Source organism: Mesorhizobium sp. WSM4850, assembly GCF_055811735.1.
In genome coordinates, this window is the sequence record NZ_JBVVPV010000006.1 from 1 (window position 1) to 51,909 (window position 51,909).

Sequence of the window (51,909 nt, forward strand, 5' to 3'; positions counted from 1 at the left end):
AGAAGTCCATAAGCACGCCCATGAATCTAAGTTGCTCAAGCCCGCAAGCGGGCTTGAGTGGCGGCATGGATTTCTAAGAAGTCCATAAGCACGCCCATGAATCTAAGTTGCTCAAGCCCGCAAGCGGGCTTGAGTGGCGGCATGGGTTTCTAAGAAGTCCATAAGCACGCCCATGAATCTAAGTTGCTCAAGCCCGCAAGCGGGCTTGAGTGGCGGCATGGATTTCTAAGAAGTCCATAAGCACGCCCATGAATCTAAGTTGCTCAAGCCCGCAAGCGGGCTTGAGTGGCGGCATGGGTTTCTAAGAAGTCCATAAGCACGCCCATGAATCTAAGTTGCTCAAGCCCGCAAGCGGGCTTGAGTGGCGGCATGGATTTCTAATCCAACATTGCCTCGCATTCACGGAAAGGGCGCCGAAAGGCGCCCTTTTTGTTTGCTTTATTTAGCGGGCTGCCCGGCTCAGAAGGCGGCGTCAATGCGCCGTGTCAGCTCCCCTTTGGCAGGCAAGGCACCTTCAATCAGCGCAGCAACTTCATCTGCCACCGCCAGCACCGGGGCGCGGTCGCGGCTGGCGCGCGCGATCACCATCAGCCCTTCCAGCGACGATTCGACAAGCAGCGCCAGGGCGCGGGCGCGGCGCTCAGGCACCCCTGCCCTGACGAAGGCCGCCTGCAGCAGGCCTACCCATTGCTCAAAAGCCGACCGGCACAGTTCGGCCAACTCCGGCACGTCGGCCGGCGAGTCCAGCACCACGGGTGCGATCGGACAGCCAAGCGTGAACTGGTTGTCCTCCAGCATGCGTGCGACCGACTGGTAGATGTGGTGGACAGCCACCGCCGGATCCATTTCGGCGGTCAGCTCTTCGGCAAGCCATCGAGACACCTTGTCCACGCTGTCGCGCGTCACCTCGATGACCAATTGGTCCTTGCCGCCCGGAAAATGAAAGTAGAGCGATCCTCTCGGCGCACCGGAGGCGCTCAAGATGTCGTTGAGCGAGGTGCCGTGATAGCCGCGCTGCCTCAGCAGCAGCGCCGTCGCCTCGATCATGCGGATGCGGGTGTCGTTCGCCATGTCAACCTCTGTCAGGAGTGAGCTTTATAGGCTTGCGCCGAATATGACAATCGGTCTATATAGTATGTAGATCAGTCTATATATTCGGCGTTTCATCGAAGAGGAGAACGACAAAATGACCATCCGTGAAGCAGAGGCCCAATGGCAGGGTTCGTTGAAAGAAGGCTCGGGCCGTCTGCGGCTCGGCAGCGGCGTCTTCGAAGGCGCCTATTCCTTCCCGTCGCGCTTCGAAAACGGTCCCGGCACCAATCCCGAGGAATTGATTGCGGCGGCACATGCCGGCTGCTTTTCAATGGCGTTGAGCGCCATACTGGGCAACGGCGGCCATGTCCCCGTAGGGATTCACACCGTCGCCAAGGTGCATCTCGGCACGAGCACGGCCGGACCGACGCTCACCCGCATCGACCTCGAAACGGAAGCCGAAATCCCGGGCCTGGCGCCCGAGGAATTCCAGCGCCTTGCCCAATCGGCGAAAGCAACATGCCTCGTCTCCCGGGCTTTGGCGGGCGTGGCGGATATCAGGCTCAAGGCCGACCTCGTCACGGCCGCCGCTGCGGAAAAATGAAATCAGGAGGTACCGAGATGAAACGGGATAGCATCATTGTCGTCCATCCCGACGACCAATCCAGACAGACGGCCGATATCATCCGGCGCTTCAACGACGTGTTCCAGCTTCATGATCCGTCGGCGCTCGCCGAGCTGGTGGCCGAGGACTGCGTCATCGAAAACACCGTGCCGGCGCCGGATGGCGCCCGCCATGCCGGCCGTGAGGCATGCGTGCGGCTGTGGTCGGCGATCGCCAGCGAACCCGGCACCCGCTTCGACGTTGAAGAAACGTTCGTCGCCGGTGAGCGGGCGACAATCCGCTGGCGCTACTGGCCCGCCGAAGGCAACTCCATCCGTGGCGTCAATCTGATGCGCGTTGCGGACGGGCTGATCGTCGAAGCGATGGGATATGTAAAGGGATAGCGCCAACAGGCGCTACCGCTCGGTCAGCGCCAGTTTTGCGCCGAGCATGACGAAGGCGCCGGCGAAGGTGCGGCGCATCCAGGTCAGCACTATCGGCCGCGACACGACATGGCTGCGGATCGAGGCGGCGAAAATGCCGTAGCCGACAAAGACGACGAAGGTCAAAAGCATGAAGACGGTGCTGAGCTCCAGCATCTTCGACAGCGCATGCGGTTCGGTGGTGCTGACGAACTGCGGCAGGAAGGCGAAGAAGAAGATCGACAGCTTCGGGTTGAGGATGTTCATGAGGATGCCCGAGGTGATCACCTTGCCGGCCGAGCGCGGCGCGACATCCTGCCCGACGTTCAAGCTGCCGCTCTCCTTCAGCGTGTTCCATGCCATGTAGAGCAGGTAGGCGACGCCCAGATATTTCAGCGTCTCGAAGGCGAGCGCGCTGGTGTGCAGCAGCGCCGCCAGGCCGGTGATGGCGGCCGCCATGTGCGGAATGATGCCGAGCGTGCAACCAAAAGCCGCGATGATGCTGGCGCGCGCGCCACGCGAAAGCCCGGCGCTCAGCGTGTAGAGAACGCCGGTGCCGGGCGAAGCCACGACGATCAGCGACGTCAACAAGAATTCGATGCTCACGATGCGTCCTCCGATGACCTGCCGCCGGCAAGGTAGCCAGCGAAAACGCGCGGGCACAAGCCAGCCCGAGGACCGTTAGTGCCTCATTTCGAATTTCGGATCACGACCCAAGGCGGAATCCCTCGGCGGGATTTTAAACCAACTCCCGTAGGCGACGTTTCGTCAGAATCGTCTGCTCGTTTCCTAAGGCAAACCTTGCACTGCTGGCCCTGCCGTCATCGCATTGGCCTGACTTTGGACACCACCTTCACTGCGAACGAGGCCGGTCCGGTGCCAGTCCGGAACACTTCTTGACCCGATGCCGTGCAAGCTACAAACTTGTCCTTGCGCCGTGGCCACCTCTCCTGAAGCGGATAATCGTCATGTGTCACCAATCCTTTGGATCGCAGGAGCTGACGAAAGGCAAGGTTGTGGCGCATGCCCTGTCCTGCGCTGCTGTGTTGTTCTTTGTTGCGCGCCCGGTTTTCACGATGCTTCGCTCTGGCAGACAAATGCTTGCGGCGGCTCTCCTGCTTGGACTTTGCGCCAGCGCGAGCGCCGATGACGTGCTTTTCGAAAACGTCCGTATCTTCGACGGGAAGGGCGCCGCACTTTCGGCACCGTCGAGTGTGCTGGTGCAGGGCAACCTGATCGCGCGGATTTCGACAAGTCCCATCGCGGCCGAGGGCGCGCAGCGCATCGCCGGCAACGGGCGAACGCTGATGCCGGGGCTGATCGATGCGCATTGGCACGCAATGCTGATTGCATCCACCCCGGCAGAGGCGATGGGCGACATCGGCTTCGCCAATCTTGCGGCCGGCGACGAGGCGACGGATACGCTGATGCGCGGCTTCACCACCGTTCGCGACGTGGGCGGGCCGGTGTTCGGCCTCAAGCGCGCGATAGATCAAGGCATCGTCGCGGGACCGCGCATCTATCCGTCCGGAGCCATGATCACCGTGACCAGCGGGCATGGTGATTTCCGCCAGCTCAGCGACTTGCCCCGGACGATCGGCGGCTTGTTCACCCCCATGGAGAGGAACGGCGGCAGCATAGTCGTGGACAGCCCCGACGAGGTGCGTTTGCGTGCCCGCGAGCAATTCATGCAGGGGGCCGCGCTGCTGAAGCTGACAGCGGGCGGTGGAGTGTCGTCGCCCCACAGCCCGCTCGACGTCACCACCTTCACCGAGCCCGAACTGCGGGCCGCCGTTGAAATTGCCGAGAATTGGGGCACCTACGTCGCCGCGCACGCCTTCACCTCGGATGCGATCCGGAAGGCTGTCGCGGCTGGCGTCAAGTGCATCGAACACGGCTTCCTCATGGACGAGGCAACCGCCAAGCTGATCGCCGAAAAGGACGTTTGGCTGAGCTTGCAGCCGCTTCCCGAATTGATGAGGACAGGCCTCCGAGAGGGTTCGGTCGAGCGAGCCAAGGCCGATGAGGTGTGGCCGGGCATCGGCAGGACCTACGAACTCGCGAAGAAATACAAGATCAAGACGGCATGGGGCACCGATGTCCTGTTCTCCCGCGCGCTGGCGAAGCAGCAGGGAGCAATCCTGGCGTCGCTTGCGCGTTGGTACACGCCTGCCGAAGCGCTCGTCATGGCGACCGGGACCAATGCCGAGCTGCTCGCGCTGTCGGGCCTTCGCAATCCCTATCCGGGAAAGCTCGGCGTGATCGAAGAGGGCGCGCTCGCCGACCTCCTGCTCGTCGAAGGCAATCCGCTGGAGAACCTCGACCTGGTGGCCGATCCTGCCAACAACTTCAAAATCATCATGAAGGACGGCCTGATCTACAAAAACACGCTGACTCAGTGAGACTGAGCCGCCCGTCTCTACTCGACGCATCCGATGGCCTGGCCGCAGAGCGCTGGAATTCCACAGCCGAGCGACCAGGAATGGCGCGGCTTCCCACCCGAGGTGGAAATTCAAACTGAGACCTATCGAGGCCCGTTATCACAGCGCCGGCAGACCATGTGCCTTGCGCGCCATCAGGCAATCGCCGCCACCGGGCATGCAGGCGCGGCAGACGTCCGGTCTGACGTCGTAGATGCCGCAAATTGTCGACTTGCCGACCTCGCCGGAAAGTGCCGAACAGCGCACGCCGTCGCAGCGCATGCCGGCTTCGTCGGCAGCCACGTATTTCTGCGGGATCCGGTCGAGCTGCGCGTCATCTTCGGTCGAGAAGCGCGGCCATTCGGCCGAATAGGAACAGCAGGCGCCACAGCTCTGGCAGTCGAAGAGAGGGGCGGCGCGCTCCTCCAGTGACGAAAAGTCCCCGGCGCTCGCCGGGGCGAGCAGCCCTGAGGCAACGGGATTCAGGTCGGCGCTTCGCGGCAAGGGCGCTATTTTTTCTTCCTGGTCTTGCGCGACGCCACGTCCGCCGGGGACTTGAACAGGTCGGTCGCTGCCTCGGCGGCAACATCGGCTTTCGGCGCGGCGGCCGGCTTGGCCAGCTTTGCGGTGGCAGCGGCTGCTGCCGGCTGATCCTTGGCGGAAAATTTTATGGCCATATCAATCCTCGTCGGAGAAACGCGATGATGGCGCATTCGGGTTGCGAAGCCGGCCGATCAGCGCCGAGACCGCCGTGATGTTCATTTCCTCGGGCGACCAGTTCCTGGCCTCCTCGATGTGCCGGGGTGCCAGTTCGCGATGCGTGCTGCCGCTATAGGCGGCATCCTGATGGGTGACGCGCTCATGGGTCTTGGCATTTTCGCGGACATACTCGATCAGATAGTTCGGGCATTCGGAGCGGCCACGCACGCCGAGCCTGACCTGGGCATCGCCATGGGCGCGCTTGCAGCGCTCGAGCTTTTCGAGAACGCGCCGGACATACTCGACCGGCTTGTCGAGGGCTCCCACGACATCGGCGATGGTCGAATCGGCGGCGATCGCCTCTTGCGGGACGCGCTTGGTGGCCATCAGCGTTTGCCCACGCGCTTCGGCGCGGCAGCGAGCGCGGCGGCTGCAGCCAGTTCGTCGGCTTCTTTCTCCAGGCGCAGTTCGCGCAGCCGCGCGGTCTTGGCTTCCCGGGCCTGGCTGACAGCATCCTGCTCGGAAATAATGCGGTTGAGCGACATGGACTGGGTCTGGGTCTTGCTGAAGATGGATTCGGCGTGGTCGCGGGATTTCTTCGAAGTGGCGGTCAAGGTCTTTCTCCCGGTTCGGAGCGTAATGCCGAAAATGGCGAGACCGGTCTTTCGACCAGGACCACGCACAAAGCAATACGGCAGTCGATTTCAAATTGCTGGAGCATCCTTAGCACGTTCAAGCGAACGCGCGGTGCTCTTTTCGAACTTTTGCGGCGCCCGAAACGCAAAAGGCCAGGCATTGCCTGACCTCCGCCGGAGCGCCGCGCGTCCGGTTGAACGCGCGTGCACTTGCTCATTCTGCGCATGATCCTTTCCGGAAACCGGTGTTTCCGGGGCCATGCGCTGGAATTAGCCGTTCACCGGTGCCAGTACATCCGTGGTCACCGGCGAGGCTGAATTCCGTTTTAGGCCGCCTTCAACTGATCGGCGGACATCTTGCCCGACTTGTTGTCGCGGACCATCTCGTAGCCGAGCTTCTGGCCCTCGACGATGTCGCGCATTCCGGCGCGCTCTACGGCCGAGATGTGGACAAAAACGTCAGCCGAGCCGTCGTCAGGCTGAATAAAACCGAAACCCTTGGTGGCATTGAACCATTTAACTGTGCCTGTGCTCATAACGAACCCTTTCCGTGGCAAATATTCGTTCACCGTCATGCGAATGCACAACAGCGTTTGTCTCGATTTTGATGGGGGAAGTTCGTCAAAGGCGCGCCTGGACACGCGGATAACAAAAGTCGGTCAAACAAATATCGACGAATTGCTTTTAGACTTCTTTTGGCGCCGTGTCAATTTTTTGCTTTCGCCGTCTGCTTTCGTCGTCGGCGGGCCGATGGCGGCACGCTGGCTGCGCAGGCAATTCGACGGCGGATGTGACGCCGAAAACCGGGCCCAGCGCCAGCTGTTAAAAATGTAAAAAATCGCGCCATGCCGGGAACCATCTTGGCATCCGTGCATTTTAAATATCGCCAGCAGTTCATGAGAGCAATCTCAGGAAAGGCTGACACAAAGGACGCCTCCCGTGCAATAAAACGCGCGAGGGGCGTTCTTTTATGCCGAGTAGCAATCGCCATGGCGGTCAGGGCCAAAGGCCGTGGCCTGTTGATTGACCGACGAGGCAGGGCTCCGGAACCGAAAACCCAGCCACCCGTTCCCCAAATAGCAGATTGATTCCGGGAGATGCGGCCATGGTGAACAAGAGTCAGATTGCGGGCCTAGCCAAGCAGCTCAAGGGCTCAGTGAAGAAAGCCGCCGGCAAGGCCACCGGCAACAGGCGCGTCCAGGCTGAAGGCGTGGCCGACAAGATCGCCGGCAAAATGCAGAAGGCCTATGGCGATATCAAGGACAAGTTCAGGAAGGTGATCTGACCCCTGCGCTGCTGTTTCGATAGCGATGAGGAAAGCGGTTTAGCGGTCCGCTGTCTGCTTCAGTTGCCGTTAGAAATTCAGGCTCTTTGAGAAAACGTTGGTGAAGGCGATCTCGCCATGGTCGCCAACGGCTTCGCCAAGCGCCACGTCCATGCTGTCGCCGCTCACCCGCGCCAGCGCGAAGCCGCCCATATAAGCGGCCTTCGGCTTGAACAGGTCGAGCCCATCGCCGCGGTAGATCATCGCTGTCTCGTGCTGGTGGCCATGGAAGATGCCGATGACGTTGTAGCCCTTCAGCGCCGCCAGCAGCGCCTGCCGGTCCGCCTCGCTCCACCAGTGCGGCGCACCAGCGCCTTCATCGTCGAAGGTTCCTTTGGCGGCATCCCACCGTTCGATCGAGAAAACATCCCAACCATAGTGCTGGAACAGGATGACGGGGCGGCCGTCCGCTGCATAGGTCGCCAGATCCTGCTTCAGCCATGGCAGGCCGGAGACGGCGCCATGGCCGGTGTCGCCGGCGAAACGGTGCGTCTGGACGAGATGCAGGCCGCCCCAGTCCCACGAGTAGCAGTCGGTGTCGACATCGTAACTGGTCACCGGCACCGGCGGCTTGAAGAACACGCCGGCGCGATGGTTGACCTCGACATAGTCGCGCATTTCGCGGCGGTACCAGTCGACGTGGTTTGGCGGGCCGTTCTGGTCGAGATCGTGGTTGCCGAGGCCGACATAGACCGGCACATGCACGCGATCGGGGCCGACGCCCTGCTGGTAACGCTGGCTGAACTGGAGCAGCTGCGTGCCTTCGCTGGGCTGGATGACCTGGCCGCCGCCGTCATCGGTCATGTCGCCGCCGACGACGAGGCCGAGCGGCGTGCCTATGCGGCTGCCGGCTGAGCGCAGGCCGGTGGCGATGCCGTTGATTTCGGCCGGCCAGTGCTTCTCGCCAATGGCGTTCAACGCGGCGACACTGCGCAGCAAGGCGGCGTCGGTCTTGCCTTCCTGCTGGCAATTGGGGCTCAGCCCGCTGGCCATGCGGCAGGCATGGACATCGGCGACGAACAGGAAGGTGGCGTCGACAGGCGCAATGCGCTGCCCGGTCTGTCCGAGCGCCGGTCGCGCCAGCGCACCGGCCGCAGCAAACCCAGCCGCCTTGGCCAGGAAGCGGCGCCGGGAGAGTGATCCTGCCGAGATGCGATTCATGGCGTGAAATTCAGCACAGCCGGCGCCTCTTCGTCCAGTTGCCGCGAACGGTATGTCGACACGCTGCCGCAGGTCTGGCATTGCTTCAGGTCAGGACTCAACTTGCGCGGGCAAACGCTATGAAGACTATATCCATCGCAACGGCACTTACCATCCTGGCGAGCGCCGCTCATGGTGCCGAGTGCATCGACGCCAAAGCCGCCAAGGCCGGATTCATTCTCGAAAGGCCCGGCATCCACAGCGAGTTTCGACCGGCGGCGGGTGGAATGGTGTCGGTCGCCAACGAATACCAATCCCAATCGCCGCAGACGCAGTTTCTGTTCGGCGGTCTGATCGAGGTGTTTCGCGACAGCGAGACCGGTCAGCTTGCGATGATCCCGTTTTCGGATCTCAGAAAGCTGTTTCCGCTCAAGGCCGGGGCGAAAAGCACGACCGTTTTCGTCCGCCTCGCTTCAAACAAACAGCCGAAGGACACCGAGACGCTCGAGATCAACGTAAAAGGCAAGGAGACGTTCAGCCTGGGCGACTGCAAATACAACGTGCTGGCGGTCAGGCAGACGATCAAGAACGAGGCCGGCAAGACCCAGGATGAATTCACCGCGCTCTACGCTCCCGACCTGCAGGCGGTTCTGGCCAGGCGCTATGACGAGGGCACCAACGCCGAAAGCGTGGTTGGCTATGAGACCATCAAACCGCTGCCGAATTAAGTCCCGGCAGGGCAGAGAGCCGACTGGCGCTCCGGCATCAAAAGGCTTTGTACTGCCGCAGCACCCTGCGACGTCGCTTCGCTCTTGCTGAGGAAACTCCCTGCTCCAGCGCGTTCAGGCAATCGCGCAGCACAGCAGAATCCTGCATTGTCTTGGCCATCGACATGGCGCCGGAATAGGAGGCGACCGCGAGTGCCGAGAAGCGCTGCGGATCGGTGTGCTGCTCCCTGCCCGCTTGCTGGTCGGCCCTGACCTTGTCGGCGATCGCCTGGCGCCACGCCGAAAAAATGCCGGCAAGGGCGGTGCGGAAATCCGGATCGGCAAGCGACAATTCATGCGCCAGGTTGTTGAGCGGGCAGCCGCGCACGAAACCCTGTTGCTCCAGTTCCGCGGCCACTGCCTCGAACACGCTGCGCACGCCCTCGCGCGTCGAGCCTGCCGCCTGCACCGGCGCGATCCATGTTGCTTCGACGGCCGCGGCGACCCGCTCCTCGATCACCGCCAGCGCCAGCGCCTTCTTGGTCGGGAAGTGATGATGCAGCGCGCCGCCGGTGACGCCTGCCGCGGCCATCAGGTCGCCGAGGCTGGAGGCATAGTAGCCGCGCGCCTGAAACGAGGCTTCGGCGACATCGAGCACGCGTTTGCGCAGGCCTTCCGGGTCGTTGGTGCGTTTGCCGGGCTGCGCCTTTGGGCGAGCGGTCATCTCTGCTGACATTTTTCAACGATAGCAGATTGACAAAACAGGACAACCGGTCTGTTTATAAAACAGGATGAACGCCCTGTTTTGGAGATTGCGCGATGAGCCTGCCCCTGAATGCCCGGTCCAAATCCGGCCTCAACGCCTCGCCGGTCGTCGAGCTCAGGCAATACACGATGAAACCTGGCCGGCGCGACACGCTGATCGGCATCTTCGACGGTCACCTCGTCGAGGGTCAGGAAGCGGCTGACATGACCATCCTCGGTCAGTTTCACGATCTCGACCGGCCTGACATGTTCATCTGGCTGCGCGGCTTCGAGGGTATGGAAGCGCGGAAAAATGCACTGACCGCGTTCTATGAGGGGCCCGTCTGGGCCGCCTGGCGCGACGCCGCCAACGCCACGATGATCTCCTCCGACGACGTGCTGTTGCTGAAACCGGCATGGCCCGGCGCCGGCTTCGATCTGTCGGGATCGCAACGAGCAGCCTTGGATGGTTACGAAAAACCAAGCGGAGACAATCGCTTGTCGGATATTGTTGTCATCAAGATTCATCATCTGCGGCACGGCGCCGAAGCCGACTTCGCCAGCCGCTTCAAAACCGACGCGATTGCCGTGTTGGCGGCACATGGCGCGCGGCCACTTGCTGCGTTTGTCTCCGAACATGCCGAAAACTGCTTTCCCCGCCTGCCGGTACGATCAGGCGAAAATGTCTTCATCAGCGTCGCCGCCTTCGACAGCGCGGACGCCCATGCCCGCCACGAGGCAGTCCTTGCCAGTTCCCCGGAGTGGCAGGCATTCGAGCGGGATGCCCAGTCATGTCTGGCTAGATCGACCGAGACCTTGCGCCTATCTCCAACCTCACAGTCGCTGCTTGGGCGGTGAGAGGCGCTCCTTCAACCGATTTGCATCCTTGTCGCCCGCAATCTCCGCTTGAAGCCATTTGTGCAACGCGATACGCCGGTGCCGGGTTCGACAGACCGGAGAGACATGTGAGCGCGCCAGAGACCAGAACCGAAACCGACACGTTCGGCCCCATCGAGGTCGCCGCCGATCGTTACTGGGGCGCGCAGGCGCAGCGTTCGCTGGGCAATTTCAAAATCGGCTGGGAAAAGCAGCCGGCGTCGATCGTTCGCGCGCTCGGCATCGTCAAGCAGGCGGCGGCCGAAACAAATATGGAGCTGAAGCGGCTCGACCCGGCCATCGGCAACGCGATCATCGAAGCCTCTCAGGAAGTCATCGACGGCAAGCTGAACGATCATTTCCCGCTGGTCGTCTGGCAGACCGGCTCGGGCACGCAATCCAACATGAACGCCAACGAGGTGATCTCCAACCGGGCGATCGAACTGCTGGGCGGTGTCATGGGGTCGAAGAAACCGGTGCATCCCAACGACCACGTCAATATGAGCCAGTCGTCGAACGATACCTATCCGACGGCCATGCACATCGCCTGCGCCGAGCGCATCGTGCACGATTTGTTGCCGGCGCTCGGGCATTTGCACGCCGCGCTGGAGGCCAAGACCAAAGCATTCGCCCACATCGTCAAGATCGGCCGCACCCACACGCAGGACGCGACGCCCCTCACCCTTGGCCAGGAATTCTCAGGCTATGCCGCGCAGGTCGCCTCCTCGATCAAACGCATCGAGATGACGCTGCCCGGCCTGCAGGAATTGGCGCAAGGCGGCACGGCCGTCGGCACCGGCCTCAACGCGCCGGTCGGCTTTGCCGAGAGAGTGGCGGATCGCATCGCCGCGATCACCGGCATCGCCTTCATCACCGCGCCAAACAAGTTCGAGGCGCTGGCGGCGCATGATTCCATGGTGTTCTCGCATGGCGCCATCAACGCCTGCGCCGGCGCCCTGTTCAAGATTGCCAACGACATTCGTCTGCTCGGCTCCGGCCCGCGCTCCGGCCTTGGTGAACTGTCGCTGCCGGAAAACGAGCCGGGTTCGTCGATCATGCCGGGCAAGGTCAATCCCACCCAGTGCGAGGCGATGACCCAGGTCTGCATCCAGGTGTTCGGCAACAATGCGGCCGTGACCTTCGCCGGCAGCCAGGGCCATTTCGAACTCAACGTCTACAACCCGCTGATGGCCTACAATTTCCTGCAGTCGGTGCAACTGCTCGCCGACGCCTCCATCTCGTTCACCGACAATTGCGTCGTCGGCATCGAGGCGCGGGAAGACAATATCAAGGCCGCCCTCGACCGTTCGCTGATGCTGGTGACAGCACTGGCGCCGACCATCGGCTACGACAACGCCGCCAAGATCGCCAAGACCGCTCACAAGAACGGCACAACCTTGCGTGAGGAAGCGCTTGCCACCGGGCTGGTCAGCGAAGCCGACTACGACCGCCTGGTTCGGCCGGAGGAGATGACGCATCCGGGATGATCTTGCGCTGATCGCAAAACTTTACTGCGGTGAACAATCTGTAACCAAATCTGCATCTTTGGTGAACAGTCGCCCTGCTCTATGTGGATGGGCACCACAACCCCTCCCGGAGAGAGCCCATCATGTCCACCAACACGTCCGTTGCCGGTTCCGGCACCGTTTCCAACGCCGCTTCCAACGCCTCAGGCACCATCCTGCTCGGCCGTATCCTGCTTTCGGTCATCTTCGTGCTTTCCGGTTTCGGCAAGCTCACTGCGATCGCCGGCACCGCCGGTTACTTCGGCAGCATGGGTCTGCCGATGCCGACCGTGACGGCGATTGTCGTCGGTCTGCTCGAGCTGCTCGGCGGCCTCGCCATCCTCATTGGCTTTCAGACCCGGATCACCGCCTGGGTGCTGGCAATCTTCACCGTCGCCACGGGATTGGTCGCCCACACCGGCTGGGCCGATCAGATGCAGATGATCAGCTTCATGAAGAACCTGGCGATTGCCGGCGGCTTCCTCGTACTGGCTTCCTCGGGCGCCGGCGCCTATTCGGTCGACGCCAAGCGCGGCTGAAGCAGTCCAGGAACCACTTGCAGCAAGGGGCGCGGAATTTTCCGCGTCCCTTTTTCGTTGTCGGTTTATGCCCGTCGATCAGCCGGCCGGACTTTCTGCTAGGATGAGGTGTCGGGGTGAAGCCAACCGCCGCCGACGTCGGAGGTGACCAATGCCCCGCAATGCGCTGCTTCTGCTTTCGCGGCTGCTGCTCGCCGCTCTATTCGTTCCGTCCGGCTTTCACGCGCTTACCGACATTGCCGGCACATCGGGGTATTTTTCCGGCCTTGGCCTGCCGCTGCCGACACTCGCAGCCTGGGCGACGGGCCTGTTCGAAATGATCGCCGGACTGCTCATCCTCGTCGGCCTCAAGACGCCGATCGTGGCGCTCCTGCTTGCCGCTTTCTGCATCGCGGCAGGCTTCATCGGCCACTATGGCCAGGGCGGCGACGATCCGACGCTGACCTTCATGCATTCGCAGATGCTGATGAAGGACATCGCGCTATCGGGCGGTTTTCTGGCGCTGGCAATGGCAGGCGCCGGCGCCTACTCGATCGACGGGCGGATGCTTCGGATCGGCGCTGAAACGACTTGACCGACACAAGCTGCCGGATTGAGCCGAATACTTGACTGACCCAGATTACTTGGCTGGCATAGTGGGGCCGCCCTCGACCGCCAGCACCAGCCGGCGATTGGTGACCCTCGCCAGTTGCGCCAGTCGTCCGGCCGGCCGCTCGCCGTAAAGATCGGCCAGCGACGCCGGCAGCACCAGCGCCAGCACGCCATTGCCGCGCCTCTCCCATTTCAGCCGCGGCATGACCCCAGGCATTGCCGCCGTCAGCAGGTAGACGACGCGCATCACCGCGGCCAGCACACGGGCGCGCTCGATATAGCGCGGCGTCGCCAGCGCCTTGATTTCCGGCGCAATCGATTCGTTGAAGATGCCCTCATGACGGTAGGCGTTGGCCAGCGCCAGGAAGGCGCGGCCGGGATGGTCGACACCGATGAAGGAGGCGTGGGCAATGATGTTGAGCGATTGCTTGCCCCGGTATTCGGGATGCGCGCGCCAGCCGATGTCGGCAAGCAGGCAGGCGGCCTGGCGGTAGCGCGCCTCGTCGACCGTCTCTTCGATGCCGAAGGCGGCGAAGGTCTTGCCCGTCCACTCGACAAGCTCATGCGCGTGGGTGACCGAGCGCGAACGCAGCCGGGCGAGTTCTTCCGAGGCCGAGATCAGCGGATCCGCCTTCTGCTCGGCTTTATCGAGCAGCGAATAGAGAAAGCCCTCGCGCACGCCAAGTGCCGAGACGATGATCCTGGACGGCTGCATCGCCGCCATGATCTCCTGCAGCACGATGGCGCCATAAGGCAGCAGCGAGCGGCGGTTCTTCGAGACGCCTTCGATACCCCTTATCTTCTCGATCTCGCCCTTGGCGACTTGCTTGAGGAAGTTCGCAGCGCTGTCGATGCCGATCTCGTAATGGTGCATGACGCTCAGCGGATAGCTGGTCATTTCCATGTACAGCCGAGCGAGGTTTCGCCAGGTGCCGCCGACGGCATAGAACGGCCTGCCCTGCCCGCCTTTCAGCAGCTTTGCCTTCGCGAGTTCGTCGCGCGCTATCTTTGCCGCTTGGGCCAGTGAGTTCTTGGCCATGTCCTGCAGGCGCAGGCCGCCCAGCGGCAGCGTGATGCCGTCGCCGATTGCCTCGCCATCGACGTCGACCAGTTCAAGGCTGCCGCCGCCGAGGTCGCCGGCGATGCCGTTGGCCGGGTGGAAGCCGGAAATGACGCCAAGCGCTGAATAGTGGGCTTCTTGGCGCCCGCTCAGCACCTGGACCTCGGTCTTGAGCACATCTTCGGCGCGGTGGATGAAATCGGGGCCGTTGACCGCCTCGCGGGCGGCGGCGGTCGCCAGCACGTACATATGCTCGGCGCCGGCCTGCTCGGACAGCGCGCGGAAACGCCGAAACTCCTCCATCGAACGGGTCACCGCCTCGGGATCGAGCTTTCCGGTCGAGACGATGCCGCGACCGAGGCCGGCCAGCATCTTTTCGTTGAACAGTGTGGTCGGCGAGCGCGCCAGCCCCTCATAGACGACAAGCCGGATCGAGTTCGACCCGATGTCGATGATGGACAGCGGTCGGCGGTCCTGAAGCCGGCCCTGGGACGTTGAAATCATCAGCCGGTCGCTGCGGCGTTTTTCTTGCGGCGCTTGAACTGCGCGATGCGCTTGGGCGCATGCGATTTCAGCGCATCGCCGCGTCCGGAGAGGCTCGGATTGGTCATGAAATATTCCTGCGCGTTGAACGGTTCCTCGCCCTCCTCGAGCGTGGCGCGCCGGGAGGTTCCGTCAGCCAATACGTCGAAACTTTGCTGGTTGTCCATGATGTTGCCCAGCATGATCTGGCCGAGGACTTGTTCATGCACCGTTGGATTGGTGATCGGCACCATGGTTTCGACGCGGCGGTCGAGATTGCGCGGCATCAAATCGGCCGATGAGATGTAGACGATCGCCCCGTCCGACGGCAGTCCATGGCCGTTGCCGAAACAATAGATTCGGCTGTGTTCGAGGAAGCGGCCGACGATCGACTTGACCCTTATGTTTTCCGACAGGCCCGGCACTTGGGGCCTCAGGCAGCAGATGCCGCGCACGACGAGATCGATCTCGACGCCGGCGCGGCTGGCGTCATAGAGCGCGTCGATGATGATCGGGTCGACCAGCGAATTCATCTTCATCCAGATGCGGGCCGGCCTGCCCTCCAGCGCATGGCCAATCTCGTCCGAAATGTGCTTGAGGATGCGCTTGCGCAGCGTGAACGGCGAGGTGGCCAGCCGCATCTCCTCGGTCGGCTCGGCGTAGCCGGTGATAAAATTGAACAGCTGGGCGACATCGCGGGCGATTGTCGGAGCGGTGGTGAAGAAGGACAAGTCGGTGTAGATGCGCGCGGTGACCGGATGGTAGTTGCCGGTGCCGAGATGCACATAATTGCGCAGCTTGCCGTCCTCGCGCCGCACCACCAGCGACATTTTCGCGTGGGTCTTCAGTTCGAGGAAGCCGAACACGACCTGAACGCCGGCGCGCTCGAGGTCGCGCGCCCAGCGGATGTTGGCTTCCTCGTCGAAACGCGCCTTGAGCTCGACCAGCGCGGTCACCGACTTGCCGGCCTCCGCCGCGTCGACCAAAGCGCGCACGATCGGGCTGTCGTTCGAGGTGCGATAGAGCGTCTGCTTGATCGCCACCACTTCCGGATCGGCCATCGCCTGGCGCAGGAACTGCACCACCACGTCGAAGGATTCGTAGGGGTGATGAACGATGATGTCCTTCTCGCGGATGGCGGCGAAACAGTCGCCGCCGTGCTCGCGGATGCGTTCGGGAAAGCGCGGATTGTAAGGCTTGAATTTGAGATCGTCGCGGGCGATGGCGACGATCTCGGAAATCTGGCTGAGCGCCAGCGGACCGGTGAGCACGCTGATCCGGCTCGACGAGACGCCAAGCTCGCCGGCGACGAACTCGCGCAGTTCGGCCGGCATCAGCTTGTCGAATTCGATGCGGATGACCGAGCCGCGACGACGCCGTTTCAGCGCCGTCTCGAACAGGCGCACAAGATCCTCGGACTCCTCCTCGACCTCGATGTCACTGTCGCGGATGATGCGGAACGTACCGGAGCCCTTGACCTCGTAGCCGGGGAACAGCTTGCCGATATAGAGGCCGACCGCTTCTTCCAGCGGAATGAAGCGGACATGATGCTTGCGGTCAGGCAAGCGGATGAAGCGCTTCAGCGCCACCGGCAGACGCAACAGCGCGCTCATCTCCTCGCCATTCCTGCGGTGGCGCAGTTGCAGCGCCATCGAGAAGCCGAGATTGGGAATGAACGGGAACGGATGCGCCGGGTCGATCGACAGCGGTGTGAGCACCGGAAACACCTGCTCCTGGAAATGATCCTCGAGCCAGGTCTTCTCGTCCTTGGTCAGCCCATCGCGGCTGATGCTCTCGATGCCTTCCTTGTCGAGCAGCAGCATCAGAGCGGATAGGCTGTTCTGCTGGTCCTCCTGCAGGCGCTCGACCTCGCGCAGCAATTGTTCCAGCTGTTGTTCAGGGGTGCGGCCGTCCGCGCTCTTCAGCGTGATGCCTTCGCGAACCTGGCCGGCGAGACCGGCGACACGGACCATGAAGAACTCGTCGAGATTGGCGGCCGAAATCGACAGGAAGCGCACCCGCTCGAGCAGCGGATGGTTGGCGTTCAGCGATTCTTCGAGGACGCGGCGGTTGAATTGCAGCCAGGAAAACTCGCGGTTGACGAAGCGGTCCGGATTGCCGCCCTCTGGGCTCGCCACCTCGACAGTGGTGAATTCGCTCTGCACCGGCTTTAGTTCGTTCATGGTTCCTGCTCGTTTCGCACCCGCTGGCCACAGCGTCGCGCGTCGTTGCGGACGCGCAAAAGGACGCTCCCGCCACTTAAGCTACGCATGATCCCCAGCAAAACCGAATTCGGTTTTCGGGGCCATGCCTTAATCGGCTTAGCTTATCCTGTGACAGGCTTTTACGACAGTTTGATTTCATCGATCTTGCAAAGAGACTGCTTATGATCCAGATGCAATCCAGGTACAGCGCGGCGCGTCCTTTGGACGCGCAAAGGACGCGGTGGAATTTTGATTTTGCACATGATCCGGGGTCATGCAGCAAATATAGGAGACGACGATGGCAGGCGGTTCCATTCCCCATTTCCAGAACGATGCGGGTTATGCGGCGATCGACATCGGCGTCAAGGAATTCATGTGCACCGGCGCCAACCCGCCTTTCGACCATCCGCATGTGTTTCTCGACATGGGCGACGACAATGAAAAGGTCTGCCCCTATTGCTCGACGCTTTATCGCTATTCGCCAAAGCTGAAGGCGACGGAAACGCAGCCTGCCGGATGCCTCTATATCCACCAGGCCGCCTGACGCGCACACCATCCGATGGACGACACCCGGTCCCGGCAGGTCGTTATCGCCGGAGCCGGCGTCGCCGGACTGACCGCGGCACTGGCGTTTTCCGAGCGCGGCTATCTGGTGCGGCTGTTCGAACAGGCGCCGCGCCTCGAAGCGGCCGGTGCCGGCATCCAGCTCTCACCCAACGCGACGCGCATCCTTCGCCAGCTCGGCGTGCTCGACCGGCTGTTGCCGGCGGCGGTGCGGCCGGAGGCGGTCGTGCTCAAGGACGCCGCCACGCTACGTGAGCTGGCGCGGGTGCCGCTTGGCGAAGCGGTCGAAAGGCGCTGGCAGGCGCCTTATCTCGTCGCTCATCGGGCTGACCTGCAAGATGCACTGATGGCGCGCCTTGCCGAACGGCCGGACATCAGTCTCGTCACCGGCGCGCGCGTCGGCGGCATCGCCACAGGACCGCGCCATGCCACGGCAACAGTCGAGATTGCCGGCAAGACAGTCGAAGCCGGCGGCTTTCTGCTGATCGGCGCCGACGGCGTCTGGTCGGCGATCCGGGCTTTTGGCGGGTTTGCGGCCAAAAGCCGGTTTTCGGGCGAGCTTGCCTGGCGCGCTACGATCAGTGCAGACAGTGTCGCAGGAGAAGCCCTTGCGGCGGTCGGCGCCGCCAATTGCGTGACCACCTTCCTGCATCCCGGCTTCCACCTCGTCGCCTATCCGGTCAGCAACGGCACGGCGTTCAACCTGGCTGCCTTCACCAGGGGCGAGATCATCGCCGAGCGCTGGTCGGGCCACGCCGACCCCAATATCCTCCTCGGCGCCATGCGTGGCACGGCGGCAGCACTGGCCCGGCTTGCCGAGGATGCCGGCCCGTGGGCTGCGTGGCCGATCCATACGGTAGACCAGGCACAGCCATGGACGACGCCCGCCGGCATCGCGCTGATCGGCGATGCGGCGCATGCGATGACGCCGTTCGCGGCGCAGGGGGCGGCGATGGCGATCGAGGATGCCGCAACCCTTGCCGGCTTTGTCGCCGCCTCACCCGCCGATCCCTGGGGCGCGCTTGCCGCCTGGGAGAAGATGCGGCGGCCGCGTGTCGCCAAGGTCGCCCGCCGCGGTGCCGTCAACCGGCTCGCCTGGCATGCAGCGGGGCCGGTGGCCGTCGCGCGCAACCTGTTCCTGAAGTGGCGCTCGCCGGAAAAGCTCGCGGCCGATCTCGACTGGCTCTATGGCTGGCGGCCGCCGGATGGCGATCGGCAATGAAAGCTCGACCGGTTGGCGGGACAGCGCCCCCTTCTGTCCTGCCCTCTTTGCCAAAAACTTGGCATCTCCCCACTTGGGGGGAGATCGGCCGTCACCTCGGCTTTTGCCAATCTCCAACGTTGCAGGATGAAGCGCGGCGCCGAAACAGAATATCTCCCTCCTTGGGCCTCCTTGTGGGGGAGATGTCCGGCAGGACAGAGAGGGCGCGCCGGGATGAGGCGCTGATTACCCGGAGCATCAATTATAAATCCGCATCGACAGGTCGAGTGAGGCCGGCAGCGGATTCCACCAGCCTGTCCGCAGGCCGGCGATACGCAGAGCCGCCGCTGTCCAGGTGTTGCAGCCAACCAGCGCATTGAAATGGCCGTTGGCTTCGTAGAAGCGGTCGAACTTGGAATAAGCGGCATTCTCGATCAGGATCGGACCGTTCGGCCCTTGCTGGAAACTCGCCGCGATGAAGTCGAGCAGCGCTGCAAAACGCTGCTCGCTGATGTCGAAGCCGGCGACGTCGGGGTGCGGCTCGACAATGTTGCCGGCGACATCGACATGCATCACCGATGCGTCCAATGTCAGCGCCTTCATCACCGGCGCCGCCTTCAGTTCCGACCAGGTCGGCGTCTCCAGATAGAAGGCGCGGCCTCCCCAGCCGAAGACGATGTAGCGGACCCCAGCCATGTCGGCCGGAATGCCGCCACCGACCAGGAAATGGAAGCGCTTGCGCACGTCGTCATCGTCCGGGATGGCGATATCTGTGTGGATCGGATTTTTCCGCACCAGGACGTGCCTGGTGGCGGCGGGATCGGCGGCGGCCGCCGGCAAGAGCGGCCGTGGAATGAATGTGCCCAGAACCACGGCAAGCACGATTGCCACCACCAGAATGGCGAGAAAACGCCCAAGCTTTTTCACGAGGGACGGCTTTTTCATGAGGGACGGCTCGCAATCGGGGCGCAATCGCCTGCTGACGGCTCAGACGCAAAAGAGCCCGGCAGGGTTTCGGCCGGGCTCTTTTGATTCGCGTGAGAGCAATCAGTGCAGGATTTGCGACAGGAACAGTTTTGTGCGCTCGTGGCGCGGATTGTCGAAGAACTCGGCTGGCGTGTTCTGCTCGACGATCTGGCCCTGGTCCATGAAGATCACCCGGTTGGCGACCTTGCGTGCAAAGCCCATCTCGTGGGTGACGCAGAGCATGGTCATGCCCTCTTCGGCGAGGCCAACCATCGTCTCCAGCACTTCCTTGATCATTTCGGGATCGAGCGCCGAGGTCGGCTCGTCGAACAGCATGATTCGCGGATTCATGCACAACGAGCGGGCGATGGCGACGCGCTGCTGCTGGCCGCCGGAAAGCTGACCGGGATATTTGTTGGCCTGTTCCGGAATCTTGACACGCGTGAGGAAGTGCATGGCGATTTCCTCGGCCTGCTTCTTCGGCGTCTTGCGCACCCAGATCGGCGCCAGCGTGCAGTTTTCCAGGATGGTCAAATGCGGGAACAGGTTGAAGTGCTGGAACACCATGCCGACCTCGCGGCGCACCTCGTCGATCTTCTTGAGATCGTTGGTCAATTCCTTGCCGTCGACGATGATCTTGCCCTTCTGGTGCTCTTCCAGCCGGTTGATGCAGCGGATCATCGTCGATTTGCCCGAGCCCGAAGGGCCGCAAATGACGATGCGCTCGCCGCGCATCACCTTCAGGTTGATGTCCTTCAGCACATGGAATTCGCCGTACCATTTGTGCATGGCGATGATGTCGATGGCGACATCGGTGGTGGAAACCTGCATCTTGGCGGCATTGACCTTGATCTCTTCCGCGCTGACTGCATTTTCTATTGTCATGGAAGGTTCCCTTTTTTGTTCTTAGCGCTTGTGGCCGGTGTCGAGCCGGCGTTCCGTGAACATCGAATAGCGCGACATGCCGAAACAGAACAGCCAGAAGACAAAGGCAGCAAACACCAGGCCGGACCTGGCCGTTTGCGGCGTTGCCCAGTTGGGGTCGTTAAAATTCTGTTTGACGACGCCAAGCAGGTCGAACATCGAGATGATCGAAACCAGGCTGGTGTCCTTGAACATGCCAATGAAGGTATTGACGATGCCGGGAATGACCAGCTTCAGCGCCTGCGGCAGCACGATCAGGCCCATTTTCTGCCAGTAACCGAGGCCGAGCGAATCCGCACCCTCATACTGGCCCTTGGGGATCGCCTGCAGGCCGCCCCGCACCACTTCGGCCATATAGGCAGCGGCAAACAGCGAAACACCGATCAGCGCGCGCAGGAACTTGTCGAAGCTGACGCCGGCCGGCAGGAACAGCGGCAGCATGACGCTGGCCATGAACAGCACGGTGATCAGCGGGATGCCGCGCACCGTCTCGATGAAGATGACGCACAGCATCTTGACGATCGGCATCTTCGAGCGCCGGCCGAGCGCCAGCACGATGCCGAGCGGCAGCGACACGGCAATACCGACGAAGGACAAGGTGAGCGTCACCAGCAGCCCTCCCCATAGCGGGGTTTCGACATGCGGCAGGCCGAACACGCCACCAACCAGCAGGATGAAGGCAAAGATCGGCAGCGCCCCGAAGAACAAGATGGCGTTCAGCCCCTTGCGCGGCACCTTCGGGATGAGCAGCGGCACCAGAAGCGCCACGAACAGGATGGCGACCAGGATCGGCCGCCAGCGCTCATCGATCGGATAGCGGCCGAACATGAACTGGCCGAACTTGGCGTTGACGAAGGCCCAACAGGCGCCGGACCAGCCGTCCGGCTGGACGCCGCCCTGTGCCGCCGTGGCGCAAAAGGTACGGTCCGCGCCGGTCCATTGGGCGTTGATGAAGGCCCAGCTGATCAGTTGCGGCAGGATCATCGCGACCAGCACGATGCCGATGATGGTCAGGATCGTGTCACCGGTCGACGCAATCAGGTTCTTGCGTATCCAGGCGCCCAGGCCGCGCTCGCTTGCAGGCGCCGACTGTGCCAGCGCCATTTCGACGCGGACGAAGGAAAGATCGTGCTCCTGCATGTCGCTACCTCTCCACCAGCGCCATTCTGGCGTTGACCACGTTCATGACCGCCGACGTCAACAGGCTGAGTGCGAGATAGACCACCATCATGATCAGCACGCACTCGATAGCCTGACCGGTCTGGTTCAGCACCGTGCCGGTCGTCGCCGTCAGATCCGGGTAGCCGATGGCGATGGCCAGGGACGAGTTCTTGGTCAGGTTCAGATATTGGCTGGTCAGCGGCGGAATGACGATCCGCATGGCTTGCGGAATGACGACAAGCCGCAGGATCGATCCCGGCCGCAGCCCGAGCGCACCGGCTGCCTCGGTCTGACCCTTATTGACGCCCATGATGCCGGCCCGCACGATTTCGGCGATGAAGGCCGCCGTATAGAAGGACAGCGCCAGGTAGAGCGACAGGAACTCCGGCTTGACCTGAAAGCCACCAGTCAGGTTGAAGGTCGATTGCTTTGGATAATCGAAGCTCAGCGGGAAGCCGCTGAGCGCGTAGGCCAGCAACGGCAAGCCGATGATCAAAGCCGCCGATGTCCAGAACACAGGGAATTGCTGGCCGGTCGCCATCTGCCGCTGACGCGCCTTGCGGGCGACGAACCACGCCATGGCGATGCCGAGAAGCAAAGCAACCAGGATCAGCCAGGAGCCTTCGCCCCACACGGCGCGTGGAAAATAAAAGCCGCGTTGGTTGAGAAAGGAGCTGAACGGCAAATTGATGCTTTCACGCGGCGGCGGCAGCACCGAAAGCACGCCGGAATACCAGAAGAAGATGACCAGCAGCGGCGGGATGTTGCGAAAGACCTCGACATAGACCATACAGATCTTGCGGATCAGCCAGTTGTGCGAAAGCCGGCCGACGCCGAGGATAAAGCCGATGATGGTGGCGGTGACGATGCCGGCGGCGGCAACGATGAGGGTGTTGATAAAGCCGACCACGATGGCGCGGCCATAGGTCGAATCCGACGAATAGGCGATGGCGCTGTCACTGATGTCGAAGCCGGCGCGACCCCTGAGGAAGCCGAAGCCTGACGCAATGCGCAGGCGCGTCAGATTGTCGATGGTGTTTTGGACGATCCACCAGACCAACGCAACCAGCACGATGACGACCACCGCCTGGAAGACTATGCCGCGGACCTTTGGATCATTGATGAAGGAGCCGCGGCTTGGCTCCTCGCGAAGAATTTCCTGCGATGCCATTCGACCATCCCCTGGAAAGAGAAACCGGGAGGCAGACGATCTGCCTCCCGGATCACATTTCGATCAGCGGATCGGCGGAGAGTATTGCAGACCGCCCTTGGTCCACAGCGCGTTGATGCCGCGCGCGATCTTCAGCGGGCTGCCCGACCCGACATTGCGTTCGAACATTTCGCCGTAATTGCCGACGGTCTTGACGATGTTGACGACCCAGTCGTTGGAGACACCGAGATCGGTGCCGATCTTGGTATCGGCCTCCTGGCCGAGCACGCGCTTGATCTCGGGATTGTCCGAGGCCTTCATTTCCTCGACATTGGCCTTGGTGATGCCGAGTTCCTCTGCCTGCAGCAGCGCAAAATAGGTCCACTTGACGATGTGGTACCACTGGTCGTCGCCCTGGCGCACGGCCGGTCCGAGCGGCTCCTTGGAGATGATCTCAGGCAGCACGACGTGGTCGGCGGGCGCGCCCAGCGTCAGCCGGATGCCGTAGAGACCTGATTGGTCGGTGGTGTAGACATCGCAACGGCCGGCGTCATAGGCCGCGTCGACCTCTGACAGCTGTTCGAATACGACCGGGCTGTACTCCATCTTGTTCGTCTTGAAGTAGTCGGCGAGGTTGAGTTCGGTCGTGGTGCCGCTCTGCACGCAGACCGCCGCGCCCGAAAGCTGCAGCGCGGAATTCACCCCCGGCAGCTTCTTGGCGTTGATCATGAAGCCCTGTCCGTCATAATAGGTGACACCGACGAAGTTCAGACCAAGCGCCGTATCGCGGTTGATGGTCCAGGTGGTGTTGCGCGACAGAACGTCGATCTCGCCTGACTGCAGTGCGGTGAAGCGTTCCTTGGCACTGAGCGGCGTGAACTTGACCTTGGTGCCATCGCCGAACACGGCGGCCGCGACAGCGCGGCAGAAGTCCGCATCGATGCCTTGCCAGTCGCCCTTGTCGTCCGGCGCCGAGAAGCCGGCCAGACCGGTCGACACGCCGCATTGGATGAAGCCCTTGGCCTTGACGTCGTCGAGCGTGGCCGCCGACGCGGCCGAAGCCACCAATCCAAGCGCGGCGGCGCCCAGAATGCCGATTGCAATGTGTTTCATAACCCACAGACCCTTTTCTGTTTTTTTCAGGCGAACCTGACTTTTTTTTCCGTGTGAACGCAGCTTCCCGTTCCGGCCCATTACCGGAACCCGCATCGCAACCGACGCGCTGCCTCCCATTCACGAACTGCATCGAAGGCGATTATCACAGTGAGGTCAAGGAAAATGACCGAAACCCAAAGAGTTTCAAACCATTTGCCGCAAATGCCTGAATTGCAGACAAACGCGCCCGAAAATTAGCCAGCAACTGCGAGGTCCGGCCAACGCGAATCGGAGCTGGCTTCTAAAATCCGTCTTCGGGGAGGCAGCGCCGCGCCGGAAAGCCATCGGAGCGATTGGCACAACCAGTCCGCCGGCTGGCGGTTGGCGAACGGTTGCGCGGCCAATGCCGCCGCACTATGGCTAGCGCTTCATCAGAGGCGAAGCGCAATGGCAAAAGACGGCAATGAAATGGGCATCAACACGCGGCTTGCCCACTCGGGCAACAATCCGCATGACTATTTCGGCTTCATCAACCCGCCGGTCGTGCATGCCTCGACCGTGCTCTTTCCCAACGCGGCGACGATGGCGGCACGCGGCCAGAAATACACCTACGGCACGCGCGGCACGCCGACCACCGACGCGCTTGCCAGCGCCATCGACGGACTGGAAGGCTCGGCCGGCACGATTGTGGTGCCCTCCGGCCTGGTGGCGGTGACAGTGCCGCTGCTCGCCTTCCTGTCGGCGGGCGACCATGTCCTGATTGTCGATTCCGTCTATCACCCAACCCGCAATTTCGCCGACACGATGCTGAAACGGCTAGGCGTCGAGGTCGAATATTACGATCCGCATGTCGGCGCCGGTATAGCGGCGTTGATCAAATCCAACACCAAGGTCGTGTTCACCGAATCGCCGGCCTCCAACACTTTCGAGGTGCAGGACATACCGGCCATTTCCAGCGCGGCACACGCCGCAGGTGCGATCGTGATGATGGACAACACCTGGGCGACGCCGCTCTACTTCCGCCCGCTCGACCACGGCGTCGACATCTCGATCCATGCGGCGACGAAATATCCGGCCGGCCATTCCGACGTGCTGCTCGGCACGGCGTCGGCCAACAAGGCCTGCTGGAAACAGCTTTGCGAGACATTTTACACGATGGGCTGCTGCGCCGGGCCGGACGACGTCTATCAGGTGCTGCGCGGCCTGCGCACCATGGGTGTGCGCCTCGACCACCATCAGCGCAGCGCTCTGGCGATCGCCGGCTGGCTGGAGGGCCAGCCGGGCGTGGCGCGGGTGCTGCATCCAGCGCTTGCCAGCCATCCCGACCACGATCTCTGGAAGCGCGACTTCTGCGGCTCGAGCGGCATTTTTTCGATCGTGCTCAAGGGCGGCGGCCAGAAACAGCAGCATGCCTTCCTCGACGCGCTCAGGATATTCGGCCTCGGCTATTCCTGGGGCGGCTATGAGAGCCTTGCGGTGCCGGTCTTCCTCGGCGACCGCGTCGTCGCCAAGGGGTCTTATGACGGCCCGCTCATCCGCCTGCAGATCGGGCTCGAGGATGTCGAGGACCTCACAGCCGATCTGGCGCGCGGCCTCGCCGCGGCGGCCGCTTAAGGCTTGCCAAGCTGATTCGAAAAAGTTGCTGACGGCTTTACCGTGATCGAACCCTGCCAGTCAGCAACCGTCGCTCGGGTGTCGGCGGACAATCTGTGCTAAAATAGCGCTATGAAAGCCTGGCTGGAAGCCGCAAAGCGCTGGGCGCGCGACATCAAGCTTGATGTCGTCGCCCTGTGGCTCGCCGCGCGCGACCCTCGGGTGCCCTGGTTTGCGAAGTTCGTTGCCGGGATCGTGGCCGCCTATGCGCTTTCCCCCATCGACCTCATCCCCGACTTCATTCCGGTGCTCGGCTATATCGACGATCTGATCATCGTTCCGCTCGGCGTAGTCCTGGCCATCAGGCTTGTTGCGCCGTCGCTGATGGCCGAATTTAGGGCGCGGGCTGCCGCGCTCGAAAAACAGCCGCAAAGCAGGATGGGGATGTTCATTGTCGTGGCGCTCTGGCTGGCTTTGGCAGCTTTGCTGATCTGGGCGTTCTGGCCCACGCACGCCAAATAGTCCGACCAGGCCTGCACCTGAAGCAGCCTTGCCTGCTGCTAAAACCCTAGCGCCAGCCACGCCGTCCCGGCAAGCAGCGTAACCAGCGTCAGCGGCAGCCCGACCTTGAAGAAGGCGGCGAACGACAGAGGTGTGCCGGAGACCCGTGCGTACTCGGCGACGATCAGATTGGCGACTGAACCGAGCAGCGTGAAATTGCCGGCCAGCGTCGAGCTCATCGCGACGACCAGCCAGGCGCGCTCAGGGTCGTCCAGGCCGGGTATGAACGGCCGCAGCGCCAGCACGGCCGGGACATTGCTCATGATGTTGGACAGCACCGCGGTGAAGCCTGACAGCCGCCAGACGTCGTCCAGCCCGAGGCTTTTTGCCGAGGCTATGATGTCGGGCGTGAGCAGCGTCTTCTCGGCGCCGGCGACGACGATGAACAGGCCGGCGAACATGAACAGCAACGGCCCGTCGATCTCGCGGTAGATGCGCGCCGGCTTTATGGCACGGGTCACGAGAAGAATGGCGCCGCCGATGAGCGCCGCCTTGGCGACCGGAACGCCGGCAAAGAAGGCGATCGCCAGTCCGATGCAGACGACCACCGCCTTGAGTACCTGGCCCGGCAACATGCGGCCGCGATAGACTTCGGGGCTGAGTTCGGCCTTGCGCGCGAACTCGGCGCGATAGACGATGCGCACGATGACGACGACGGCGACGAGGCCGAACAGCGCGACCGGCGCCAGGGCCGCCGAAAAGGCCGGATAGGAAATCCTCGACAGCGCGCCGATGACCATATTCTGCGGGTTGCCGGTGATGGTGGCGACACTGCCGCAATTCGACGCCGTAGCGGTGGCGATCAGATAGGGGACAGGGTTTCGGTTGATGACGCGGGTGACGTGGACGACGATCGGCGCCATGACCAGGCAGATCGCGTCGTTGACCAGAAACGCCGACAGCACCCCGGTCAGCAGCGTCACCATCGCCAGCAGCATGAACGGCGCATGCGCATGCTCGATGGCAATGGCGCCGAGCGCACGGAAGGCGCCCGAGACCTTCAGATGCGCCACGACGATCATCATGCCGAGCAACAGCGTGATGGTGTCGAAACTGATGGCGCGGTATGCGTCCTCCAGGCTGAGTGCGCCGATGGCGATCATCGCCGCACCGCCGAGCAGCGCGATGCCTGCCCGGTCGAGGCGCAGGCCGGGGAACCTGCCGACGGCGACGCCGGCATAGGTCAGGATCAGGATCAGCAGTGCCGCCGCGCCCATCAAAGTCATTCGTGGAAAAGCCCCGTTCAGATCCGCCCTGCCCCAGGCCCTAAGGGCAGCCGGCGCAAGCTGTGATTCCTGCCGCCATACTCACCCTAGCTCAATCCGATCGAGCAAGCCTTTTGGCAACATCAAACATTTATGTGACGCGCACGCCGTCGAACCATTGGACTGGCGCACCATCGGCCAACAGACAATCACACCGGCAGAATATCTCGTAAAACGTCGGGTAGGGTTCCGTCAAAAGATGAAAGGCTTGGAAGATGCCCAAGCTCATTGAAATCGTGGGCTCTATCATGCCCTGAACACTCGGCTGACGCGGGGAACAAGCAGCCGATTGCGGAGTTGGAACGGCGGTAGAGGTTTGCCGGTATGAGACCCACTCCCGTGCTGCAGTACATTTATAGGATAATTGCTCGCGACGTTTTTCTCGTGCTTGCGCGTGACCCTCTTTGCGCGGCGTGGCCGCAATGACGCAGCGCGATCGTAACGCCACTTCACCACGGGAAGACAAGAAGGACGGCATAGGGCGAGCACTTGGACTCGGCCTTATCACCGGCGCCGCCGACGACGATTGCTCGGCGATCGGCACCTATGCAAGTGCCGGCGCGCGCTTTGGCCCGGACCTGCTTTGGACCGCTCCTGTAACGCTGCCGATGATGTACACGGTCGTGTATCTCTCGTCGAAGCTTGGACAGGTTTCGGGCCGCGGCCTCTTTCATGCGATCAAGGACTTCTATCCCCGATGGCTGCTCTGGGCTGTCCTGGTGGGCGTGCTGATCGGCAACACGATCGAAGCAGCCGCCGATCTCGGCGGCATGGCTGCATCCATCAACATCTTCCTTCCTGTTCCGATTCCCCTCATTGTGGTTGTAGTCGCGGCCGCTATCTTTGCTCTCCAGCTTTGGGGCTCTTACACGCTCATACGCAACATCTTCCGCTGGCTCGCGCTGGCCCTGCTTGCCTATGTCGGCTCGGCCATCCTGGCGAAGCCGGATGCGGCAGCCGTGCTGTGGGGAACCCTTGTTCCAAAAATCCAGTTCAGCCGCGAGTTCCTGTCCATTCTGGTGGCCATCATCGGCACCACCCTTTCAGCCTATCTCTACACCTGGCAGTCGAATGAGGAGGTGGAGGAAGAGATTGCCGAGGGGAGAACGACGTTGAGGAAGCGCAAGGGTGCCACCGACGGTGAACTGCGCCGCTCCCGCCGCGATATCCTGATCGGCATGATTTTTTCCAACCTCATCATGTACTTTATCATCCTGTCGACAGGGTCTACGCTCTATGAAGCCGGCGAGCACGACGTCGAGACCGCCGCTCAAGCAGCCGAAGCTCTCAAGCCGCTCGCTGGTGCAGCCGCTGGCGTACTGTTCGCGGCCGGCGTGATCGGGGTCGGGTTCCTTGCCGTTCCGGTCATGACGACAGGTGCCGCATACGATCTGGCGCAGGCGGTTGGATGGGAGCACAGCCTTCATGCCAAGCCGCGTGAGGCGCCAAAGTTCTATACCGCGATCGGCGCCTTCACGCTGATTGCTGTTGGCCTGAATTTCCTGGGTTTCAACCCAATGAAGGCGCTCGTCTGGTCCGGTATCGTGCAGGGCTTTTCCACGCCGCCACTGCTTCTTCTTATCATGCTGATGACGAACAACCCGCGGATCATGGGAGACAAGGTCAACAGCCGGACAACCAACGCCTTGGGATGGGCTACTACGATCGCAATCTTTTCCGCCTCTTTGGGGCTGGTGGCGACCTGGTTTATCTAGGTCACCATGACGCTCGCGCTCGAGTCCGGCAATTCGAGCTCACTTTCAATGAAGGAGTTGGCAATGAAGGAGTTGGTCTGCACATCTGCCGCAGCTACCGCGCTCCCGGCGGCATGGCCAAGTGCGCGTGCTTCTGGAAGATCGCAATCTTGTCGGGATAGGTAATCCGGATCTCGCGTCCGCATCCCTCGCACTTGTAATGGGAAACGACCTGAAACCAGCGGCCGTTCTTGATGACGGTGAAGTTGCACTGCGGGCATTGGAAAGTCAGGCCAACAGAGAATAGGCTGGGAGACAGGGACATTGCAGCACTTCTTGTCAGTCTGGCGGATCGACGACGAAGGATGCGGCAATCAAATCGTCGGCATCGATTCTGCCCTTGCCGTCCTCCAGGACTGCTGCGACCTTTCGAAAGGTCTTCAGTTCGTTTTCGGTAATCCGGGCGCCGCGCATCCTCTCAGCGAGGTCAGCCACGCGTATTCGCAGCGCCTGCGACGCTCCAATCTCACGGTTCGACATGGTGATCACATTCCTCGTCGCTCGACTCCCGCCGCACCTTTCGGCACGGCGGGTCCAGTCGCTTAGCTCATTCGATGACTTTGATGATCTTGCGCGTGCCCGGGTCAACCACAACGGTCCGGTTGTCGACCACCACGTAACGGTATTTTGTGTCGGGGACTTCATGAAGTTCGACGGTTTCGGGCAAGGTTGAGCCGATATTGAGCTCCACTCCAGGGATTTCCACCGATGCCAGCGGCTGCTTTTTGACATACTCCCTGATGACGGTCTCCTGTTCAGGCTCGATGACTACGTCCTGAGCGGCAGCGGCGGCGATACCGGCCAGCAACAGAAACCCAGCGGCTGCAGTGGAAAGACGCATACTCATAAGTGCCTCCTTGATGTGAGCTCTATTGCGCTGAACGGCATCGTCTTCGCGCCAGGCTCACCAAACCTCAGGCAGCCGCAAACGTTCCTTGGTTGGGCTTCGGTCTGATTCGAGACGGGACCTAAGTCTCACCTGTTTTCGCGTAATAGCCCGGACACCGCGCCACCCGGCACTGCGGCTGCTCGTAGCAGTCGCTTGCTGTGAGCTCACGCAAGGAGCCGATGGAAAATGGCGTCCACCAAGCCCGCTGGTTACTCGCTGCGGTCTTCGCCGTCTCCATCTCGTTCCTTGGCGAACGGTCGGTGGCCAGGGAAGCCGGACTTTGACGATTGGACCAAGAATGAATTGCGATCTGCGCAGCTACGTCCCTTCCTGCGCTGATACGGACTACCCGCCATTCCTCAATTTTGTTGGCGGGTGGTCCACAATCACGACTGGCCAACTCCGCCCGGGCGAGGCCTGTCAGCGGTTCGAAGGTCGCGCGGCAGCATCACTTCACATCAGGTCTTCGGCAACCCCGTCGAATTTCCTGAGGCCCGCGCTTGGAGGCTTTTGCTCAAGAAGGCATTGTTCAGATGCGGCCGCCTCGAAAGCGGCGAACGCAGCCTGGTGACTGCAATGTCCGGCCAGGCATTCCTCGATCATTCGGATTGCTTCAAGTCGGGACGGCTTGTCCATGGATGGCCATGGTTGTTGCAGCGCTTTCGCAGCGTCGGCTATCGACGCGATCGCCTTCGCTTTGCCATTCAAGGTGATTGAAATCGGGGTGAACGCCGTCATTTTTAAAGCTCGCCGGGATTGAAAGCGGCTAAACGCAAAGACAAGGCAGTGGTTGCATGGTTGTGAATTCAGAGCGCCGCTGTCCGAAACGATCGAGGCTGAACACGCACGTCCGATAGCCTTGATCGTTTCGGCGGCGCCCGCGCTGAAGTCCTGCCTGGATTCGACCGGGAAGCCCCATCGTCCTTAACCGAACTGAAAACCAGCCCAGCAGCAAATACCGTGGAACCTTTCAAAGCCGCATGCCTTGTCCGTTCTTCATGAAAGGAGGTGCGAAATGAGCCTTGACATAGGAAAAGTCGCCATAGCCTTGCTTGGCCTGCTTGCCTACAAGAATAGGGACAAGATCGGCGAGTTAATCGCCGGTAGGAACTCGACAGATGCCAAAAACGCTGGCTCCACCGGCGGGCTCGGCGACATCCTGGAGCGTCTCAAGAATGCGGGTGCGGGCGATCAAGTCGATTCTTGGGTTGGTACAGGATCGAATCGCCCCGTTCAGCGCGACCAAGTCGAGAAAGCGATCGACCCGCAAACATTGAGCGATCTCGCCGAGCAAACCGGATTGTCCCGCGAGGAACTTCTCGACCGGCTCACAAGTGAACTGCCCGACGCAGTGGACAAGCTTACTCCCGACGGCCAGATGCCTGTGAGTAAAGGTCCAAATCTCCTCGACGAGGCACCTGGAGCTAGTCGCACTTAGCACCAAGCTGAAAAATCAAAGCCCGCGCCTCCGGGCGAGGACGCGGGCCGATCAGCGTATCGCCGATACTATGTCTCCGGGCTGGACACAGAAAATGCTGGCGATCCCGACAGGATTCGAACCTGTGACCATCGGCTTAGAAGTCGTGTGCGATCCCCTCACGAGGGGTAACAGAACAGAACATCGCACCTACGAAAAATCGCGGAAATCCCTTGCATAGATAGGTTTGTGAGCCTATGTTGCTAACGTGGGGTAACGGCGAATAACAGGCTGGCGCGTTACCCTACTGTTACCCAGGAGGGTTTTGATGGCCAAGGCGCTGAAAGCGGTATCACTCACCAAGTTCAAGACGGATCCGTCGAAGAGGCTGGAAATCCCGGACGGGATATTGCCCGGCCTCTATTTCGTCATCCAGCCGACCGGCAAGAAGTCATGGGCCGTGCGCTACCGTGTCAACGGGAAGCCGAGCAAGTTCACAGTCGGCAACTACCTTGCCGGCGACGATCCGAAGCTGGCGGGCGAGGAACTGATACGCATTCGCCGCGAGGCCTCCGACATTCTGGACAGGGTGAGACGCGGCGAAGACCCTGGAGCCGAGAAGCAGCTTGCCAAGCGCGCGCCGGCCGCCGACGTGACGCGCGATCTCTTCCGCGCCGTGGCGGAACGCTACCTCAAGGAATACGCATCCAAGCGCCGGAACTACCCCGAGAAGGCCCGCCTGTTGGGAATGCGGCTTCAAGATGACGGGTGGCACGTCATTGAAGGCAGGGCGGTATCCCTGTGGGGCGAGAAGCGCATTCAAGAGATCACCCGCCGCGACGTTCGCGAGCATCTGGAGAAGCTGGCGCAAGCCGCGCCTATCGGAGCCAACAGGACGTTTTCCGAGCTGCGCAAGTTCTTCAATTGGGCGGTGGGCAAGGACATTGTCACCGTCTCGCCGATCACGGGTCTACAGCCGCCCTCGGAAGAAAACGCCAGCCGCAACCGCGTCTTAATTCGCCGCGCTGAAATCCCCGGCTCCACTGACAATGAGTTCCGGTGGCTCTGGCAGGCCGCGGCGAACTATGACCGCGCCGAGGATGGCGAGGGCAAGGGCGGCATCGGCAAGAAGCATCGCGGCCCGTTCGGTCCAATGGTGCACATGCTCGTCCTCACCGGCCAGCGCCGCACGGAGGTCGCTGCCATGGAATGGCGGGAAGTCGACCTAGAGGCCGGTACGTGGACGATTCCGGCATCCCGCGCCAAGAATGGGCAGCCGCATCTTGTGCCGCTCTCTGAACCGGCTGTTGCCATCTTGAAGGCCATGCCTCGCATCAAGGGCGCCGGGTACGTTTTCACGACCGACGGCGAACAAGCGGTCAGCGGTTTTAGCCGGATGAAGAACCGCATCGACACGCTCATGGGCGAGATCGCCGAGAAAGAGCTTGGCGAGGAGCACACAATTCCGGCCTGGACGCTTCACGACATTCGTAGGACCGTCGCCGCCGGCATGCAGCGCCTTGGCGTGAAAATGGAAGTCACCGAAAAGGTGCTGAATCACACGGCGGGATCTTTCGGCGGCATTGCGGGCGTCTACCAGGTGCACGACTACGCGGACGAGAAGCGCGCCGCGCTTGAGGCTTGGGGCCGCTTCGTCGCCGACGTGGTCGAAGGCAAGCCCGCCGGCAACATCACCTATCTATATCAGGAGCGGGCATGATGGCCGAGCGCTCAAATTTGGAACAAGTAAGAGCGTTGGCGACAGGTAAAGTTGCTATTTCAGATATGGAACCCGATCTTTCCGCCGAATTGATAGGCTCGATGTGCTGCATGATTGTCGAGATATCGAAGGATCGCGGGTACCTCCCGAAAGGACGTGTTCGGGAATTCGAGAAAAGTGCGCAAAAGCTCAAGGAAGACGGGATACGCGCCAGCGCGTGGTTTGGAGGGTTCGATGCCGTGCTCACGACGGCGATACCTGCTTTCGAGCAGGCGGGCGTGGCGCTCGATCAACAAACACGAGCAACGTTGGAGTTCATGCGTTTTCCGAATCGGACATATTACGAAAAGCGGCGTGTCGATTTGGCTAAGGCTTTTGTAGATCTCGAACGCGAGATTTTCGCGCTGGCAAACCGTAGACCGGGACGTCCGAAGGGCAAAGGCGCTTTCGATAAACAGGATGAGATCATCATCATCAATGCTCTGACGATCTGCGCGATCCAAGCAGCAAATGGGGCGGACAGGAACAACATTCAGCAGACAGTGAAAGCAGTGAAAACGGCGCTGAGGTATGAAATTGAAAGGATGAACTTCCCGAAGCGTGGAAGCGAGGACACGCCTGCAGCTCGCGTGCATGGCAAGCGTGTCCGGCGTAAGATTCCTGAGGTTCTTAATTCATTGAAGCAACTCGCCGAACGAGACAAAAACTCGGAATAGCTTCCAAATATTTGGTCCGTGCCTCACCTTAGAAGGCCGGGTTAAGTGGCGTTACCTAATTGGAGTAACGCCATGCACTCTCATGTCAATCAAGAATATTTCACGTCAAACCAGCTGCGCGCTCGGTATGGTGGCCGGTCTCACATGTGGATCGAACGCCGTCTTAGAGATGATTCCGCTTTCCCCCGCCCCGTCTACTTCGGCCGTCTCCGCTATTGGAAGATGTCCGAAATAGAAGCCTGGGAACGTCAGCAGGCAGCCAACAGCAGCGGGGTCGCGGCATGAGCGCCGGGTTCATCCCCACGCCTGAAATGGTCGACGCGGTGTCCGAGTGGCATCAGCGCCAGGGCGCGGAGCAGATTCGTCGCCCGCTGGTGCCCTTTCTTCGCGACCAATTCGGCCTCGACAATGCGCAGGCTATCGCTGTGATCCGCAAGGCCAACCTTCGGCGTCAGCGTGCAGCGTGAGGGCGCGAAAAGAGCGAAAGCCGGCCGCGGATCTGGCGCGAACCGGCCTTCAGGAAATGTCACGCTTGGCGGCTGATGACGTTTTGGAAAATAACCATAATCCGGTTTATTTTCAAGCGAAACGATTGCAGTCCCGCTTTGCCATCTCATGGCCGCTGGCCAGCGCCGTTGCCGACCTCGTCTACGGGCGGGCGCCCGCATGACGAACGAACCAGTTCCGGGTGCCGTCGTTGCCGCTGTCCGTGTAGCTCGCTTCAGCCTGCTCGACGCGCAGTTTTGTCTCGATGACGCCGACTACGAATGCATGCTGCTCGACAGCTTGGTCGGTGGTTCTGCCGCGCTTTTGGCCGAATGGGCGGGCCGGCGAGTGCCGCAGGACCCCGACCCGCGCAGATTGTGGAACCCATGCGACCCGTCTTCGGGGCTGGTGCCCGAATGGATGATCGAAGCCGCCACCGAATGGCGTCTGTCGAAACGGAGGAGCTACTGATGCATCTCCGACCGGACCCCGTGGATGATGCCACGATATGGGCAACCGCGCATTGGTGGACAGCACCGCGGCCGCTGATGCCGATCTTGATGCGCAAATTCAAAATCACCGAAGCCGAAGCGATGCAGGCCATTCGCGTTGCCTCCGATGCAACGAGGCTGCCCTCATGAACTATAGGCACGAAGACCCAGTGGCGGCACGGATGGTGATCCCCTTCAAAGAAGTCGAAGACGACGCCCTCTTAGGCGCGGTGCTACTTGAAGACGTGCATGCGTTTCTCAGGCGGTTTGTTGCTTATCCGTCCGAAGAAGCAGGCGTGGCGCACGCACTGTGGATCGCGCACACGCACCTGATGGATGCATGGGAATCGACGCCGCGCATAGCCTTCCTGTCGCCAGAGCCCGGATCAGGGAAAACACGGGCACTGGAGATATCCGAACTGCTCGTCCCGCGTCCGGTCGAAGCGGTGAACGTCACGCCGGCCTACCTCTTCCGCAAGGTTGGAGACCCGGACGGAGCCTCGACGATCCTGTTTGACGAGATTGACACAGTGTTCGGGCCGAAGGCCAAGGACAACGAGGAAATCCGAGGCTTGCTCAACGCCGGCCATCGACGCGGCGCGGTTGCAGGGCGATGCGTGGTTCGAGGTAAAATAATCGAGACGGAGGAAATCCCCGCCTACTGTGCGGTCGCGCTTGCCGGTCTCGGCGGTCTACCCGACACCATCCTGTCCCGATCTGTCATTGTTCGCATGCGCCGCCGAGCGCCCGATGAACAAATCGAAGCCTATCGGCGACGCGTTCATGAGCCTGAAGGCCAGGCATTACGAGACAGACTCGCCGCATGGGCCGTCGATTGCGTCGAGCGTGTCACGAATGCTTGGCCGGACATGCCCGAGGGTATCAAAGACCGTGACGCCGATGTCTGGGAACCACTCCTGGCCGTTGCCGATGATGCCGGCGGCAACTGGCCTGCCCGCGCCCGTGTAGCGGCTGTAGCGCTTGTTACCCTTTCTAAGGAGAGTACACCCAGCCTCGGAATCCAACTCCTGACAGACCTCCGTACGGTGTTCGGTAACGCTGAGGCAATGGCGACCACCAGCATTCTGGACGGGCTGCACAATCTCGACGAATCCATTTGGGCAGATATCAAGGGACTGCCCCTGAAAAGCCTCGGGCTGTCCAAACGCCTTAAGACGTACGGGGTTCACTCGAAAAACGTCCGCGTTGGTGCCTGGGTCGGCAAGGGCTATAGCCGCGAAGACCTTCACGACGCATGGAAGCGATACTTGCCGGCATAAATGTAGCCCCTCCAGAGGGCTGACTACTACATAGTTCAAGGGGAAAAGAGAGGGTATTAAAAGGCTCTGGGTGTATCCCGCCATAAAGCCGCTACATCCGCTACAATGCATTCAATCGAACGCCGGTTTTTCTTCGTAGCGCCTCTCGGCGCTTCTGGCGCATCCATCCGCCAAAAAACACGGCGTTCGATCTGCGAGCATAGGATATTCAATCCGATGCTTGAAGACTTTGAATACCTTGCAATTCAACGGCTTTATCGGTAGATTGGTGATCGATTTGGCGGTTCGGGTAACGCTCGGGTAACAAATCCGTCAAATCAGCGCACATTAGCGGCTCAAATCGGAGCGAAAAAAATGCAGGCAGAAGCCGCAGAGACGAAGCAGGCAACCCGCCGGGAACGTGGCGTGACGCGTAACGGCAAGATGCGTCTGCCGTCGCTCAATGACTTGGACAAGCGCACTGCTTCCTATCGAGATACCACCGATCTCATTGAGAAGGTGATTTCAGAGCGCGGCGGCAGGGATCAGGTTGATATCGCCAGGGTCGCGTACGTCGAGACGTGGTCCGTTCTGACGACGCAGCTTCGTGCGATGCAGGTTCAATGGCTCAACGGCCAATCGGTTGACTGGACGGAATTCACCACCATTGCCAACGCGCGGCGGCGCGAGGGCGAACGGATGGGCGATCCGGCGCCACGGGACATCACCTCGCTGGGTGATTACGTCCGGAAGAACTACGGTGCGGCTGCCGAATGAAAGCCCTCCGCGACGTTCCCATCGACAAGGCGCTGCTCGACCAGGGCCTACTCGGCGCGGCCCTCGGAGACGCTCAGACATGGGCGCCGTGGATAGCGACGCTTCGTGCCGCGTTCGCCCTGCCAATGACGGAAAGCGACCTTGCCACGTTCAAGCAGGTTGCCGGGGCCAGGGACGTGCCAGAGAGCCGCGTACGCGAGCTTTGGGCCATCGTTGGGCGCCGATCGGGCAAAAGCCGCATGGCCGCCGCTGTGGCCGCGTATATGGCCGCTTTCGCCATAGATCATTCCAAGCTTAGCCCCGGCGAGGTAGGCACGGTGTTGGTGCTGGCCGCCTCGAAGGCGCAGGCGGCGGCCGTCCACAACTATGTCAGGGCGTTCTTCCAGTCGTCGCCTTACCTGCGCTCCCTGCTGCTCCAGCCCACTGCCGACGAGATCCGGCTCTCCAACGGCATCGTAATCGCTGTTCATTCGAGCTCCTACAAAACCGTCAGGGGCAGGACATTGGTTGCGTGCGTTTTCGACGAAACGGCGTTCTGGAGGGATGAGAGCAGCAGCCAGCCGGACGTTGAAAGCTATAGAGCGATCTTGCCGGCGTTGGCGACGACCAAGGGCCTTTTGGTGGCTATCTCCTCGCCCTATCGGCAAGCCGGCTTGCTCTATAGCAAGTTCCAAGATGCCTATGGCCAGAACGTTCCCAACGTCCTTGTCGTCAAGGCAGCGACATCCGTCTTCAACCCGACCATCGACCCGACCATCATCGAACAGGCACACCGCGAAGATCCCGAATCGGCGAGCGCCGAGTGGGATGCCGAGTTTCGAGGCGACTTGTCGAACTATATCGACCGTCGCGTTGTCGAGGCGTGCATCGAGCCCGGAGTTTTCGAGCGCGGTTATGTTCGCGACTACCGCTACACCGCCTTTTGCGACCCGAGTTCTGGTGCAAGCGACAGCATGACGCTGGCGATCAGTCACCGAGAAGGCGCTCGCGCCGTCCTGGACTGTCTGCGCGAGGTCAAGGCGCCATTCTCCCCGACCGACGTTGTGAACGAGTTTGCCGCCGTCCTGAAGACCTACCAATGCACTTCCGTGAAGGGCGATGCCTACGCTGTCGGATGGGTGAAGGAAGCATTCGACAAGGTCGGCATCCGCTATGTGCCGAGTGAGCGCAACCGGAGCGAGATCTATCTGGACGCGCTGCCCGCATTGATGGGCCGCTCTGCCGTCCTGCTCGATAACCCGCGCCTTGTCGGACAGATATCGCAGCTTGAGCGGCGCACGATGCGCTCCGGCCGCGATGCGGTCGACCACATGCGAGGGATGTCCGACGATCTCGCCAACGCCGCACTGGGCGCCATCGTCAATGCGCCGAACGCGGAAGCCGCCAAGCGGACCTATTACTACGGCCCGAAGCCGAAGCCCGTCTTTGATGATCCACTCGCCGAATACCGATAGGAGACCGACATGTCCGGAAAGAGCACGAATTCAGCCCCGGCCAACGCGAGAAAGTTGCGCGCCGCGCAGAAACAAGCCGTGGCCAAGGCCAAGGCTCGCACCGCGAAAGGAGCCCGGAAATGACCACGATCGGCGATGTGTTCGGGCCCGATGGCCGCGAGCGTTCGAACCCGTTCAAGCGTGATGGCGAGGGCAAGATCGTCAGCATCAGCGCCATTTCCGCGCTTTGCCGGGAAAACCCGCGCCGTGCGATCGAGATGTGCAAGGCCGCCGGGGAAAACCTCGACGCCTGGTTCCCGACCAACCCAAAATGAGGAAAAGACCCATGACACTGCTTTTGTCCGCCCATTCCGTGGCATTGCACGCCGCCCGCACGTCCGCCGAGTTCGCCGCGGTGATTTCCGCGCTGGATACCGACCTCAACGCGGCCATCGCTCGCAAGGCCGATCTTGTGAAAGCCGAAGACAAGGCCATTTTCGGCGATGGCAACCTTGCCGAGGTTCGCGCGTCGATCGCGGACTGCAATGCTGTGATCGAACTCATCGAGAAGGCCATCGAGGGCGCGGAAACACGCCGCGCCAAGGCTGCACAAGACGAGGCCGCAATCGATATCGAGGCGCTTGGCAAGGACGCCGCGGCCAAGGCGCACGACCTCTCGAAGCGCTGGAAAAAGGTTTACGGCCTCATTGAGCAGGCCCGGGCCGAACTGTTCGAATGCGATGCTCTCAGGCGATCCCTGCTTGCCACCGACGGCGAATTCGAGAAGGCCAGGCGTCCCGATCTGCGCATCAATCTCACCACCTTGCGCCGCGAAGCGATGGCCGGCCCGCGGGCGTCTGTCCCGGCACGATTGAGCCGGCCGGCAATCCAGGCTGACACGATGCTGTTGTCGTTCCTGAGCCTTGGCGGGCCGCTCGACAACCGAGCCGGCATTCGGGCTCAAACCAAGGGTGTCACCTCCAACGCCGACTATCGGCACCAAGCTGGAGATTGATCGATGCAGGCGTATGGCTTCCAGGCGGTCGAAAAGGTGGCGGCATGACGACCTACACCTTCCATACAGAGGGTCACTGCATGGGCGGCTTTGTCCCGACCGGCGCCGAACTGGAGGCGGACCCGGCGCCGGAGATTCATCCGGGCCATTTGGTCGCTGTCGTGCTGAAAAAAACTGGCCCGATGCAGGGCCTGGCTCACTCTCTGCACGGCAACGGCTGGCTTGGCGTCGTCAAGATGTTTCTCGGCACGACTACAACCCGAGCCGGCCGGAAAGCCTACATGCTGGGCCAGCTAGAGCCGCCGATCGTGCTTGCGGTGGACGAAGCCCACATGGAAGCGATGCACCTGATCGTAGGCGCCAAGGAAACCCCTTGGATGCTCGAAAACACCGAGGAGCAGGACGCCAACCTGGAGGCGGCGATCGATCTGATGTCGCCGTGGTTTTGTGGAGGCGCAACTCAGCCCATCGGGCCGAACTGGACGCCTGTGGATATCGAAGCTCTCGTCGAGAGCGCAAGGCTATTGGAGAGCGTCGATGCATAAATTCCACTGCGGACTTACCGAAACCGCCGCCGGCCCCACCATCGGGGCAATCGCTGACCTTGGCGACCTTTTCCTGAAGGCCCGCGATGCCGGATTGAGCCCGGACGAGGAAGTGAGGTTCGCCGATTTGCTGAACTTCGCGACCCAGAACACGATTTTCGCGAACCTGTTCTATGTCCGGCCGACGCTGGATTTCCTGTTCCTCAGTTCAATGCGGGAAGTGGCTTCGCCCGGCTACACGCGCCGCGTCGAACGCAGCCGAAAGAAGCAATACGGCCAGCAGAGCATCGCCCCCAAGCCCCTCGACCCGTTCGGAGCCTTCTAAAAAAATGACATCGCCCTGAGGAGACCTTTCCATGGCCCGTCCCGCCACCGCTGCTGTCCGTCTTTTGACAGGTGAAAGAGAGCCTGTCCGCCTTGCCACGACCGGCCCGATCTGGGTCGAAGCCGGCGGCTTGCTGACGATCGATGGCGTCGTGACAGCAGTTGGCGATCGCGTGCTTGTGAAGGATCAGACCGACGCGACGCAGAACGGCATCTATACCGTAAGCGAAGGCGAATGGTTCCGTGCCGCCGATGCCCGCACCGCCCGCACCCTGCAGAAGGGCACGACGGTTCGCGCCCAGATTGGGACGGTCAACGCCAGCCGGATGTTTATATTTGCGACCGATGAGCCGGTGATCGGCACTGACGATATTTCCGTTACCTTCGATGCGACGGACCATTCCAGCTACGTCACGCTGACCGGCCCACAGACGCTCACCGACAAGACGCTGACCAGCCCGGCGGTTAATGGCGGTACGATCGCATCCGCCACGCTGACCCTGAAGCAGGGCACGGCTCCAACCCCGACCGCTGAAGGTGATATCCAGTGGGATACTGACGACAATCGAATAGTGGTTGGCGATGGCGCAGCCCAAGCTGTTTTTGCCAAGGGCCCGGCGACGACCGTTGACAACACTGTCCCGCGCTTTGACGGCACAAAGGGCGCAACCCAGACGTCGGGCGTCACGATCGATGACAGCGACAAGGCAACCGCTTCAGGCGGCTTTTATGTCGGCTCGGCTCGTGTCGGCGGCACCCCTGATGCAGTTATGGAGGATCAGAAGTCGTCCGGGACAGGAGGCGGAACGCCGGTCGCTACGACATGGACGACGCATGCTATCAACACCGAAGTTCGCGACCCGTCTGGCCTTGTGTCGATCTCCTCAAACGAGTTCACCCCGACCGTTGATGGTTGGGTCGAATGGGAGATTAGATCCTATACCGTCGGCAGTTTCGGCTCACGCCTGCAAAACATCACCGATGGCACGACCGCCGGGATGGGTATGCTGGGTAACGGAAACAACGGGCCAAGCTCAGGTGCGACATCGACAGGCAGCGCGGCGGTCGTGGCAGGTAAAGCCTTTGCGATCCAATACTACGCCTCGGCCGCCGTCGCGAACGGCCTTGGCCTGGCTCTTTCGCAGGGAACAGAAGTCTACGCCCGGGTGAAATTCTGGAGGACAACATGAAATATGCCTGCATCATTGATGGCGTTGTGGATTCGATTTCGTTCGAAGGCGGCCCAGAGCCGGGATGGACAAAGGTTCCCGACGACGTTTTCGCCGGCTTTTCATTCGATGGTGAGAAGTTCACCGGCCCAGAGCCAATGCCGCCACCTCGTAAGACAGTTCTGAAATCGCTTGTGCAGACTCGTATCATCGAAACTGGCAAGATGCCCGAGGCCTATGCCGCCTTGACGCAAAACCCGGTCTATTTCGCCCGCTGGTTTGCTCCCGATCGACCCGAGGTCTACTGTGACGACCCGGACGCCGTTTCCCTGCTTCAAGCTCTCGGGCTTGATCCAGGCGCCATCCTTGCGCCCGTGAGCGACAATCAGAAGGCCCCCATGATGCCGAGTAGCAGGCCCAGGTAGGCAAGGCCAGGAGTCCACTGGGAGCGCCTGACGGCCAATCGGCACGCATGGCGATGCCGCAATCGTTCTCAAGCATTAATCAAGTTCAGCGGATTCGCGCACTGCCAGTGGAACAAGAATTGCTCCGCACCCGTTCAAGCTAAGCAACCCGTCGCGGCAGCAATGAAGCGCCGCAGTGGAGTTTGCTTGGAGGAGGTAATATGAGAAATCACCTTTCCGCGGCCGCGGCAGGAATGCTTCTGCTCGTTGGTGTCAGCGCCGCCGCCGCCCAGGACGTTGTCATCCAGCCCGAGCAGGAAACTGTGATCCGGGAATACGTGAAAAAGAAACCGATGGCATCCATCAGCCTTCTCGGCGTGGAGCTCAACCTCGGCACATCTCTGCCCGAGACAGTTGAGCTTTACGAGGTGCCGGACGTTCAGTACCGCTACGTAATCGTCGATGGCCGAACCGTCTTGGTCGACCCTTCTACCCGCAAGATTGTGAAGGTCTACGACTGACACGATCTTCAGGCTGACGCCCGCCGTGCTGAAAGGTGCGGCGGGCTTCTTGCGTTCAATTCACAGGCCCCCAACGGGCCATGCTCTTCGTCGGCGGGCGAGGACACCCAAAGCAGCCGTCGGCGGAACTTTAGCGATTTCTAACAATTGTCTGTGACCAGTGGGCATGCCCTCCGCCCGCTGCAGATCGGGCCGCACCCGATCGGCCCGCGCTCTCCGCCAGAGGCGCGGGCTTTTCCAAAATGCCGGCTCGTAAAGCCGTGGCCGAAGAGCGGGACCGATCGCCACCGTGCCGAAAGGGTGCCAACTGCTGGTTGATAGACGTGACGCAACCGGGAGCGTATAATTTCTATGATCGCGCACCGGGCAAAGCCGTCCAACCCGCGCTCGGTGATCGCTTGATCGACCCGTCGCTCTCTCCTGTGCGGCGGGTTTTTTGTTCCCGTATGTCGTTTCCCGGCAGCCGCCCTTGCCCTTCCCCCGTGGGGCTTTTGCATGGGTGTGCGTAATCGACTGGCGAGCGACAACCTTGGTCAAAATTTACATTAGAAACTTGGAACATAAGTGGGCAGAGAACGGTTTGGCGCCATGGACAAGAACGATGGCGACAATCTTCCTGAGGGGTTACCGGGCAACCTGCCCGAGGATCCAGTGATCCTAGCCGATATCAGGAAAAGAATTTCGAGGGGGATCGACGGTAAAATTGGGCCGGACGGTTTGGCGGTCACGGAGGCCAGGCGGGAACGCAATCTGGTTGAGGAATGGGAAGAAGCTGACGCCGCCCTGGACAGCCAACCGTCCGTGGTTCCGTTGCTCCTGATTCTGTATGTGCTCACAATGATGGGTTTGGCAGCGTACGCCATCGCTCGTTGGTACTTTCTATGGCGTGCTTGAGTCCTTCTCTCATTTAAACTCACAGGCTGCAGCGCCTGTGGGCTATTGCTCGCGGTTGATGTTCAACTTCCGCTATGGGTCGGTAGCGGGAATTTAGCTCCGGTACCAAGCGTCAGAATTTAACCACTAGGCGGCTTTCTGTCAGATATATAATCGGCGCCTGGTGAACGAACCTCGCCCGCGGTTCCGAAGGTGCTGCGGGCTTTTTTTGTTGTCCGAGATGTCCTGAATCGGATTAGTTGCGCAGAATGTTTTTAGCCGAGGGGGTGGTATGCCGATTTATCGAAAAGCCAAAGAATCTGGCGTCTTCAGTGCATCCGAAGTAGCTACGCTGGGCCGTGTGTTCGACCGGCTCAAGAGGGAGGGCGACCCCGTACATCTACGTGAGGCCCTCGCGTCCCGGATCCTTGCAAATTATGCGGCCGGTATCACTGACGAGGACGAACTCGTCTTAGCGTCAAAACTGCCGTTAGGTCGGTAGACGCAACGCAAAGCCCCCACAGCCCCGACGAACTTCATGCAACCACCGCCACGTCTTCGCGTTTAGCCACTTCAATTCTGGAGAGCGATCAAAGATGCCGGCGTTTATACCGATTACGATCTACCTGAATCATAGATCGATGCTGGTTGCATCGATACCTGACGCTGAGACGGCGCTTCAGCAACCATGGCCATTCATGGACAAGCCGTCCCGACTTGAGGCAATCCGAATGATCGAGGAATGCCTGGCTGGACATTGCAGTCACCAAGCTGCGTTCTCTGCCTTCGAGGCGGCCGCATCTGAACAGGGCCTTCTCAAGCAAAAGCCGCCAAGCGTAGGCCTCAGGAAATTCGACGGGGTTGCCGAGGACCTGCTGTGAGGTGATGCCGCCTCGAGAATTTGAACCGCTGACAGGCCTCGCCTGGGCGGACTTGGTCAGCAGGATTGCGGACCACCCGCCAAATCGGGAAATGGCGGGTGGTCGCTTATCAGCGCAGGAAGGGACTTAGCTGCGCGGATCTCAAATCTGGTGCCTCTAGCTAACAATGATTCCTATCGCCAGGAACGTGATCGATACGGCGAACACCGGAGCGAGTAACCAGCGAGCTTGGTGGACACTATTCTCCATGGTCTCTCTCCCTGTGAGCACATGGCGACAACGGGTGCCGGCAGTCGCGGTTCCGGGCTGCACCCCGTCGTCGTCCTTTGCGACATCAAGGTCAGACTTAGGTCCTACTTTAAGTAGACCGAAGCCCAATCAAGGAACGTTTGCGGCCGCCTGAGGTTGGGTGGGGCTGGCGAAGACAATGCCATTCAGCGCAACAGAACTCAGCAAGGAGGCAATTATGAGAATGCGTCTTTCAACTTTCGCCGCGGGATTTCTGCTGCTGGCAGGTATCGGCGCCGCTGCCGCTCAGGACGTTGTCATCGCGCCTGAACAGGAGACGGTCATCAGGGAATATGTGAAGAAACAGCCGCTCGCCTCGGTGAAAGTCCCTGGAGTAGAACTCAACATTGGCTCAACCCTGCCCGAGACGGTCGAGCTTCATGAAGTCCCCGACACCGAATACCGCTACGTGGTCGTCGACAACCGGACCGTTGTCGTTGATCCGGGCACGCGTAAGATCATCAAAATTATCGACTGACCAAAGCGACTGGGAGGACAGCCCGCCGTGCCGAAAGGTGCGGCGGGAAGCCATCAAGGGAGGAATGTGACCATCATGTCGAACCGTGAGATTGGAGCGTCCCAGGCGCTGCGAATGCGCGTGGCCGACCTCAATGAGAGGATGCGCGGCGCCCGGATTACCGAAAGTGAACTGAAGACCTTTCAAAAGGTCGCAGCCGTCATGGAGGACGGCAAGGGCAGAATCCCTGCTGATGATTTGATTGCCGTATCCTTTGTCGTCGAGGCGCTGGACAACCAACCCGGCTTCAATCTCTCCAGAAAGTGACGCTCTGCAATGTCCCTCTCTCTCAACCTATTCTCCCCGTCCCGTTTGCCGGCCAATGATAATTCAGAGGTAGGAGAGGTAGCCATGGCTGGCGATCCAACCGTTCTTAACTCAGGCGAAAATAGCGGCGGCACCCTCATGGGTATCCATTGGTTTCACCCTCCGATCTACATCGGAACCGACCGACCTGGGTTCACCTACGTATGTACCAATGTCGAGGGTGCCGCGGCGGAACTCATGAAGTGGGCCAAGCGGGGACCTAAGTGGAAGGAGGCCATCAAGGCCTTCGTCGCTCTCATTAAAGGCGAGCGCACGCCCGACGATGTAAGAAAGGCCTTCGAGGCCGCTGCCGAGGAGGAGGGGTTGCTGCGCTCCTCTAAATAGTGCTCGATTGGTGCCGCTGTTCTTTTGACCATGCGACTCGGGGCGAGGAAGACCTTCGGCACGCCTCGCTGCAGGATTTCTGGGAAGACGATTGAGGGCTCCCGCAAGCCGGCCTATACCGACCGGATGGCTTGGACTTTCAATCTCTGATCGACGGCAAGATGGCGGTGACGGCGTTCTGCCACAACTCGGCCTTGTCACCATAAGCAAGTGCTTGACCTCGCGAGGCTCCGCGACCGCTTCGGCCCTGACGCTCCGGCCATGGAATGGGACATCAGGCCCAAGCTGAAATGCGCGAGGTGCAGCGGCAAGAAAGTCGGGCTGATCTATACGCCAAACACCAGCCCGAATGCCTACGGCAAGGCCAAGGACGGGCGCTAACCTTCACATGGGTCAATAGATTTTTAAGCTGCACTCGACCGCCGGGTGGCCACCGGTTTTATGTTCGCCTGTCTTCTCGCCGTGAGCAAACGTAGAGAACTGCACGTTGAAGGTCCGTGCATCGTCTTTCTGATATTCATACTGTGGTGACCGGGTCTCTTGGGGCTGCGTGTCCTGGTTTTCCACCTTCGACCGGGTATCTTGAGCCATAGGAAACCTCCGAGGGGTTAAGGTGCGATGCGAAAAAATGCTTACGTCGGACCCATTTGAATCCTTCGTGCTTTGTAATGACCGCGATGTCAGTCTCGCCACCAACCGTATCAGCGCCAGGAAGGAAACGGACGAAACGTTTGGTTGTTTCCACCAAAAAGTCAGCTAGATCGATGGCGTCCTGAACGGGCATTGCCGCATGAACGAATGGTACCTGCATTTGGTTCAATAAGGCGGTTGAGGCCGTGTCAACTTGAGGAGCATCCAAGCCGGCTTGGCTGAGGACCGTTCTATGCTGCATGCTGACGCCCATCAACAGGCGGTAAATTGCCTCAGGCTGGCCGCCCCAACAAACGCCCGCTTCGTCACCGATCATCACAGGGGCCGCGCAATCGTGCGTGGTGCCGTCAATCTTCATCAGCCAACGTTCCGGAGTTTCGGCGCCCGACGAATATCCCCCAATGTAGAAGGAAAAATCCGAACTAGGCTTGTCGACTAGGGTCTGATAGCGCTCTTCGAAGAGAAACTTCCGGGCTTTGATGGCGACTTCTTCGATCGAGTATTTCTCAGAATTGAGCTTGTAAGGATCGTCGCGCATAAGCGCTATCCTAAAGTCTTTAGCCAAGCTCGACATCGACGCAGCGCCGATGTTGCCTAAGCCACAAAACATTGCGCAAACTGGCAGTTCTCGGTGAAGGTTAAAAACTTTGTGGCCGTGCGGTAGCACGTTGATGATCTCTCTGCCGGAAAGGTCGGTGCCGTAGTGCAGAGTTACCGCGCTATCGGCAGCAAACACCAAGCATTCGTTGACCTGTACCCCAACGCAAATCGTCATTCACGCAGCCCCCACCCGAGCAATAAGAGAATCCAGTTCGGTTAGGATGTCAAATTACTTTTGAAATCCAGTTATACATGCAGGTTTTCAACGGGTTAGATGGCAGGGAAAACTCAATAGCCAATCGCCCGCAACCGCGGCGCGCAAGGGCAGGCTACTCTGCCGCGCCTTTCGGCAGGAAGCCTTTGGCCTCAAGGTCGCCCACTATCAGCTTCTCGACATAGGCAGCGACTGTGCGCCTGTCTGCCTTGGCGGCACTCTCCAGAGCCTCTTTCACGATGGGCTCGATCCTAAGTCCCAATGCCGCTGTCCGTGCCATGCCTGTCTCCTTGTATGCGATTGTTAGCATAAGTTAGTTGACGGTTAACCGCCGCCGTGCCACATCTGCTAACGTTGTAACACAATGCTAGAGGATTACAATCAAGGAGGAATGTGCAATGAACGCCACAAATGTTGTCCATTTGTCGAACCAACGGCCGAAGAGAGCCCATCCGGCCGATGATCTGTCGTTCATGGGGTTACGGCCCGAAGGCGGCATCAACTATTGGACCATCAAGGGCTCTGGGAATTATTCCGAGGATTGCGAGACAGGGGCAATTCTAGCCGATGAATACCTTGCCTACATCGGCGCGCACCCCACCAACTTCAACGCGGTGCTGCTTGCATCGATCGTTGGGGATATGCTTCGGCAACCGAATATTCAGCGCGCTGGCGAGTTGGGTGGTGTTGAGATCGGGTTCCTGAATGGCGTGAACCGGGCAGCGCTTTTTGTTGCCGCCACAAAGCCTGAATACTTCGAACGGAGCAAGGCGGCGCGGGAATCCGGCCGTGAGCTTATCGAGAAGCGGCACGATTCGCCGTTCCATGTAACTGCCTTCACTGACTGTATCGGCGGCGCCGTGACGGGAAGACGCTATCGAAGCGAAGAAATTCTTGTTGATCCCGGTGGGAGGTTGGATGAGCCCTGCCTGGTCGTATTTAAATTCAGGGGTGAAGGCGCGTTTCTGGCAACTTGTGAGCCGACACGTCATGCCGAAGACGGTCGGTTTGCCCGGAAGGGCGAATCGCATGTCCTTCTGGATGGCCATATCCGCCTCAATCTCAAAGACGTGAAGTGCATACGCGTGCTTGGGCGCGTGGTAGGCGATCGGCGTCCACCGATCAGAGAATGGGAATTGTCAGCCCCGGTGGTCGAATTTCCGCGATCCGCAAAGGAAACGGCAGAATGACCGCCGCTCTCATCCTCACAGTCATTGCCGCCGCCTTCGTGATCGGCTTCCTTCTCGGTGATCGGCGCGGTGTCAAGCAGTGCAACCCGATCCTGGACGAGCACTGGCGCGAGTTGATGAAGGCGATTCGGGAAGAGCCGATAACGCTCGCAGAGGCTGCGGATCGAGAGGAGTCCCAGCAGCCGACGTTGTACTGAGCAAAATTGTTCCTCATACGAAACGACATGGCCCGCTGCCTCACGGTGGCGGGCTTTTCGTTCCTTCCGTTACCCAATCTGTTACCCGGCGCTGATATTTGGTTTAATTCCGCGCTTTCAGATGTCACCTAAGTTGTTGGAATTATTTGGCGATCCCGACAGGATTCGAACCTGTGACCATCGGCTTAGAAGGCCGGTGCTCTATCCAGCTGAGCTACGGGACCGCTGGCCGACGCCAAGGGCCGGCTAATTTATGCGCTGGGACGGCTGCCCGGCATTTGCCGGTCAATGCGTCCAGGGCGTCCTGCGGTCATAGCGGAAATTCTCCGCATAGGAAATCTGGCGGCGCTTGGATTCCTTCGGCTCCTCGACGCGATAGGCCAGCCCCTCTTTCTCCGCATAGGCCACCGCCTCTTCCCTTGTGTCGAAGGTGAGCCTGATCTGGCTCCGCATGTCACCGGACGTGGTGTAGCCCATCAGCGGATCGATTTTCTTGCGCATCTCGGGATCGAATTCCAGCACCCAGTGGCCGGTCTTGGCCTTGCCGGACTGCATCGCGGTTTTGGCTGGGCTGAAAATGCGCGCGGACATGAACACCTCGTTGCTACGTGCAAGCGGCACCGCCGCTGTATTCCCGTCATTACTGCGCAATGCTGCCGGCGGCAAGGCCGAGCCTGCCGTACCCCTTCACGGCGGGCCACCGACGATGATCGCGCGAGGTGACGGCCGTGGACAGGACGACCGAGATCGCGCCGGGCGTTTTCTTCCCGGCGGGGACGTTTTATCCGGGTTAACGGCAGCGTGCCGCTGGACAGCAACCTGGGTGCCTGAGGTGGCGCTGCCGCGAAACCGTTGCGCCGGCCGGCATTTCCGACTCCGCTCTCGACCCGGGCCTGCCGTTTGTTGCGTTTTCGTCTTTTAGGGGTTGCGCAGCCAAGCCCGTAACCCTATACGCCGCCAAGGACTCGGAGTGTAGCGCAGCCTGGTAGCGCATCTGGTTTGGGACCAGAGGGTCGGGAGTTCGAATCTCTCCACTCCGACCATCCATTCACCGGAAATCACCGGCCGTGCTGCCGGCGCACCTGCGCCGGACAGCATCTGCGACTGACGAAGCACCCAAGCGACCAACGGGCAGCCCGGACTTCCCGGGGTGCCCGCCTGAAGCTTGCGAAGCGTCAGCCCTGGATGAACGCCAGGAGATCCGGATTGATGATCTCCGGGTGGGTGGTGCACATGCCGTGCGGCAGGCCCTTGTAGACCTTGAGCGTGCCGTGCCTCACCAACTCGGCGGCAAGCAGGGCTGAGTCGGCAATCGGCACGATCTGGTCATCATCGCCGTGCATGATCAGGACGGGCACGTCGATCTTCGTCAGGTCTTCCGTGAAGTCGGTCTCGGAAAAAACCTCGATGCAGTCGTAGTGGGCCTTGGCTCCGCCCATCATGCCCTGGCGCCACCAATTGTCGACGGCCCCTTGCGAAACCTTGGCGCCCTCGCGATTGAAGCCATAGAACGGGCCGGCCGGCACATCCCTGTAGAACTGGGCGCGGTTGGCGACCAAAGCGGCACGGAAGCCGTCGAAGACCTCGATCGGCAGGCCGCCGGGGTTGCTGTCGGTCTTGAGCATGATCGGCGGCACCGCGCCGATCAGCACCGCCTTGGCGACGCGTCCTTCGCCACCGTAGCGGGCCACGTAACGCGCCACCTCGCCACCGCCGGTCGAATGGCCGATATGGACGGCGTTCTTGAGATCAAGATGCGCGACCAGAGCCGCGACGTCGGCGGCATAGGTGTCCATCTCGTTGCCGGTCGCGGTCTGTGTCGAGCGGCCGTGCCCGCGCCGGTCATGCGCGATGACGCGATAGCCCTTGTCGAGGAAGAACAGCATCTGGTTGTCCCAGTCGTCGGCGCTCAGAGGCCAGCCGTGATGGAACACGATTGGCTGGCCTGTGCCCCAATCCTTGTAGAAAATCTCGGTGCCGTCCTGGGTGGTGAATGTGCTCATCGTCGTGCTCCTTGCTGCAGTTGGCTGGATTGGTGGGGGGAAGGTTCGTTCCTTCTGTGGACAAGCTATTGCAACGGAGTCATGGTGAGTATTGGCAAAACAGACATTGAACGTGGCAAAACTGACAGATGCGTGCGGGGCGTGATCGGGTCGAAATCGGGCTTGTTGTGTATCCCGGCGTTCAGCAGGCGGCAGTTCTCGGTCTGACCGACCTGTTCCAGTTGGCCAACCGGCTGGCTGCCGACCGGTCGCCGGACGCGCTGAGGCTTCGCGTCAGCCATTGGCAGTGGCAGGAAGCGAGCCAAACCGTCATCCGCAGCTTCGACAGCGAGCCCGGCCCCGACAATGGACCTGCCATGGTCATCTTGCCTCCGACCCTGGGCGATCCGATCGCTCGCGAGGCGGCCGCGCCCTATGCCGACTGGCTCAGGGCCCGCCACGCTGCCGGCGCGACGCTCGGCTCGGTCTGCGCCGGCGCCTTCGTGCTTGCCGAGGCCGGTCTGCTATCGTGTCGTGCGGCGACCACGCACTGGGCCTATCGCGACGCGCTGGCGATACGCTTTCCCGACATCGCACTGGATGCCGACAAGCTGGTCATCGACGACGGCGACATCATCACCGCCGGCGGCTATATGGCCTGGACCGACCTTGGCCTGAAACTCGTCGACAGGGTGCTTGGGCCGACCGTCATGATGGACACCGCCCGTTTCATGCTGGTCGACCCGCCGGGACGCGAGCAACGCTTCTACAGCCCCTTTGCTCCCAGGCTGAACCATGGCGACGAGGCCATCCTCAAGGTGCAGCACTGGCTCCAGACGAGAGGCGCGCGCGACGTGACGCTTGCCACCATGGCGGAGCATGCGGCCTTGGAGGAGCGGACTTTTTTGCGCCGCTTTCGCAACGCCACCGGCCTCAAGCCGACCGAGTATTGCCAGCACCTGCGCGTCGGCAAGGCGCGTGAGATGCTGCAAGCGACGACCCGATCCATCGACCAGATCGCCTGGGATGTCGGCTATGACGATCCCGGCTCCTTCCGCAAAGTGTTCGCCAGGATAACCGGCCTGGCGCCGGGCGACTACCGCAGGCGCTTCGGCGCGGAACGAGCGGCGGTGGTGGGCGTAGGGAGTTGAGTTATCATCTCGTTGAAGGCAAGCTCGCCGGGAAGAGAACCCCAACCGCCTCATCTCCCGGCGAGCCTACAACCTGATTTGATACGCATCAGGACCGGTGTTAGCCGGCAAGCTTGCATGTGCAAGAGAGATGCCAGTCAATGTTTCCCGAAATGGGACACCGACCGGAGCTTTTTCCTTCTCTCCTTGCAATAGAAGGTGGATCGGCGCGCCGCGCCGAGCCGGATGAGGGGTGCTGGAAGAAATGAGGCGCTGGCGATCCTGTCGCAGTGCGCCCGATTTGGACGGGG

General features: G+C 61.0%; 64 protein-coding genes and 2 tRNA genes. 41 read left to right on the forward strand and 25 right to left on the reverse strand.

What is annotated here, in order from left to right; translation table 11 throughout:
* Positions 1 to 459: 459 nt before the first annotated feature.
* Positions 460 to 1,071 carry a TetR/AcrR family transcriptional regulator gene (locus AC0L2Z_RS08905; protein ID WP_128169192.1) on the reverse strand — a complete coding sequence of 204 codons (612 nt, stop codon included), beginning with the start codon at positions 1,069 to 1,071 and terminating at the stop codon, positions 460 to 462.
* A gap of 115 nt (positions 1,072 to 1,186) precedes the next feature.
* Here AC0L2Z_RS08905 and AC0L2Z_RS08910 point away from each other — a divergent pair, with 115 nt between their 5' ends.
* Both AC0L2Z_RS08910 and AC0L2Z_RS08915 read left to right on the forward strand, forming a co-directional pair.
* On the forward strand, positions 1,187 to 1,636 hold the full coding sequence (locus AC0L2Z_RS08910) for an OsmC family protein (RefSeq protein ID WP_023800599.1): 450 nt from the start codon (positions 1,187 to 1,189) through the stop codon (positions 1,634 to 1,636).
* Positions 1,637 to 1,653: 17 nt separating this feature from the next.
* On the forward strand, positions 1,654 to 2,040 hold the full coding sequence (locus tag AC0L2Z_RS08915; protein ID WP_128169193.1) for a nuclear transport factor 2 family protein: 387 nt from the start codon (positions 1,654 to 1,656) through the stop codon (positions 2,038 to 2,040).
* 12 nt (positions 2,041 to 2,052) lie between these two features.
* On the opposite strand, the gene AC0L2Z_RS08920 is transcribed toward AC0L2Z_RS08915, so the two are convergent.
* On the reverse strand, positions 2,053 to 2,664 hold the full coding sequence (locus AC0L2Z_RS08920) for a LysE family translocator (RefSeq protein ID WP_473627590.1): 612 nt from the start codon (positions 2,662 to 2,664) through the stop codon (positions 2,053 to 2,055).
* 491 nt (positions 2,665 to 3,155) lie between these two features.
* Between AC0L2Z_RS08920 and AC0L2Z_RS08925 the strand changes: the two genes are divergently transcribed.
* Entirely contained in the window at positions 3,156 to 4,460 is a 1,305-nt protein-coding gene (locus AC0L2Z_RS08925) for a metal-dependent hydrolase family protein (protein WP_473627591.1), read from the forward strand.
* 138 nt (positions 4,461 to 4,598) lie between these two features.
* Here AC0L2Z_RS08925 and AC0L2Z_RS08930 read toward each other — a convergent pair whose 3' ends face one another.
* The 5 genes from AC0L2Z_RS08930 to AC0L2Z_RS08950 all read right to left on the reverse strand — a co-directional run bounded on the left by AC0L2Z_RS08930 (position 4,599) and on the right by AC0L2Z_RS08950 (position 6,348).
* Positions 4,599 to 4,982, reverse strand: coding sequence for a YkgJ family cysteine cluster protein (locus tag AC0L2Z_RS08930; RefSeq protein WP_473627593.1), 384 nt, complete (start codon positions 4,980 to 4,982; stop codon positions 4,599 to 4,601).
* 5 nt (positions 4,983 to 4,987) lie between these two features.
* Complete coding sequence (locus AC0L2Z_RS08935; protein WP_287120983.1) at positions 4,988 to 5,155, reverse strand: hypothetical protein; 168 nt, start codon at positions 5,153 to 5,155, stop codon at positions 4,988 to 4,990.
* A 1-nt stretch (position 5,156) separates the two neighbouring features.
* Positions 5,157 to 5,564, reverse strand: coding sequence for a hypothetical protein (locus AC0L2Z_RS08940; RefSeq protein WP_027155370.1), 408 nt, complete (start codon positions 5,562 to 5,564; stop codon positions 5,157 to 5,159).
* The gene (locus tag AC0L2Z_RS08945) at positions 5,564 to 5,791 is read right to left on the reverse strand and encodes a hypothetical protein (protein WP_128248410.1); all 228 of its coding nucleotides are present in this window, start codon (positions 5,789 to 5,791) and stop codon (positions 5,564 to 5,566) included. Before AC0L2Z_RS08945 ends, AC0L2Z_RS08940 begins: the two co-directional genes overlap by 1 nt.
* A gap of 347 nt (positions 5,792 to 6,138) precedes the next feature.
* Positions 6,139 to 6,348 (reverse strand): cold-shock protein, encoded by a 210-nt coding sequence (locus tag AC0L2Z_RS08950; RefSeq protein ID WP_010915421.1) that lies wholly within the window; start codon positions 6,346 to 6,348, stop codon positions 6,139 to 6,141.
* A gap of 43 nt (positions 6,349 to 6,391) precedes the next feature.
* Here AC0L2Z_RS08950 and AC0L2Z_RS08955 point away from each other — a divergent pair, with 43 nt between their 5' ends.
* A complete protein-coding gene (locus AC0L2Z_RS08955; RefSeq protein ID WP_473627595.1) occupies positions 6,392 to 6,646 on the forward strand; it encodes a hypothetical protein in 255 nt (84 codons plus the stop codon).
* Positions 6,647 to 6,917: 271 nt separating this feature from the next.
* Entirely contained in the window at positions 6,918 to 7,097 is a 180-nt protein-coding gene (locus tag AC0L2Z_RS08960) for a CsbD family protein (RefSeq protein ID WP_091590669.1), read from the forward strand.
* Positions 7,098 to 7,166: 69 nt separating this feature from the next.
* Here the strand turns inward: AC0L2Z_RS08960 and AC0L2Z_RS08965 are convergent, their stop codons facing one another.
* A complete protein-coding gene (locus tag AC0L2Z_RS08965) occupies positions 7,167 to 8,297 on the reverse strand; it encodes a metallophosphoesterase (protein ID WP_473627597.1) in 1,131 nt (376 codons plus the stop codon).
* A 119-nt stretch (positions 8,298 to 8,416) separates the two neighbouring features.
* On the opposite strand from AC0L2Z_RS08965, the gene AC0L2Z_RS08970 reads away from it, so the two are divergent.
* Positions 8,417 to 9,004 carry a hypothetical protein gene (locus AC0L2Z_RS08970; protein WP_473627599.1) on the forward strand — a complete coding sequence of 196 codons (588 nt, stop codon included), beginning with the start codon at positions 8,417 to 8,419 and terminating at the stop codon, positions 9,002 to 9,004.
* A 37-nt stretch (positions 9,005 to 9,041) separates the two neighbouring features.
* On the opposite strand, the gene AC0L2Z_RS08975 is transcribed toward AC0L2Z_RS08970, so the two are convergent.
* Positions 9,042 to 9,707, reverse strand: a complete 666-nt coding sequence (locus AC0L2Z_RS08975; RefSeq protein WP_473627601.1) for a TetR/AcrR family transcriptional regulator — start codon at positions 9,705 to 9,707, stop codon at positions 9,042 to 9,044.
* Positions 9,708 to 9,802: 95 nt separating this feature from the next.
* Between AC0L2Z_RS08975 and AC0L2Z_RS08980 the strand changes: the two genes are divergently transcribed.
* From AC0L2Z_RS08980 to AC0L2Z_RS08995, 4 genes are all read left to right on the forward strand, one after another.
* The gene (locus AC0L2Z_RS08980; protein WP_473627603.1) at positions 9,803 to 10,585 is read left to right on the forward strand and encodes an NIPSNAP family protein; all 783 of its coding nucleotides are present in this window, start codon (positions 9,803 to 9,805) and stop codon (positions 10,583 to 10,585) included.
* A 107-nt stretch (positions 10,586 to 10,692) separates the two neighbouring features.
* On the forward strand, positions 10,693 to 12,090 hold the full coding sequence (gene fumC, locus AC0L2Z_RS08985) for a class II fumarate hydratase (protein ID WP_128169203.1): 1,398 nt from the start codon (positions 10,693 to 10,695) through the stop codon (positions 12,088 to 12,090).
* 122 nt (positions 12,091 to 12,212) lie between these two features.
* Complete coding sequence (locus AC0L2Z_RS08990) at positions 12,213 to 12,647, forward strand: DoxX family protein (protein ID WP_023800614.1); 435 nt, start codon at positions 12,213 to 12,215, stop codon at positions 12,645 to 12,647.
* Between the two features lie 151 nt (positions 12,648 to 12,798).
* On the forward strand, positions 12,799 to 13,221 hold the full coding sequence (locus AC0L2Z_RS08995; RefSeq protein WP_128169204.1) for a DoxX family protein: 423 nt from the start codon (positions 12,799 to 12,801) through the stop codon (positions 13,219 to 13,221).
* 45 nt (positions 13,222 to 13,266) lie between these two features.
* Here the strand turns inward: AC0L2Z_RS08995 and ppx are convergent, their stop codons facing one another.
* The gene (gene ppx / locus AC0L2Z_RS09000; RefSeq protein WP_473535508.1) at positions 13,267 to 14,802 is read right to left on the reverse strand and encodes an exopolyphosphatase; all 1,536 of its coding nucleotides are present in this window, start codon (positions 14,800 to 14,802) and stop codon (positions 13,267 to 13,269) included.
* Positions 14,802 to 17,003, reverse strand: coding sequence for an RNA degradosome polyphosphate kinase (locus AC0L2Z_RS09005; protein ID WP_287341764.1), 2,202 nt, complete (start codon positions 17,001 to 17,003; stop codon positions 14,802 to 14,804). The genes ppx and AC0L2Z_RS09005 overlap by 1 nt, the downstream gene beginning before the upstream one ends.
* 319 nt (positions 17,004 to 17,322) lie before the next feature.
* On the opposite strand from AC0L2Z_RS09005, the gene AC0L2Z_RS09010 reads away from it, so the two are divergent.
* Entirely contained in the window at positions 17,323 to 17,568 is a 246-nt protein-coding gene (locus tag AC0L2Z_RS09010; RefSeq protein WP_091590655.1) for a zinc-finger domain-containing protein, read from the forward strand.
* A 15-nt stretch (positions 17,569 to 17,583) separates the two neighbouring features.
* Complete coding sequence (locus tag AC0L2Z_RS09015) at positions 17,584 to 18,810, forward strand: FAD-dependent monooxygenase (RefSeq protein WP_473627605.1); 1,227 nt, start codon at positions 17,584 to 17,586, stop codon at positions 18,808 to 18,810.
* Positions 18,811 to 19,047: 237 nt separating this feature from the next.
* Here AC0L2Z_RS09015 and AC0L2Z_RS09020 read toward each other — a convergent pair whose 3' ends face one another.
* From AC0L2Z_RS09020 to AC0L2Z_RS09040, 5 genes are all read right to left on the reverse strand, one after another.
* Positions 19,048 to 19,734, reverse strand: coding sequence for a TIGR02117 family protein (locus tag AC0L2Z_RS09020; RefSeq protein ID WP_473627606.1), 687 nt, complete (start codon positions 19,732 to 19,734; stop codon positions 19,048 to 19,050).
* Positions 19,735 to 19,836: 102 nt separating this feature from the next.
* The gene (locus AC0L2Z_RS09025) at positions 19,837 to 20,640 is read right to left on the reverse strand and encodes an amino acid ABC transporter ATP-binding protein (RefSeq protein WP_023800620.1); all 804 of its coding nucleotides are present in this window, start codon (positions 20,638 to 20,640) and stop codon (positions 19,837 to 19,839) included.
* A gap of 21 nt (positions 20,641 to 20,661) precedes the next feature.
* Positions 20,662 to 21,819: an amino acid ABC transporter permease gene (locus AC0L2Z_RS09030; RefSeq protein ID WP_027155356.1), complete on the reverse strand. Its 1,158-nt coding sequence runs from the start codon at positions 21,817 to 21,819 to the stop codon at positions 20,662 to 20,664.
* A 4-nt stretch (positions 21,820 to 21,823) separates the two neighbouring features.
* Positions 21,824 to 23,011 (reverse strand): amino acid ABC transporter permease, encoded by a 1,188-nt coding sequence (locus AC0L2Z_RS09035; RefSeq protein WP_023800622.1) that lies wholly within the window; start codon positions 23,009 to 23,011, stop codon positions 21,824 to 21,826.
* Between the two features lie 63 nt (positions 23,012 to 23,074).
* Positions 23,075 to 24,103 (reverse strand): amino acid ABC transporter substrate-binding protein, encoded by a 1,029-nt coding sequence (locus AC0L2Z_RS09040; protein ID WP_023800623.1) that lies wholly within the window; start codon positions 24,101 to 24,103, stop codon positions 23,075 to 23,077.
* 429 nt (positions 24,104 to 24,532) lie between these two features.
* Between AC0L2Z_RS09040 and AC0L2Z_RS09045 the strand changes: the two genes are divergently transcribed.
* Both AC0L2Z_RS09045 and AC0L2Z_RS09050 read left to right on the forward strand, forming a co-directional pair.
* Positions 24,533 to 25,699 (forward strand): cystathionine beta-lyase, encoded by a 1,167-nt coding sequence (locus AC0L2Z_RS09045; RefSeq protein WP_287395117.1) that lies wholly within the window; start codon positions 24,533 to 24,535, stop codon positions 25,697 to 25,699.
* A gap of 111 nt (positions 25,700 to 25,810) precedes the next feature.
* On the forward strand, positions 25,811 to 26,200 hold the full coding sequence (locus tag AC0L2Z_RS09050) for a YkvA family protein (protein WP_128247585.1): 390 nt from the start codon (positions 25,811 to 25,813) through the stop codon (positions 26,198 to 26,200).
* Positions 26,201 to 26,238: 38 nt separating this feature from the next.
* Here AC0L2Z_RS09050 and AC0L2Z_RS09055 read toward each other — a convergent pair whose 3' ends face one another.
* Positions 26,239 to 27,465, reverse strand: coding sequence for an anion transporter (locus AC0L2Z_RS09055; RefSeq protein WP_287395118.1), 1,227 nt, complete (start codon positions 27,463 to 27,465; stop codon positions 26,239 to 26,241).
* Positions 27,466 to 27,926: 461 nt separating this feature from the next.
* On the opposite strand from AC0L2Z_RS09055, the gene AC0L2Z_RS09060 reads away from it, so the two are divergent.
* Positions 27,927 to 29,219: an Nramp family divalent metal transporter gene (locus AC0L2Z_RS09060; RefSeq protein ID WP_473627607.1), complete on the forward strand. Its 1,293-nt coding sequence runs from the start codon at positions 27,927 to 27,929 to the stop codon at positions 29,217 to 29,219.
* Between the two features lie 318 nt (positions 29,220 to 29,537).
* On the opposite strand, the gene AC0L2Z_RS09065 is transcribed toward AC0L2Z_RS09060, so the two are convergent.
* The 3 genes from AC0L2Z_RS09065 to AC0L2Z_RS09075 all read right to left on the reverse strand — a co-directional run bounded on the left by AC0L2Z_RS09065 (position 29,538) and on the right by AC0L2Z_RS09075 (position 30,885).
* On the reverse strand, positions 29,538 to 29,738 hold the full coding sequence (locus tag AC0L2Z_RS09065) for a hypothetical protein (protein ID WP_023800633.1): 201 nt from the start codon (positions 29,736 to 29,738) through the stop codon (positions 29,538 to 29,540).
* A gap of 67 nt (positions 29,739 to 29,805) precedes the next feature.
* Positions 29,806 to 30,105, reverse strand: coding sequence for a DUF1236 domain-containing protein (locus AC0L2Z_RS09070; protein WP_473627609.1), 300 nt, complete (start codon positions 30,103 to 30,105; stop codon positions 29,806 to 29,808).
* 495 nt (positions 30,106 to 30,600) lie between these two features.
* Entirely contained in the window at positions 30,601 to 30,885 is a 285-nt protein-coding gene (locus AC0L2Z_RS09075) for a DUF982 domain-containing protein (RefSeq protein ID WP_287395122.1), read from the reverse strand.
* A gap of 277 nt (positions 30,886 to 31,162) precedes the next feature.
* Between AC0L2Z_RS09075 and AC0L2Z_RS09080 the strand changes: the two genes are divergently transcribed.
* The 22 genes from AC0L2Z_RS09080 to AC0L2Z_RS09185 all read left to right on the forward strand — a co-directional run bounded on the left by AC0L2Z_RS09080 (position 31,163) and on the right by AC0L2Z_RS09185 (position 46,015).
* Positions 31,163 to 31,585 (forward strand): YidB family protein, encoded by a 423-nt coding sequence (locus AC0L2Z_RS09080; protein WP_027152614.1) that lies wholly within the window; start codon positions 31,163 to 31,165, stop codon positions 31,583 to 31,585.
* Between the two features lie 307 nt (positions 31,586 to 31,892).
* On the forward strand, positions 31,893 to 33,284 hold the full coding sequence (locus tag AC0L2Z_RS09085) for a tyrosine-type recombinase/integrase (RefSeq protein WP_473627610.1): 1,392 nt from the start codon (positions 31,893 to 31,895) through the stop codon (positions 33,282 to 33,284).
* Complete coding sequence (locus AC0L2Z_RS09090; RefSeq protein ID WP_473627612.1) at positions 33,281 to 34,000, forward strand: hypothetical protein; 720 nt, start codon at positions 33,281 to 33,283, stop codon at positions 33,998 to 34,000. The genes AC0L2Z_RS09085 and AC0L2Z_RS09090 overlap by 4 nt, the downstream gene beginning before the upstream one ends.
* Before the next feature lie 281 nt (positions 34,001 to 34,281).
* On the forward strand, positions 34,282 to 34,467 hold the full coding sequence (locus tag AC0L2Z_RS09095; RefSeq protein WP_473627614.1) for a hypothetical protein: 186 nt from the start codon (positions 34,282 to 34,284) through the stop codon (positions 34,465 to 34,467).
* A 65-nt stretch (positions 34,468 to 34,532) separates the two neighbouring features.
* Entirely contained in the window at positions 34,533 to 34,670 is a 138-nt protein-coding gene (locus AC0L2Z_RS09100; RefSeq protein WP_473627615.1) for a hypothetical protein, read from the forward strand.
* Positions 34,667 to 34,957, forward strand: coding sequence for a hypothetical protein (locus AC0L2Z_RS09105; protein WP_473627616.1), 291 nt, complete (start codon positions 34,667 to 34,669; stop codon positions 34,955 to 34,957). Before AC0L2Z_RS09100 ends, AC0L2Z_RS09105 begins: the two co-directional genes overlap by 4 nt.
* 37 nt (positions 34,958 to 34,994) lie before the next feature.
* The gene (locus AC0L2Z_RS09110; RefSeq protein WP_473627618.1) at positions 34,995 to 36,257 is read left to right on the forward strand and encodes a DUF3631 domain-containing protein; all 1,263 of its coding nucleotides are present in this window, start codon (positions 34,995 to 34,997) and stop codon (positions 36,255 to 36,257) included.
* 354 nt (positions 36,258 to 36,611) lie between these two features.
* On the forward strand, positions 36,612 to 37,013 hold the full coding sequence (locus tag AC0L2Z_RS09115; RefSeq protein WP_473627619.1) for a hypothetical protein: 402 nt from the start codon (positions 36,612 to 36,614) through the stop codon (positions 37,011 to 37,013).
* Positions 37,010 to 38,467 carry a terminase gene (locus tag AC0L2Z_RS09120; RefSeq protein WP_473627620.1) on the forward strand — a complete coding sequence of 486 codons (1,458 nt, stop codon included), beginning with the start codon at positions 37,010 to 37,012 and terminating at the stop codon, positions 38,465 to 38,467. Before AC0L2Z_RS09115 ends, AC0L2Z_RS09120 begins: the two co-directional genes overlap by 4 nt.
* Positions 38,468 to 38,586: 119 nt before the next feature.
* A complete protein-coding gene (locus tag AC0L2Z_RS09125) occupies positions 38,587 to 38,781 on the forward strand; it encodes a hypothetical protein (protein WP_473627622.1) in 195 nt (64 codons plus the stop codon).
* Positions 38,782 to 38,792: 11 nt separating this feature from the next.
* A complete protein-coding gene (locus AC0L2Z_RS09130) occupies positions 38,793 to 39,461 on the forward strand; it encodes a hypothetical protein (RefSeq protein ID WP_473627623.1) in 669 nt (222 codons plus the stop codon).
* Between the two features lie 44 nt (positions 39,462 to 39,505).
* Positions 39,506 to 40,006, forward strand: coding sequence for a hypothetical protein (locus tag AC0L2Z_RS09135; protein ID WP_473627625.1), 501 nt, complete (start codon positions 39,506 to 39,508; stop codon positions 40,004 to 40,006).
* Positions 39,999 to 40,331: a hypothetical protein gene (locus AC0L2Z_RS09140; RefSeq protein ID WP_473627626.1), complete on the forward strand. Its 333-nt coding sequence runs from the start codon at positions 39,999 to 40,001 to the stop codon at positions 40,329 to 40,331. The genes AC0L2Z_RS09135 and AC0L2Z_RS09140 overlap by 8 nt, the downstream gene beginning before the upstream one ends.
* A gap of 130 nt (positions 40,332 to 40,461) precedes the next feature.
* The gene (locus tag AC0L2Z_RS09145) at positions 40,462 to 41,520 is read left to right on the forward strand and encodes a hypothetical protein (protein ID WP_473627628.1); all 1,059 of its coding nucleotides are present in this window, start codon (positions 40,462 to 40,464) and stop codon (positions 41,518 to 41,520) included.
* Positions 41,517 to 41,924, forward strand: coding sequence for a hypothetical protein (locus AC0L2Z_RS09150; protein WP_473627629.1), 408 nt, complete (start codon positions 41,517 to 41,519; stop codon positions 41,922 to 41,924). The genes AC0L2Z_RS09145 and AC0L2Z_RS09150 overlap by 4 nt, the downstream gene beginning before the upstream one ends.
* A 200-nt stretch (positions 41,925 to 42,124) precedes the next feature.
* The gene (locus AC0L2Z_RS09155) at positions 42,125 to 42,424 is read left to right on the forward strand and encodes a DUF1236 domain-containing protein (RefSeq protein WP_473627631.1); all 300 of its coding nucleotides are present in this window, start codon (positions 42,125 to 42,127) and stop codon (positions 42,422 to 42,424) included.
* Positions 42,425 to 43,012: 588 nt separating this feature from the next.
* A complete protein-coding gene (locus AC0L2Z_RS09160) occupies positions 43,013 to 43,318 on the forward strand; it encodes a hypothetical protein (RefSeq protein WP_473627633.1) in 306 nt (101 codons plus the stop codon).
* Between the two features lie 575 nt (positions 43,319 to 43,893).
* Positions 43,894 to 44,178, forward strand: a complete 285-nt coding sequence (locus AC0L2Z_RS09165; RefSeq protein ID WP_473627634.1) for a DUF982 domain-containing protein — start codon at positions 43,894 to 43,896, stop codon at positions 44,176 to 44,178.
* 466 nt (positions 44,179 to 44,644) lie between these two features.
* Positions 44,645 to 44,944 carry a DUF1236 domain-containing protein gene (locus AC0L2Z_RS09170; protein WP_473627636.1) on the forward strand — a complete coding sequence of 100 codons (300 nt, stop codon included), beginning with the start codon at positions 44,645 to 44,647 and terminating at the stop codon, positions 44,942 to 44,944.
* A gap of 27 nt (positions 44,945 to 44,971) precedes the next feature.
* A complete protein-coding gene (locus tag AC0L2Z_RS09175) occupies positions 44,972 to 45,250 on the forward strand; it encodes a hypothetical protein (protein WP_473627638.1) in 279 nt (92 codons plus the stop codon).
* 84 nt (positions 45,251 to 45,334) lie between these two features.
* Complete coding sequence (locus AC0L2Z_RS09180) at positions 45,335 to 45,634, forward strand: DUF982 domain-containing protein (RefSeq protein ID WP_287204054.1); 300 nt, start codon at positions 45,335 to 45,337, stop codon at positions 45,632 to 45,634.
* Between the two features lie 210 nt (positions 45,635 to 45,844).
* Positions 45,845 to 46,015, forward strand: a complete 171-nt coding sequence (locus tag AC0L2Z_RS09185) for a hypothetical protein (RefSeq protein ID WP_473627640.1) — start codon at positions 45,845 to 45,847, stop codon at positions 46,013 to 46,015.
* Between the two features lie 136 nt (positions 46,016 to 46,151).
* Here the strand turns inward: AC0L2Z_RS09185 and AC0L2Z_RS09190 are convergent, their stop codons facing one another.
* Positions 46,152 to 47,060, reverse strand: coding sequence for a hypothetical protein (locus AC0L2Z_RS09190; RefSeq protein WP_473627642.1), 909 nt, complete (start codon positions 47,058 to 47,060; stop codon positions 46,152 to 46,154).
* Between the two features lie 154 nt (positions 47,061 to 47,214).
* Entirely contained in the window at positions 47,215 to 47,379 is a 165-nt protein-coding gene (locus AC0L2Z_RS09195; protein ID WP_473627644.1) for a hypothetical protein, read from the reverse strand.
* A gap of 118 nt (positions 47,380 to 47,497) precedes the next feature.
* On the opposite strand from AC0L2Z_RS09195, the gene AC0L2Z_RS09200 reads away from it, so the two are divergent.
* Both AC0L2Z_RS09200 and AC0L2Z_RS09205 read left to right on the forward strand, forming a co-directional pair.
* A complete protein-coding gene (locus tag AC0L2Z_RS09200; protein ID WP_473627646.1) occupies positions 47,498 to 48,289 on the forward strand; it encodes a hypothetical protein in 792 nt (263 codons plus the stop codon).
* Complete coding sequence (locus AC0L2Z_RS09205; RefSeq protein ID WP_473627647.1) at positions 48,286 to 48,486, forward strand: hypothetical protein; 201 nt, start codon at positions 48,286 to 48,288, stop codon at positions 48,484 to 48,486. The genes AC0L2Z_RS09200 and AC0L2Z_RS09205 overlap by 4 nt, the downstream gene beginning before the upstream one ends.
* 147 nt (positions 48,487 to 48,633) lie before the next feature.
* Here the strand turns inward: AC0L2Z_RS09205 and AC0L2Z_RS09210 are convergent.
* Both AC0L2Z_RS09210 and AC0L2Z_RS09215 read right to left on the reverse strand, forming a co-directional pair.
* Positions 48,634 to 48,710, reverse strand: a tRNA-Arg gene (locus AC0L2Z_RS09210).
* Positions 48,711 to 48,771: 61 nt separating this feature from the next.
* Positions 48,772 to 49,077: an ETC complex I subunit gene (locus AC0L2Z_RS09215; protein ID WP_027152615.1), complete on the reverse strand. Its 306-nt coding sequence runs from the start codon at positions 49,075 to 49,077 to the stop codon at positions 48,772 to 48,774.
* A 375-nt stretch (positions 49,078 to 49,452) separates the two neighbouring features.
* Between AC0L2Z_RS09215 and AC0L2Z_RS09220 the strand changes: the two genes are divergently transcribed.
* Positions 49,453 to 49,529: transfer RNA gene (locus AC0L2Z_RS09220), tRNA-Pro, on the forward strand.
* A 132-nt stretch (positions 49,530 to 49,661) separates the two neighbouring features.
* On the opposite strand, the gene AC0L2Z_RS09225 is transcribed toward AC0L2Z_RS09220, so the two are convergent.
* A complete protein-coding gene (locus AC0L2Z_RS09225; protein ID WP_287341773.1) occupies positions 49,662 to 50,489 on the reverse strand; it encodes an alpha/beta fold hydrolase in 828 nt (275 codons plus the stop codon).
* 128 nt (positions 50,490 to 50,617) lie between these two features.
* On the opposite strand from AC0L2Z_RS09225, the gene AC0L2Z_RS09230 reads away from it, so the two are divergent.
* Positions 50,618 to 51,619: a GlxA family transcriptional regulator gene (locus tag AC0L2Z_RS09230; protein WP_473627649.1), complete on the forward strand. Its 1,002-nt coding sequence runs from the start codon at positions 50,618 to 50,620 to the stop codon at positions 51,617 to 51,619.
* Positions 51,620 to 51,909 lie beyond the last annotated feature (290 nt).

What these genes read in the sequence shown, in the direction of transcription:
- AC0L2Z_RS08905 (WP_128169192.1), bottom strand. Translation starts at nt 1,071, where the DNA reads ATGGCGAACGACACCCGCATCCGCATGATCGAGGCGACGGCGCTGCTG.
- AC0L2Z_RS08910 (WP_023800599.1), top strand. Translation starts at nt 1,187, where the DNA reads ATGACCATCCGTGAAGCAGAGGCCCAATGGCAGGGTTCGTTGAAAGAA.
- AC0L2Z_RS08915 (WP_128169193.1), top strand. Translation starts at nt 1,654, where the DNA reads ATGAAACGGGATAGCATCATTGTCGTCCATCCCGACGACCAATCCAGA.
- AC0L2Z_RS08925 (WP_473627591.1), top strand. Translation starts at nt 3,156, where the DNA reads ATGCTTGCGGCGGCTCTCCTGCTTGGACTTTGCGCCAGCGCGAGCGCC.
- AC0L2Z_RS08935 (WP_287120983.1), bottom strand. Translation starts at nt 5,155, where the DNA reads ATGGCCATAAAATTTTCCGCCAAGGATCAGCCGGCAGCAGCCGCTGCC.
- AC0L2Z_RS08940 (WP_027155370.1), bottom strand. Translation starts at nt 5,564, where the DNA reads ATGGCCACCAAGCGCGTCCCGCAAGAGGCGATCGCCGCCGATTCGACC.
- AC0L2Z_RS08950 (WP_010915421.1), bottom strand. Translation starts at nt 6,348, where the DNA reads ATGAGCACAGGCACAGTTAAATGGTTCAATGCCACCAAGGGTTTCGGT.
- AC0L2Z_RS08955 (WP_473627595.1), top strand. Translation starts at nt 6,392, where the DNA reads ATGCACAACAGCGTTTGTCTCGATTTTGATGGGGGAAGTTCGTCAAAG.
- AC0L2Z_RS08960 (WP_091590669.1), top strand. Translation starts at nt 6,918, where the DNA reads ATGGTGAACAAGAGTCAGATTGCGGGCCTAGCCAAGCAGCTCAAGGGC.
- AC0L2Z_RS08965 (WP_473627597.1), bottom strand. Translation starts at nt 8,297, where the DNA reads ATGAATCGCATCTCGGCAGGATCACTCTCCCGGCGCCGCTTCCTGGCC.
- AC0L2Z_RS08970 (WP_473627599.1), top strand. Translation starts at nt 8,417, where the DNA reads ATGAAGACTATATCCATCGCAACGGCACTTACCATCCTGGCGAGCGCC.
- AC0L2Z_RS08975 (WP_473627601.1), bottom strand. Translation starts at nt 9,707, where the DNA reads ATGACCGCTCGCCCAAAGGCGCAGCCCGGCAAACGCACCAACGACCCG.
- AC0L2Z_RS08980 (WP_473627603.1), top strand. Translation starts at nt 9,803, where the DNA reads ATGAGCCTGCCCCTGAATGCCCGGTCCAAATCCGGCCTCAACGCCTCG.
- AC0L2Z_RS08990 (WP_023800614.1), top strand. Translation starts at nt 12,213, where the DNA reads ATGTCCACCAACACGTCCGTTGCCGGTTCCGGCACCGTTTCCAACGCC.
- AC0L2Z_RS08995 (WP_128169204.1), top strand. Translation starts at nt 12,799, where the DNA reads ATGCCCCGCAATGCGCTGCTTCTGCTTTCGCGGCTGCTGCTCGCCGCT.
- ppx (WP_473535508.1), bottom strand. Translation starts at nt 14,802, where the DNA reads ATGATTTCAACGTCCCAGGGCCGGCTTCAGGACCGCCGACCGCTGTCC.
- AC0L2Z_RS09005 (WP_287341764.1), bottom strand. Translation starts at nt 17,003, where the DNA reads ATGAACGAACTAAAGCCGGTGCAGAGCGAATTCACCACTGTCGAGGTG.
- AC0L2Z_RS09010 (WP_091590655.1), top strand. Translation starts at nt 17,323, where the DNA reads ATGGCAGGCGGTTCCATTCCCCATTTCCAGAACGATGCGGGTTATGCG.
- AC0L2Z_RS09015 (WP_473627605.1), top strand. Translation starts at nt 17,584, where the DNA reads ATGGACGACACCCGGTCCCGGCAGGTCGTTATCGCCGGAGCCGGCGTC.
- AC0L2Z_RS09020 (WP_473627606.1), bottom strand. Translation starts at nt 19,734, where the DNA reads ATGAAAAAGCCGTCCCTCGTGAAAAAGCTTGGGCGTTTTCTCGCCATT.
- AC0L2Z_RS09025 (WP_023800620.1), bottom strand. Translation starts at nt 20,640, where the DNA reads ATGACAATAGAAAATGCAGTCAGCGCGGAAGAGATCAAGGTCAATGCC.
- AC0L2Z_RS09030 (WP_027155356.1), bottom strand. Translation starts at nt 21,819, where the DNA reads ATGCAGGAGCACGATCTTTCCTTCGTCCGCGTCGAAATGGCGCTGGCA.
- AC0L2Z_RS09035 (WP_023800622.1), bottom strand. Translation starts at nt 23,011, where the DNA reads ATGGCATCGCAGGAAATTCTTCGCGAGGAGCCAAGCCGCGGCTCCTTC.
- AC0L2Z_RS09040 (WP_023800623.1), bottom strand. Translation starts at nt 24,103, where the DNA reads ATGAAACACATTGCAATCGGCATTCTGGGCGCCGCCGCGCTTGGATTG.
- AC0L2Z_RS09045 (WP_287395117.1), top strand. Translation starts at nt 24,533, where the DNA reads ATGGCAAAAGACGGCAATGAAATGGGCATCAACACGCGGCTTGCCCAC.
- AC0L2Z_RS09050 (WP_128247585.1), top strand. Translation starts at nt 25,811, where the DNA reads ATGAAAGCCTGGCTGGAAGCCGCAAAGCGCTGGGCGCGCGACATCAAG.
- AC0L2Z_RS09055 (WP_287395118.1), bottom strand. Translation starts at nt 27,465, where the DNA reads ATGACTTTGATGGGCGCGGCGGCACTGCTGATCCTGATCCTGACCTAT.
- AC0L2Z_RS09060 (WP_473627607.1), top strand. Translation starts at nt 27,927, where the DNA reads ATGACGCAGCGCGATCGTAACGCCACTTCACCACGGGAAGACAAGAAG.
- AC0L2Z_RS09065 (WP_023800633.1), bottom strand. Translation starts at nt 29,738, where the DNA reads ATGTCGAACCGTGAGATTGGAGCGTCGCAGGCGCTGCGAATACGCGTG.
- AC0L2Z_RS09070 (WP_473627609.1), bottom strand. Translation starts at nt 30,105, where the DNA reads ATGAGTATGCGTCTTTCCACTGCAGCCGCTGGGTTTCTGTTGCTGGCC.
- AC0L2Z_RS09075 (WP_287395122.1), bottom strand. Translation starts at nt 30,885, where the DNA reads ATGACGGCGTTCACCCCGATTTCAATCACCTTGAATGGCAAAGCGAAG.
- AC0L2Z_RS09080 (WP_027152614.1), top strand. Translation starts at nt 31,163, where the DNA reads ATGAGCCTTGACATAGGAAAAGTCGCCATAGCCTTGCTTGGCCTGCTT.
- AC0L2Z_RS09085 (WP_473627610.1), top strand. Translation starts at nt 31,893, where the DNA reads ATGGCCAAGGCGCTGAAAGCGGTATCACTCACCAAGTTCAAGACGGAT.
- AC0L2Z_RS09090 (WP_473627612.1), top strand. Translation starts at nt 33,281, where the DNA reads ATGATGGCCGAGCGCTCAAATTTGGAACAAGTAAGAGCGTTGGCGACA.
- AC0L2Z_RS09095 (WP_473627614.1), top strand. Translation starts at nt 34,282, where the DNA reads ATGAGCGCCGGGTTCATCCCCACGCCTGAAATGGTCGACGCGGTGTCC.
- AC0L2Z_RS09105 (WP_473627616.1), top strand. Translation starts at nt 34,667, where the DNA reads ATGACGAACGAACCAGTTCCGGGTGCCGTCGTTGCCGCTGTCCGTGTA.
- AC0L2Z_RS09110 (WP_473627618.1), top strand. Translation starts at nt 34,995, where the DNA reads ATGGGCAACCGCGCATTGGTGGACAGCACCGCGGCCGCTGATGCCGAT.
- AC0L2Z_RS09115 (WP_473627619.1), top strand. Translation starts at nt 36,612, where the DNA reads ATGCAGGCAGAAGCCGCAGAGACGAAGCAGGCAACCCGCCGGGAACGT.
- AC0L2Z_RS09120 (WP_473627620.1), top strand. Translation starts at nt 37,010, where the DNA reads ATGAAAGCCCTCCGCGACGTTCCCATCGACAAGGCGCTGCTCGACCAG.
- AC0L2Z_RS09125 (WP_473627622.1), top strand. Translation starts at nt 38,587, where the DNA reads ATGACCACGATCGGCGATGTGTTCGGGCCCGATGGCCGCGAGCGTTCG.
- AC0L2Z_RS09130 (WP_473627623.1), top strand. Translation starts at nt 38,793, where the DNA reads ATGACACTGCTTTTGTCCGCCCATTCCGTGGCATTGCACGCCGCCCGC.
- AC0L2Z_RS09135 (WP_473627625.1), top strand. Translation starts at nt 39,506, where the DNA reads ATGACGACCTACACCTTCCATACAGAGGGTCACTGCATGGGCGGCTTT.
- AC0L2Z_RS09140 (WP_473627626.1), top strand. Translation starts at nt 39,999, where the DNA reads ATGCATAAATTCCACTGCGGACTTACCGAAACCGCCGCCGGCCCCACC.
- AC0L2Z_RS09150 (WP_473627629.1), top strand. Translation starts at nt 41,517, where the DNA reads ATGAAATATGCCTGCATCATTGATGGCGTTGTGGATTCGATTTCGTTC.
- AC0L2Z_RS09155 (WP_473627631.1), top strand. Translation starts at nt 42,125, where the DNA reads ATGAGAAATCACCTTTCCGCGGCCGCGGCAGGAATGCTTCTGCTCGTT.
- AC0L2Z_RS09160 (WP_473627633.1), top strand. Translation starts at nt 43,013, where the DNA reads ATGGACAAGAACGATGGCGACAATCTTCCTGAGGGGTTACCGGGCAAC.
- AC0L2Z_RS09165 (WP_473627634.1), top strand. Translation starts at nt 43,894, where the DNA reads ATGCCGGCGTTTATACCGATTACGATCTACCTGAATCATAGATCGATG.
- AC0L2Z_RS09170 (WP_473627636.1), top strand. Translation starts at nt 44,645, where the DNA reads ATGAGAATGCGTCTTTCAACTTTCGCCGCGGGATTTCTGCTGCTGGCA.
- AC0L2Z_RS09180 (WP_287204054.1), top strand. Translation starts at nt 45,335, where the DNA reads ATGGCTGGCGATCCAACCGTTCTTAACTCAGGCGAAAATAGCGGCGGC.
- AC0L2Z_RS09190 (WP_473627642.1), bottom strand. Translation starts at nt 47,060, where the DNA reads ATGACGATTTGCGTTGGGGTACAGGTCAACGAATGCTTGGTGTTTGCT.
- AC0L2Z_RS09195 (WP_473627644.1), bottom strand. Translation starts at nt 47,379, where the DNA reads ATGGCACGGACAGCGGCATTGGGACTTAGGATCGAGCCCATCGTGAAA.
- AC0L2Z_RS09200 (WP_473627646.1), top strand. Translation starts at nt 47,498, where the DNA reads ATGAACGCCACAAATGTTGTCCATTTGTCGAACCAACGGCCGAAGAGA.
- AC0L2Z_RS09205 (WP_473627647.1), top strand. Translation starts at nt 48,286, where the DNA reads ATGACCGCCGCTCTCATCCTCACAGTCATTGCCGCCGCCTTCGTGATC.
- AC0L2Z_RS09215 (WP_027152615.1), bottom strand. Translation starts at nt 49,077, where the DNA reads ATGTCCGCGCGCATTTTCAGCCCAGCCAAAACCGCGATGCAGTCCGGC.
- AC0L2Z_RS09225 (WP_287341773.1), bottom strand. Translation starts at nt 50,489, where the DNA reads ATGAGCACATTCACCACCCAGGACGGCACCGAGATTTTCTACAAGGAT.
- AC0L2Z_RS09230 (WP_473627649.1), top strand. Translation starts at nt 50,618, where the DNA reads ATGCGTGCGGGGCGTGATCGGGTCGAAATCGGGCTTGTTGTGTATCCC.